The organism is Rahnella sp. CG8 (genome assembly GCF_023701875.1).
GTDB classification, from domain to species: domain Bacteria; phylum Pseudomonadota; class Gammaproteobacteria; order Enterobacterales; family Enterobacteriaceae; genus Rahnella; species Rahnella aceris.
On the sequence record NZ_JABAED010000007.1, the window covers coordinates 172507 to 215982 of the forward strand.

Consider the following 43476-nt stretch of genomic DNA (forward strand, 5'->3'; position numbering starts at 1 on the left):
AGCACTCTTTTTTCCGCTCTACACCACGACATTACTGATGTTACTGGGTTCCGGCCTGCTGACGACTTACATTTCCCTGCGTCTTTCCGCGATTCATGTCAGCGGCGCGATGATCGGGGCGATCATCGCAGCCAACTACATCGGGCTGGTGATCGGCGGCAAAGTCGGCCATATCCTGATCGCCCGCGTCGGCCATATTCGTGCCTACGTTTCCTGCTCCGGCATTATCACCGCCGCCGTGCTGGGCCATGGCCTGACTGACATCATCCCGGTCTGGGTGGTGCTGCGCCTGATCATCGGCTTATGCATGATGGTGCAATATATGGTGCTGGAAAGCTGGCTCAACGATCAGGCCGAAGCCAGTCAGCGCGGCGTGGTATTCGGCTTTTATATGGTGGCGTCTTATCTCGGGATGGCGCTTGGTCAGGTCGTACTGATGCTCAACAGCGATTTAGGCGTCAGTACGCTTATCGTTATTGCCTTGTGTTTTGCCCTGTGCCTGGTGCCGATTGCGCTGACTACACGCACCAACGTCGGCCATATGTCGCCAGCGCCGATGGAACTGAAATTCTTTATCGGCGCGATCCCCAAAGTGCTGGCTATCACGTTGCTGATTGGCATGGTCGTCGGTTCGTTCTACGGGCTGGCGCCGATTTACACCAGCCAGCAATCGCTGAGCACACAACAAACCGGTCTGTTTATGGCGCTGGCGATTTTCGCCGGGCTGCTGGCACAGTTCCCGCTCAGCTGGCTTTCCGACCGCTATAACCGCAACATGCTGATGCGCATAAACGCCATCCTGCTGGCCGTTACTGCCCTGCCACTGGCGTTGTTCAGCCACATCTCATTCCCGCTGTTGCTCGCCATTGGTTTTGTCGTCAGCCTGATGCAGTTCACCTTGTACCCGCTGATCGTCGCACTCGCCAATGACATGATCGAACCGGAGCGTCGCGTCTCGCTTTCAGCCTGTCTGCTGATGGCTTTTGGCGTCGGCGCCTGTATCGGCCCGCTGGCGGTCGGCGCGCTGATCGAACCGCTGGGTGGCAATATCCTGTATGCGTTTTTTGCCCTGTGCGGTGCCGGGATTGTGGCACTGAGCCGGACGTCGAAAAAGGAAGAAGAAACACAGATGGCGGTCGATGCACCGGTTCCGCACATCGCCATGCCGGACAGCCTGAGCAGTTCCCCGCTCTCGCCTGCGCTAAACCCGGCGTTTGACGAACAGATGATTCAGGAAACCATGCCCGCACCGGAAAACGTGGTGGAACCGCAGGTTGAGGAAAGCGAAGCCGCAGAGGAAGAAGAAAGCAAGTATCCACCGCAGGGCGCAGACCCCGAAGTGGATACCGGATTACAGCGGGCGTTCACCCTGCTGGAAGACAACGTTTCTGAAGAGACGGTCGAAAAGAAAAATTAGGCAGGATTGTCGATGTCGATGAACATGACGTCTAACCCGTGTTCCGCTGCCAGCCATTCGCCCAGCGCTTTCACGCCATAACGTTCGGTGGCGTGATGGCCTGCGGCAAAGAAATGCAGGCCCATTTCACGGGCAATATGAATGGTTTGTTCAGACACTTCGCCACTGATAAAGGCATCGACGCCAAATTCTGCGGCTTTCTGAATGTAGCCCTGACCGCCACCGGAACACCATGCCACGCGACGGATTTCGGCAGGTGCATTCTGTGAACTGTGCAGCACGTTGCGATCCAGCGTCACTTCAATGCGCTGGCGGAATGCTTCACCGGTCAGTGGTTTTTCCAGCTCGCCCCACGGCAACAGCAGGGCAATTTCCCCCTGCACGTCGATACCGAACAGTTTCGCCAGTTGCGCGTTATTCCCCAGCTCCGGATGGCCGTCCAGCGGCAGATGGTAGGCGTACATATTGGTATCCGTTGCCAGCAACGTCTTAAGACGGTTACGCTTCATGCCGCGGATTTCAGCCGGTTCGTCTTTCCAGAAATAACCGTGATGCACCAGAACCGCATCAGCTTCGACAGCAATCGCGGCATCCAGCAGATCCTGCGACGCCGTCACGCCGGTCACCACGCGCTGCACTTCACGACGCCCTTCAACCTGCAATCCGTTCGGTGCGTAATCTTTGTAATTGCTGATATCCAGTTTCTGATTAATCAGCTTTTCAAGCTGGAGATTATTCATGGCGTTTCTCGTTATTAATGGATGGTCTACTTGATCTCTAATTTATCACCCTGCGCCATCCTGACAAAATTCACGCCCAGATTATTCCCTTTTTCCAGCTGCGCCATGATCGCCTGTTCAGGATCTGCCCCGGCTTTCAGGCTGGGTTTAACGTGGCTGATAATCACCGTCAGGCCTTTCAGCGAACCTTCGCCACCGGCGTATTGTTGCAGCGTTCCCAGCTCTTTCAGCAGCCAGTCCGGCGTCAGATGCCCAAACAGTTTGCTGTCGGGTACGCCATCGGGATACGACGTTTCGATAATCAGCCCTTTCAGCCGTTGTGCTTTCACTTCATCGCCCAGCACGCGCCACACGGTATCGAGATTTTTTGATTTCTCGACTTCATCCGGGCCGGTGTCGCCGAAGAAGGCAAAAGACTGATTATTGCGGCTGACCAGGATCATGCTGGATGGCGTACCGCCGTGACTCAGAGGATAAATAATGCCGTCCAGACCGGTCAGCCCGAGAGAAAATCTCTGTGCCGGACGCTGCTGGTTGAGGCGATAGGTGCCGATACGTAAACCACTGCCGGAGTCGGTAAAGTTCGGCCAGACGCGACCATTGAAATAATGCTGACGCAGCGTGCCAATGGTATCGGCCATGCCGTAAATCGGTTTTTTGCTGTCTTCCGGCGAGCTGATAATCAACCCTGCAAGATGGTCGAGATGACCGTGACTGATAAAGTATCCGCCAATCAGGTTACGGAAAACCGCGCCCTGCGGGGTCAGCGGTGCGGCATTTTCGGCGGTAACCTGCGGAAAACTGCCTTTCTCCAGCGCCTTGCGGATGCCCGGTAAAACAGAACCGGCATCCAGTCCGAGATAGAGTTTTTGATCGTCACTTCGGATCAGATAGGAGGTGAGGTTACCTTCTTCGACGCCGCCGTTCACGCCGAGCGCCACAACATCAAATCCCGCGTTGGCCTGCCCCGCCCAGCATGCCAGCATCATCGCCAGCAGGTATTTTTTCATCACATCGCTCCTTGTCGTGGTGAGAGAGTAAAGTCAGTCTGACCGGTTTTTTGCCGCCTCAAACGCCGCGAGCGTGTCTTTTCTCGCCTGCGCGTGATCAATAACCGGCAGCGGGTAGTCTAGCACGCGATGATGTTTTTCCGCCCAGCGATGCGGTTGATGAATGTCTCTTTCCGGCACATCCGCGAGTTCAGGCACCCAGGCTTTGATAAAGCGTCCGGCTTTATCAAAACGTTCGCCCTGTGTCGTCGGATTGAAAATACGAAAATACGGCGCGGCGTCAGTCCCCGTCGAGGCACCCCACTGCCAGCCGCCGTTGTTGGCGGCCAGATCACCATCCAGAAGTTGCGACATGAAATAGCGTTCGCCTTCACGCCAGTTGATCAGTAAATCCTTCACCAGAAAACTGGCGACAATCATACGCAGACGGTTATGCATCCAGCCCGTCGCATTCAGCTGACGCATAGCCGCATCTACAATCGGATAACCGGTTTTCCCGTCTTTCCACGCCTGCAAATCATCGGGCGCATGACGCCAGCGCACGTTGTCAGTCCATGCAACGAACGGCTGATGTTTGCAAAGTTTCGGCCAGGCGACGATCAGATGGCGGTAAAACTCGCGCCACACCAGCTCATTCAGCCAGCCGAACGCGCCGCCGTCGGTTTTCTCCAGCACGTCCGGGCATTCGGCGCGCAGACGGTTCAGACACTGGCGCGGCGAAAGCACGCCAATGGCCAGATACGGCGAAAGCGAACTGGTGCCGTCGGCCGCCGGTAAATCACGTTGTTCGAGGTAATCCTGCACCTGTTCACGACAAAAACTGCGCAGCCGGTTGCGCGCGGCTTCCTCGCCAATCGCAAAATGATCGCCGATATCCGCCAGCGGATAATCGAACGGCATCAGCCGGTGTGTCACCACTTTTTCAGCATTTTCTCGCGCCTGTGGCGCAGGCTGCGAACGGCTGTCAGATTCGGTCAGGCGGGATAAAAACGCGCGGCGAAAAGGCGTATAAACCTTGTACATTTCATTATTGCCGGTCATTACCGAACCCGGCGGCAGCAGCAGACTGTCGTCAAAAGCGTGGCAGATGACCGATTCACTGACCGCGTTCTCCAGCGCCGCATCACGCTGACGCTCGTTGAACTCATACTGTTTATTGTAAAACAGCGCATCCACTTTTTCGGTTTTGCAGAAATCTTTCAGCCAAGCCACGCTGTCGGCAAAATCATCACACTGGTGGTAATGCAGACCGATGCCACGCTCAGCCAGCACATGCTGTAACGCCTGAAGATGTTGATAAATAAACATCGCCTGCCGCGGTGCCATTTCATGTTGTTTCCACTGTTCGGGCGTGGCAACAAATACGGCAATAACACGCGCCTGCAGGTCTTCACAGGCAGCATGCAACGCGCGATTGTCGGTTATCCGCAGGTCATTACGGAACCAGACTAAATGCGTGGTCATATTTTCCCTTATATATCCGTATTAATGTCCGTATCGAAGTTTTAAAGCTTCCGGATAAGGCTCGAAATAACGCTGGTCAGCCAGATAGGCATCCGGGTATTCCGACATGTAATGTTTGAGCAAGGTGATCGGCGCCAGCAACGGCTGCATGCCCTGGCGATAGCGGTCGATCAGGCCCGCAAGTTCCTGACGCTGCGGCGAACTCAGCTGTTTGCGGAAATACCCCTGCACATGCATCAGCACGTTGGTGTGATTGCGGCGCGTGGCTTTGTGGAGCAACAGGTTCATCAGCCGTAACCGGTATTCAGTGAAGTAGTCCTCAAGGGAATCCCACTCTGCCATCGCAGCCACAAAGCGCCCCAGCTCACGATATTCCGGCTGAGAATGGGCCAGCAAAATGAGTTTATAACGGCTGTGAAATGCCATCAGTTTGCCGCGCGTCAGGCCACTTTCGCGAAGCTGGTTCAGTTCAAACAGCGCAAAAACGCGCTCAACAAAATTCTCCCGCAGCACCGGATCGTTTAACCGGCCATCTTCTTCCACCGGCAACCACGGATGCTGTTTCATCAGCTCGGCGGTATACATCCCGATACCGGCTTTTTTGGCATCTTTACCGTTAGCGCTGTACACCCGCACCCGCTCCATCCCGCAGCTCGGGGATTTTGCACAGACGATATAACCGCAAAGGCCGGTCAGCGGCGCCACGCGTTTTTCGGCGTAACTCTGCATCTTTTCGGTGACGTCGATGCTCTCGTCATTGCTGAAACGCATCACGATACTGTCATCCATTTTCACCAGACGCAGCGCCGGACGCGGCGTCGGTAAGCCTATCGCCATTTCCGGGCAGATCGGCTCGAACCGCACATAAGGCGCCAGTTGCTCTACGGCAAACGCCAGACGCTTATGCCCGCCATCAAAGCGGACATTTTCACCCAGCAGGCATGCACTGATACCAATCGGAATTGTTTTCGTCATTGTCGGCGCCTTGTGTCCCAGAAAGGAAAGTAAGAGGTGGCATTGATTCATCACCCTTATGTATAACTTTAGCACAAGTTATACATAAAAATAATATTGTACAAGTTTATCGACAGGCAATAAAAAACCCCGCGGGGAACGGGGTTTCTGGCTCCTCCCCTTCGCAGGGGAGAGAGCTAAATCAGTAAAAGTCTTGGGTCGCCATCTCGGCATGACTCAGCCATACCGGCTTATCGCTGGTTTTCATCCAGACACGGTGTAAATAGCTGTAAAAACGGGCGCGGTCAGCGCGGAACAGCATGACCGGCAGGGCCAGAACACCGGCAGCGATAACAAAAGCGCGGCGGGCCAGTATGCGGGTCATTGTGTATGGCGTGTAATCATTCATCGCGTTGCTCCTGTGCAATTTGGAAAGTTTTCGGAAACTGTAAGTTGTGAAAAATATACTGCAATTGATGAAATTTTACTACTCATCTGACCACTTTAAAGTGTAAATTTTCGCCAATTTTGGCCTGTTGCTGTAATTGAGTTACAAAATGGTTAAATAAATACGTAACCCAGGTTAACCACCAATTCCTAAGTCATTGGAGTAACAGCAAGGCAGCAGGCGAAAGCATCCCGATGAGCGGACTCAGGTCAGTGATTCGGGTTAGTGAGCGCAGGTAACGCCGCTGTGGCTTTAAGGACGAAGGAATTTTTATACTTTTTTTACACGCAGGAACGCTTTCTTTTCAGGATCTTTTCCCGCCTTTCCTTATTCTCGCCACAACATAAAAACACACCTGTGGAGGTGGATTGTGAGTGTTGGCGTAATCTGCGGCGCATTACTGGTTCTTCTGCTGCTCGGCTATCTGGTTTATGCCCTGCTGAATGCGGAGGATTTTTAAATGGCTGCAACCGGATTCTTACTGATTGCCAGTTTTATGCTGGTGCTTTTGCTGCTGGCAAAACCACTGGGTAACTTTATTGCTCAACTGATTGAAGGACAGCCCGGCGCATTTATTCAGCGCATAGAAAACGGTGTTTTACGCACGTCTGGCAGCAGCAATGCTGAAATGAACTGGTGGCAGTATGCACTGGCGATCATGGTATTTAACATTCTGGGCATTATCGTGCTGATGGCGCTGCTGATGGCGCAAGGCGTATTGCCGATGAACCCGCAGCATTTCGGCGGATTGTCATGGGATCTGGCCTTTAATACCGCAGTGAGTTTCGTGACCAACACCAACTGGCAGGCTTACAGCGGCGAAAGCACGTTGAGCTATCTCAGCCAGATGGTCGGGCTGACTGTGCAAAACTTCCTCTCCGCAGCGACCGGTATCGCCGTGGCGTTTGCCCTGATCCGCGCCTTTGCACGCCCTTCAGCACACACCATCGGCAATGCCTGGACGGATTTATGGCGCATCACACTGTATCTGCTGCTGCCGGTGGCTTTCCTGCTGGCACTGTTTTTCGTCAGTCAGGGTGTACTGCAAAACTTCGAAGCGTACCAGCACATCACCACACTGGAAGGCCTGCAACAGACCTTACCTATGGGGCCGGTGGCTTCGCAGGAAGCGATCAAAATGCTCGGCACCAACGGTGGTGGCTTCTTTGGTGCTAACTCTGCCCATCCGTTTGAGAACCCGACCGCACTGACCAACATGGTGCAGATGCTGGCGATCTTCATTATCCCTTGTGCCTTGTGCTTCGCTTTTGGCCGCGTGGTCGGCGATAACCGTCAGGGGCACGCGCTGGTCTGGGCGATGTCGGTGATTTTCGTGGTGTCGGTCGTGGTAGTGATGTACGCCGAGCTCAAAGGCAATCCGCACTTCATGGCACTTGGCGCCAGCAGCAATTTTAATATGGAAGGTAAGGAAAGCCGCTTCGGCATTCTGGCCTCCAGCCTGTACGCCGTCGTCACTACTGCGGCCTCGTGCGGTGCGGTCAACGCCATGCACGATTCCTTTACCGCACTCGGCGGTATGGTGCCGATGTGGCTGATGCAGATTGGCGAAGTGGTGTTCGGCGGCGTGGGTTCCGGCCTGTACGGCATGCTGCTGTTTGTACTGCTGACGGTGTTTATCGCCGGGCTGATGATTGGCCGTACACCGGAATATCTCGGTAAGAAAATCGACGTTTACGATATGAAGATGACCGCGCTGGCAATCCTGGTGACACCGACGCTGGTGCTGCTCGGCACGGCACTGGCGCTGGTCACCGACGCCGGTCGCGCAGGCATTTTAAACCCCGGCGCGCACGGATTCAGTGAAGTGCTGTATGCGGTGTCTTCCGCCGCCAATAACAACGGCAGTGCGTTTGCCGGGCTGAGCGTCAATACGCCGTTCTACAACCTGTTGCTGGCAGCCTGTATGTTCTTCGGCCGCTTCGGCGTCATCATTCCGGTGCTGGCGATTGCCGGTTCTCTGGTGATGAAAAAACGCCAGCAGGCAGGCAACGGCACGTTGCCGACATCCGGCCCGCTGTTCATCGGTCTGCTGGTCGGTACCGTGTTGTTAGTCGGTGCACTGACCTTTATTCCGGCGCTGGCGCTGGGACCGGTGGCAGAACATTTGCAGGTCTGGTCAGCACAGTAATGCTGCGTAACTCGTTGAACTGATGAATATAGAGACTAAAAAGATGAGTCGTAAACAACGTGCGTTATTTGAACCCCGTCTGATCCGCACTGCCCTGCTGGATTCGGTGAAAAAACTGGATCCCCGTGTTCAGTGGCGCAATCCGGTGATGTTCGTGGTGTATCTGGGCAGCATTCTGACCACACTGATCTGGCTGGCAATTCTGCTGCACCGGACCGACGGCAGCGCGGCTTTTACCGGCAGCGTGTCGCTGTGGCTGTGGTTTACCGTGCTGTTCGCCAACTTCGCCGAAGCACTGGCGGAAGGCCGCAGCAAGGCGCAGGCGCAGAGCCTGAAAGGCGTGCAGAAAACCAGTTGGGCGAAAAAAATCTACGAACCACGCCCTGAATCGCCGGTGATTAAAGTCGCCGCCGATACCCTGCGCAAAGGCGATTACGTGCTGATCGAAGCAGGCGATACCGTGCCATGCGACGGTGAAGTGCTGATCGGCGGTGCGTCGGTGGATGAAAGCGCCATTACCGGTGAATCTGCGCCGGTGATCCGCGAATCCGGCGGCGACTTCTCCTCGGTCACCGGCGGGACGCGCGTCTTGTCAGACTGGCTGGTGGTCGAATGTTCGGCGAACCCAGGCGATACCTTCCTCGACCGTATGATTGCGATGGTCGAAGGTGCGAAACGCCGCAAAACGCCAAACGAAGTGGCGCTGACGATTTTGCTGGTGGCGCTGACGCTGGTGTTCGTGCTGGCTACCGCCACGCTGTATCCGTTCTCGCTGTTCAGTGTTGACGCCAGTCACGCTGGTATTCCGGTGACTGTCACCGTGCTTGTCGCCCTGCTGGTGTGTCTGATCCCGACCACCATCGGCGGTTTGCTGTCGGCGATTGGCGTGGCGGGTATGAGCCGCATGCTGGAAGCGAACGTCATCGCCACCAGCGGCCGTGCGGTGGAAGCCGCCGGTGACGTGGATGTGCTGCTGCTGGATAAAACCGGCACCATCACGCTCGGTAACCGCCAGGCATCGCAGTTCCTGCCCGCGCCGCAGGTGACGGAACAGGAACTGGCCGATGCCGCGCAGTTATCCTCTCTGGCTGATGAAACGCCGGAAGGCCGCAGTATTGTGGTGCTGGCGAAGCAGCGCTTTAACCTGCGTGAACGCGATATTCATTCGCTGAATGCAACCTTCGTGCCCTTCTCCGCGCAAACCCGCATGAGCGGCGTCAACGTCGGTGACCGCAGCATCCGTAAAGGGGCGGTTGACGCTATCCGTCGCCATGTGGAATCCAACGGCGGTACCTTCCCGAAAGCCGTCGAGGGGCTGGTGGAAACCGTGGCGCGTAAAGGCGGCACGCCGCTGGTGGTAGCAGAAGGCGCTAAAGTACTGGGCGTGGTTGAGCTGAAAGATATTGTCAAAGGCGGTATCAAGGAACGCTTTGCCGAGCTGCGCAAAATGGGCATTAAAACGGTGATGATCACCGGGGATAACCGCCTGACCGCCGCCGCGATTGCCGCCGAAGCGGGCGTGGATGATTTTCTGGCGGAAGCCACACCGGAAGCCAAACTGGCATTGATTCGTCAGTATCAGTCAGAAGGTCGTCTGGTGGCGATGACCGGCGACGGTACCAACGATGCGCCGGCGCTGGCACAGGCCGATGTCGCGGTGGCGATGAACTCCGGGACGCAGGCAGCGAAGGAAGCCGGGAACATGGTCGATCTCGACTCCAACCCGACCAAGCTGATTGAAGTGGTGCATATCGGTAAACAAATGCTGATGACACGCGGCTCGCTGACCACCTTCAGTATTGCCAACGACGTGGCGAAGTATTTCGCCATTATCCCGGCGGCGTTCGCGGCAACCTATCCGCAACTCAATGCGCTGAACGTGATGCACCTGACGTCGCCGTCTTCGGCCATTATGTCGGCGGTCATTTTCAACGCCCTGGTGATTGTGTTCCTGATCCCGCTGGCGCTGAAAGGGGTGAGCTATAAAGCCATGAGTGCCGCCGCCCTGTTGCGCCGTAACCTGTGGATTTATGGTGCGGGCGGGCTGCTGGTGCCGTTTGTGGGTATCAAGCTGATAGACGTGATCCTGACCGTTTTACATCTGAGCTGATTTTTAAGGAAGACCATTATGTCCGTTACAAGAATGTCCTATGTGCGTCCGGCTCTGGTGATGACAGTTCTGCTGACGCTGGCAACCGGCGTCGTTTATCCACTGCTGACCACCGGCGTTTCAGAGCTGGTATTTCGCCCGCAGGCGATGGGTTCGCTGATTAAAGACAGCGGCAATAAAGTGATTGGCTCAGAACTGATCGGGCAGAATTTTACCCGTAATGATTACTTCTGGGGCCGTCCGTCCGTCACCTCCGATTCGCCGTATAACCCGATGGCGTCGGCAGGGAGTAATCTGGCGGCCAGTAACCCGGCGCTGGATCAGGCAGTGAAAGACCGCGTGGCAGCGCTGCGCAAAGCCAATCCGCAAAGCCCGGCAACGGTGCCGGTGGATCTGGTGACCAGCAGCGGCAGCGGACTGGATCCGCAGATTTCAGTGGAAGCGGCACAATGGCAGGCTCCGCGCATTGCTGCCGCACGCGGGCTGCCACTGGCGCAAGTGAATAAATTGATTGATGATAATACATCATCACCGCTGATTGGTTACCTTGGCCCCGACGTCGTTAATGTGCTCGGCCTGAATCAGGCGCTGGATGAACTGAAAACCCATTAACCAACCTCACAGGATGATATGACAGAAGATCGCCCCGATCCCGACAGCCTGCTGGCGCTCGCCAACGAGAAGCCACGCGGGCAACTGAAAGTCTTTTTCGGTGCCTGCGCGGGCGTCGGTAAAACTTTTGCCATGTTGCAGGAGGCGCAGCGCCTGCGCGCCACCGGCCTCGACGTGCTGGTTGGCGTGGTGGAAACCCACGGCAGGCAGGAAACACAGGCGCTGTTGCCGGGGCTTTCTCTGTTACCGCCGAAACGCATTCAACACCGCGGACGTCAGGTGCAGGAGTTTGACCTCGATGCTGCGCTGGCCCGCCGCCCTGCCCTGATCCTGATGGACGAACTGGCGCACAGTAATGCTGCCGGTTCGCGCCATCCGAAACGCTGGCAGGATGTCGAAGAGTTACTCGATGCCGGTATCGATGTATTTACCACCGTGAACGTTCAGCATCTGGAAAGCCTGAACGATGTGGTCAGCGGCGTCACCGGCATCATTATTCGTGAAACGGTTCCCGACCGCCTGTTTGATGGCGCCAGCGAAGTCGTGCTGGTGGATTTACCCCCCGACTCCCTGCGTCAGCGCCTGAAAGAAGGCAAAGTTTATATTCCCGGTCAGGCCGAACGCGCCATCGAACACTTCTTCCGCAAAGGCAATCTGATTGCCCTGCGCGAGCTGTCCCTGCGTCGTACCGCCGACCGGGTGGACGATCAGATGCGCGAATATCGCGATGATCAGGGCATCAGCCGTGTCTGGCATACCCGCGATGCGCTGTTGCTGTGTATCGGTCACGGTGGCGGCAATGAGAAATTAGTCCGCGTCGCCTCCCGCCTGGCAGCGCGCCTCGGTTGCGTCTGGCACGCGGTGTATGTCGAAACCCCGCGTCTGCACCGTTTACCTGAAGGTCAGCGTCGCGCCATTTTGCGTTCCCTGAAACTGGCGCAGGAACTGGGGGCAGAAACTGCCACGCTCTCCGATCCGCAGGAGGAACAGGCGATTTTGCGTTACGCCCGCGAACATCGTTTGGGCAAAATCATGACCGGCAGACGCCGTGAAAAGCGCTGGAAATTCAGCGCCAGTTTTGCTGATAAGCTGGCGGAAATCGCGCCCGACCTCGATTTAATCGTCGTCGGGCTGGAAGATGCACCGGTCACGCCCCTGCGCAAAGAGCAGGACTCGCGCACGTTTGCTGATCGCTTCAGTCGCCAGTTGTGGGGCTGTGCACTGGCCGTGGCGCTGTGCGCGGTGATCACCGTGATGTCGCAATGGCTGGTGCCGACGTTCGATCAGGCCAATCTGGTGATGGTGTATCTGCTCGGCGTGGTGATTGTCGCGCTGTTTTATGGCCGCTGGCCGTCTGTGCTGGCGGCGGTGATTAACGTCATCAGCTTTGATCTGTTTTTCGTGCAACCCCGTGGCTCGCTGGCGGTGACTGATGCGCAATATCTGGTGACTTTCGGCGTGATGCTGACTGTCGGCATACTGATCGGGAACCTGACAGCAGGGGTGCGTTATCAGGCGCGTATCGCCCGTCACCGTGAAAAGCGTGCGCAGCATCTGTATGAAATGTCCAAAGGGCTGAGTCAGTCGCTGACGCCGGAAGCCATCGCACAGACCAGCCGCCACTTTATTTCTTCCAGTCTGAATGCCAAAACTGCCATTTTGCTGCCACAGGAGAACGGTGAACTGGCGCAGCCTGCGGGTGAAATCACCTCGATTGTGGTGGATGACGCTATCGCCCGCTGGAGTTTCGACAAAAAATTGCCAGCCGGTGCGGGCACGGATACCCTGCCCGGCGTGCCGTACCAGCTTCTGCCGCTGATTGCATCCGGCGAATCACGCGGCCTGCTGGCGGTCGAACCGCCGAATATCCGTCAGTTGTTAGTGCCGGAACAGCAGCGTCTGTTGCAGACCTTTACCGTGCTGATTGCCAATGCGCTTGAACGTCTGCATCTGGCTGCCAGCGCGGAAACGGCACGGCTGGAAACCGAACGCGAACAATTGCGCAACTCGCTGCTTTCAGCGCTTTCCCACGATTTACGTACCCCACTGACGGTGCTTTTCGGGCAGGCGGAAATCCTTACGCTGGATCTGGCGTCGGAGGGCTCGAAGCACGCACCGCAGGCCAGCCAGATCCGCCAGCAGGTGCTGAGCACCACGCGGCTGGTGAATAATCTGCTGGATATGGCGCGCATTCAGTCCGGCGGATTTAATTTGCGCAAAGAGTGGCAGTCAGTGGAAGAAATCACCGGCAGCGCATTGCGGATGCTCGAACCCGTACTGGCGCACGACAACATCGAAATTGATTTGCCGAAGGAAATGGTGTTGGTTAACTGCGATGCCAGCCTGATTGAACGGGTGCTGATCAATTTGCTGGAAAATGCCCATAAATATGCCGGAACCGGTGCGACAATTGGCATTAAAGCCACGCCGCTGGATGAATGGCTGGAGATGGAAGTCTGGGATAACGGCCCTGGTATTCCGGCTGGCGCCGAGCACACCATTTTCGAAAAATTCGCCCGCGGTAATAAAGAATCCGCCATTCCGGGTGTGGGGTTGGGATTAGCGATTTGTCGTGCCATTATTGAGGTGCACGACGGACGGATCTGGGCGGAAAATGGCCCGAACGGCGGTGCGCGTTTTCGTTTCAGGCTGCCGCTCGAGGCATCGCCGGAGATGGAAAGTGACATGGAATCAGACATCGACGAGGTATCGTGAGCGCATCCCCGATAAATATTTTAATTGTTGAAGACGAAAAAGAGATCCGCCGCTTTGTGCGTACGGCACTGGAGGCGGAAGGCCTGCGGGTGTTTGAAAGTGAAACACTGCAACGCGGGCTGATTGAGGCCGGCACACGTAAACCGGATCTGGTTATTCTCGACCTCGGTTTACCAGACGGTGACGGCCTGACGTATATTCGTGATTTGCGCCACTGGAGCGCCATCCCGATTATTGTGCTGTCGGCACGCACCCGTGAGGAAGACAAAATTGCCGCGCTGGATGCCGGTGCCGATGATTTTCTCACCAAGCCGTTTGGCGTCGGTGAACTGCTGGCGCGGGTTCGTGTGGCCCTGCGCCGCCATACGGGCAGCGCGCAGGAAAGCCCGCTGGTGACGTTTTCTGATGTGACGGTAGATTTGATCAACCGGCGCGTACAGCGTAACGGTGATGACTGTCATCTGACGCCGATTGAGTTTCGTCTGCTGGCCGAACTGCTGGCGAACAGCGGCAAAGTCATTACTCAGCGTCAGTTACTGAGCCACGTATGGGGCCCGAATTACGTCGAACACAGCCATTATCTGCGCATCTACATGGGGCATTTGCGCCAGAAACTGGAAGCCGACGCCACCCGGCCACGTCATTTACTGACCGAAACCGGCGTGGGCTATCGCTTTATGCCTTAGGTTCGTCAGTCTGCGGTTTGGTTTCGGCAAATTCGGCTTCCAGACTTTCTGCAGCCTGCTGCAAAATCGCACTCACCCGCACCACCTGTTCCGGCGTTAAATCCGCACGCATCATGTTACCGCGCAGTGCATGCCTCAGGCGGTGCATCGACTCATGAATGCCCTCTGCCAGGTTGTTTTCACGCGGACGCTGCGCGCCAGCCAGACGGGCAAAAATCACATCAACCACCGCCTGATGTTGCGCCAGTTCCACTTTACCGGCTTCGGTGATCTGATAACTTTTCCGGCCATTACCGGTGGCGACAGGCTCGAGGAAATCCTGCTCTTCCAGCAGCGTCAGCGTCGGATAAATCACGCCAGGGCTTGGTACGTAAAGACCTGACGATGCCTCTTCAATCGCTTTGATCAACTCATAACCATGGCTCGGTTTTTTCGCCACCAGCGCCAGCAGGACGCGGCGTAAATCACCGTGTTCGAACAGACGATGTACACCGCGCTCGCCACGACCACCCCGACGACCATCGCCACGCCCGCGATGTTCACGCCCTTCCTCACCCCGGTCTTCTCCACGATGACGGCCATCACGGCGTAACATGTGACGCTCGCTGTGATCACTGCGTTCTGATTCATGACGGCAATGGCCGCGATGCCCTTCTTCCCGGCTACCGTGACCGCGATGGCGGCCTTCAAACATTTTGCTAAACATAATTTATGTCCCATTTAGATATATCGAATTATTTCGATATATCTAAACTAGATCGGTTTTCAGAAACTGGCAAGCCGAAAAACGCATTTAGATAACTCTTTTTGATGTCTGAACTTCCGGCAAAAAATGGACAAAAAAAAAGCGCTGAATAATCAGCGCCTTTGATGAGAAGCAGAGAACGGCTTATTTAGCGTCGGCAAGCACTTTGCTGACGATTTCTACCGCTTCTTTCTCGATTTGCTCACGGTGTTCAGCACCGAGGAAGCTTTCACAATAAATCTTGTAAGCTTCTTCTGTACCGGACGGACGGGCCGCGAACCAGCCGTTTTTGGTCATCACTTTCAGGCCGCCGATGGACGCGCCGTTGCCCGGTGCGTTGGTCAGACGGGCGGTGATCGGGTCACCGGCCAGCGTGTCGGCTTTCACCTGTTCAGGAGAAAGTTTAGACAACGCGGCTTTCTGCGCATGAGTCGCAGGTGCCTGAATACGGTTGTAGCTTGGTGCGCCAAAGCGGGCAGCCAGCTCATTGTAATGTTCCTGCGGGTTCTTACCGGTAACGGCAGTAATTTCCGCCGCCAGCAGGCACATGATGATGCCGTCTTTGTCGGTAGACCACGGCGTGCCGTCGAAACGCAGGAAAGAAGCCCCTGCACTTTCTTCGCCACCAAAACCGAAGCTGCCGTCAAACAAACCATCAACGAACCATTTGAAACCAACCGGCACTTCCACCAGTTTACGGCCCAAATCTTCCACCACGCGGTCGATCATCGCACTTGAGACCAGCGTTTTACCGACGGCAACGTCTTTGCCCCACTGCGGACGGTGCTGGAACAGATACTGAATCGCCACCGCCAGATAATGGTTCGGGTTCATCAGACCCGCAGGCGTCACGATACCGTGACGGTCATAGTCAGGATCATTAGCAAAGGCCAGATCGAATTTATCACGCAGCGCCAGCAGACCCGCCATTGCGGATTCGGACGAGCAGTCCATACGGATCACGCCGTCGTGGTCGAGATGCATGAAACGGAAAGTCTGATCGACTTCATCGTTCACCAGCGTCAGATCCAGTTTGTAATGCTCCGCGATGCGTTTCCAGTATTCGATACCGGAACCGCCGAGGGGATCCACACCCAGTTTCAGACCCGCTTTCTGAATCGCAGCCATATCAACGATGTCGGTCAGCCCTTCGATAAACGGCTGAACCAAATCTTTCGCTGTCAGATGACCACTTTTCCACGCCAGATCCAGAGACTGACGTTTCACACCTGTCAGTTTCGCGGCCAGCAATGCGTTAGCACGTTTCTCAATCACGGAGGTCAGGTTGGTATCCGCCGGACCGCCGTTGGTCGGGTTATATTTGATGCCGCCATCTTCCGGTGGGTTGTGCGAAGGCGTGATGACGATGCCATCCGCCAGCGCGCCGCCGTTACGGTTATGCGTCAGAATGGCGTGAGACACAGCCGGTGTCGGCGTAAACCCGTTGTTTTCCTGAACAATGACATCAACGCCATTGGCGGTCAGCACTTCCAGCACGGAAATAAACGCCGGTTCAGACAACGCGTGCGTGTCTTTACCCACGTAGCATGGCCCGGTGGTGCCCTGCTCTTTACGCACTTCGGCAATCGCCTGAGCAATCGCCAGAATATGCGCTTCATTAAAGCTGTGACGCAACGCGCTACCGCGATGGCCGGACGTGCCGAATTTCACAGCATGCGCCGTGTTTGCCGGATCCGGTTGCAGAACGTAGTACTGTGACGTTAACTGCGCCACATTGATCAAATCGCTTTGCTGAGCAGGTTGCCCTGCACGGGGGTGATTAGCCACTGGCGCTTCTCCCTTACGCTGAAATTAAAGGGTGCCGCAAACTTTGTCAGTCAGTTCCGTCGGGAACTGCATGAGCTGCATGATGTGTTCAATCATGCTGCGTTTACGACCTGTGTTGGTATTCGTAATAACCCAATACGGCGTTCCGGGAACGTGTTTAGGCTTGGTATGAATGCCGTTTTGCAGCAAGGTTTGCTGGTCACCGGCAAAGTAAGTCCGCGTGCGCCCGGTCAGAGAGTCGGTCGCCGTCGCAAATTCTTTAGGGTTCAGGGTATACAAGGTCGAGAGGATCAGCATAAAACGGTTAACCGCTTTAGTCTGTTCTGCGTATTCGTCGGACAGCAACAGTTCACGAACGGCGCGGACTTTATCACGCGACGTCGGTGCGGCGGCGGCGGCAGGTTTTTCCTGCGCGACAGTTCCGGCGATAACAGAAGTGGTCACTGGTACGGCAGGAGCGGTCTGACCGGCAGTAAACTTCAACATACGGCGTAAAATATCAGACGCACTTTCACCGATTGCTTGCGTGTGGCTGGCAATGTAGCGGTAGAGTTCTTCGTCAACCTCAATAGTTTTCATCTTTATCCAGTACTGTTTTTCTACTTAATTCATTCGAAAGGATTATACAAATTTCTACGCAGTAACAAACAGAGGAATTGCGCCGCGAAGTAAAATCCAGACAACTTCCCGATTTTGCTGCATGCAGGCTCCGGCCCGTTCTGCTCCTGGTAGTCAAATCCCGCTCAGGCATCTGGCAGAAACTTTCTGTTTTAAAAAATTATCCGCAAGTCATGATAACCTAATGAGATTGTTTATCTGTATGAACTTCTCTATGAAATTACATTATCGCCTGCAAGAATCTGAAGTCGCTGACAGCACTGCACTGCCGGTTTTGCTCATCCACGGATTGTTCGGCACCCTTGATAATCTGGGCATTCTGGCCCGGGACCTGAGACAACAGCATAACGTGTTACAGGTGGATTTGCGTAATCACGGCCAGTCAGGACGTTCTGATGAAATGTCTTACGCCGCCATGGCGCAGGATTTAGTGGAAACGCTGGAAGCTGTTGGTTTCCAAAAAGTCATTGTGATCGGCCATTCAATGGGTGGGAAAGCGGCGATGGCGTTGACGGCACTGATCCCCGACCGTATCGAAAAGTTGATCGCCATTGATGTCGCGCCGGTGGATTATCACGTGCGTCGCCATGATGAGATTTTTGCGGCGATTAATGCCGTGACCGAGGCAGGACTCCGCGACCGTACCTCCGCTACCGAATGTATGCGCACGTATATAAAGGAAGACGGCGTGATCCAGTTCCTGCTGAAATCGTTCCAGCAGGGAGAATGGCGCTTTAACGTGCCGGTGCTGCTCAGTGAATACGAAACTATTACCGGCTGGGAAGACGTGCCTCCGTGGGATCACCCGGCGCTGTTTATCCGTGGCGGGCTATCGCCGTATGTGCAGGATGAATATCGCGACGCGATTGCCCGACAATTTCCGCAGGCCAAAGCGCATGTGGTGGCGGGAGCCGGTCATTGGGTGCACGCGGAAAAACCCGATGCAGTACTGCGCGCGGTGCACCGTTTCATCGATGCGGCCTGAGGTTTAACATCCTGGGGATAAATTGTGCAAAAAGTCTGCACAACTTAAGAAGTTATCATGAAATCAGGGTAATCAGGCGTTGTGAACCCCTGGTGCGCCAGTGTATGATTGCGCGCTATAATTTTGCCGCCCCGTTTACTCACAGTGAGTCGCGGGAGGTGAATTGGGTCAGGGTTTCTTAGCCCGAAATGTGTGAAACGCTCGTCAGGAACCGGCTTGCGGTTTTCCGATGTAAAAACTTCCCTGGTTGTACCGCTACCTATGGCAAAAGAACAACTGGATCGCACGACGATTGATCTGTTCGCAGATGACCGTCGTCCGGGGCGTCCAAAAACAAATCCGCTATCCCGTGATGAACAGCTCAGGATCAATAAGCGCAACCAGTTACGCCGCGATAAAGCGAGCGGCCTGCGTCGTGTGGAGCTGAAAATGAATGCCGATGCTGTTGATATGCTCAATAAGCTGGCAGAAGAACGCAATATCAGTCGTAGCGAATTGATTGAAGAGATGCTGCTGTCGCATCTTAACGGTCATGAAGGCTGATTGAAAAGCGGGTAACCCTCTCAGGCTACCCGTTTGTTTTTTCTTACTTATTCCATATTAATTCACGTTTTCCTGCTCAGAACGTTTCCCAGTTTTCAGCACTTTTCGCCGAAAGCATGCTGGTATCCGGACGCAATAACGGTGCGGAAATTGACTTCCCCGGACGTGAACCGACGCTCGTCACGCTATCTTTAAGTTTGAACGTAGCAACGGCATTGTTCAGCAATGAAGCCTGCTCTTCCAGTGATACTGCAGCCTGCGACGCCTGTTCTACCAGCGCGGCGTTCTGCTGTGTGACGCTGTCCATTTCTGTGACGGCAACCGCCACCTGACTGATTCCTTTGCTTTGCTCATCGGATGCAGAGGCGATTTCCGCCATGATGTCAGTGACATGCGTAATTGAGCGCACCACTTCATTCATCGTCTGACCGGCGTTTTCAACCAATTTCGAACCGCTGTCGACGCGGGAAACCGATTCGCTGATGAGCTGCTCGATTTCTTTCGCCGCCTGCGCACTGCGTTGTGCAAGATTGCGCACTTCGCTGGCAACCACTGCAAAACCGCGCCCCTGCTCGCCCGCACGTGCCGCTTCGACGGCAGCATTCAGCGCCAGAATGTTGGTCTGGAAAGCGATGCTGTTAATCACAGAAGTGATTTCAGCAATTTTCTTCGAGCTGCCGGAGATATCTTTCATGGTGCTGACCACGTCTGCCACGATGTTGCCGCCCTTCTGCGCGGTGGTGGAAGCCTCCATCACCAGCTGGCTGGCGTGATGCGCGTTATCGGCATTGTGTTTAACGGTAGCCGTCAGTTCTTCCATGCTGGCAGCGGTTTCTTCCAGCGCCGACGCCTGTTCTTCCGTACGGGAAGACAAATCGTTGTTCCCGGCTGAAATTTCTGACGCGCCCTGATAGATGTGATTGGTGCAGTTGCGGATGGTCTGAACGGTATTGACCAGGCTCAACTGCATCTCGTTCAGCAACGGAATCAGCTTACCGGCGCAGTTTTTACCGAATTCTTCCAGATAAAACGTCAGATCGCCGCTGGCGATCACCGCGAAGTGACCGCGGATTTTATCCAGCGGCTTCACCAGCGCCATCACCAGATAACGGTCAGTCAGCAATAAAATCACCAGCCCGATACCAAATGCCGTCAGCAGAATCACTTTGCTAAATGACGTCAGATGGGTGGATTGCCGTTGTGCCGCATCAAAATCGACAGCGATCTGACCGCTGACTTTTTCCATTGATGAGCCAAAGCTGCGGCTCAGTGCAGGCACGGTGGAATTGGCTAGCTGGTTATAGGACTCCGTATTTTTGCTGCGGGCTGCGTCGAACAATGGCGTGACGCCCTGCGTGATCAGATTTTCCCAACTGGTGATTAATTCCTGCACGGAGGAATCTTCCAGCCCCGGATGCGGTGCCGCTTTAAAACTGGCCAGAGCCTGCGTCAGCCCGCTGAGTGATTGTTTGGCGGTATCAAAAATTTCCGGACCTTTTGACGGATCGGCCTGAAGCTGTGCCACGGCGCGGCTCAGGCGCGTCACGGTACGAAAATACTGATCATTTCCTTTATTGATCAGCGCCATATTGTTGACCAGCTCGGTACTATTTTTGGTATTTTGGGTCAGTGTGTCCAGTGAGGTGACGGTGTAAAGGGAAACACCTGCCCACATGACGCAAAAGATGCCAAGAATGGTTAATAAAGCGGCCCTGATGGTGATATTTTTTAAAAACTGCACGATATGCCTCTCTCGAAACATGTCTGTTTCTGGCCTGAGGATTGACGGGGATGCGGAGAATCAAGACAGGTAACCAGCAGGCAAGTGCCCCAGGACATGTTTGAACACCTCTCCGGGCATCGATTTCTTTATTATGTTGAGATTGCTCCCGAATCATCTATCGGCGGAATGTTCTCGAAATTTAGTATTGTGACAACTTATTTCTCAAACTTGCTTTTGACCTCATTAACCCTGAGGTTAATTCGCCGCAGGTGAAAGCACACAAAGGCGATAACACATAAAAATATTGCCCGATAAACTTATTTCCCAGTTAAGAAGGCGAGCAGAAGCATATTCTCCGCCGCACGAGTTTGCTATCATCTGCATTATTATTGCCTGCGTTGCAGAGCACTTCATTGAGAACAAGAGGTTAGGTAATCTTATGGCCGTTGTAGGTATCTTCTTTGGATCCGATACAGGTAACACCGAAAACATCGCAAAAATGATCCAGAAGCAATTGGGTAAAGATGTTGCAGAGGTGCATGACATTGCGAAGAGCAGCAAAGAGGATCTGGAAAAATTCGATATTTTGCTTATCGGCATTCCAACCTGGTATTACGGTGAAGCGCAGTGTGACTGGGACGACTTTTTCCCAACGCTGGAAGAGATAGATTTCGAAGGTAAGCTGGTGGCACTGTTTGGTTGCGGTGACCAGGAAGACTACGCCGAATATTTCTGCGATGCGCTGGGCACCGTGCGCGATATCATTGAGCCACGCGGCGCAGTGATTGTCGGACATTGGCCTACCGAAGGTTACCACTTTGAAGCATCTAAAGGCCTGGCGGATGATAAGCACTTCATAGGACTGGCAATTGACGAAGATCGTCAGCCCGAACTGACCAGCGAACGTGTTGATGCCTGGGTGAAACAGATCACAGAAGAACTTAGCCTTTCTGAAATTATTGGCTAAAAACCCTGTTGGCCCTGAGGATTTATTCTACAATTGAAGGGCCAAACTATTACTGAAATTAACAATTTAACTGCTACAAAATTGTAACTTTCGGTCGTATCAAGGTACACTGAGTTCCTCTGTTTTTTCTATTGATCAAGTCGTTGCATTACAAATGTGACCGGCAATTTGTGATCTTTATTAACAGGCTGTCGTTGACGAGAATTGGCACATTGCGTTAAACGAAGAGACTAAACGAATAATTTTGTGCCGCCGATGCCACAGGCTGCATGCCTCAACTTGATTAGCACATAGTAACAGGACTGAATCCGCATGACTGACAACAACACCGCACTGAAGAAAGCCGGCTTAAAAGTCACGCTTCCGCGCCTCAAAATCCTGGAAGTGCTGCAAGCGCCGGAAGGTCATCACGTTAGTGCGGAAGATCTTTACAAGCAACTGATTGATATGGGTGAAGAAATTGGCCTGGCGACGGTTTACCGCGTTCTGAACCAGTTTGACGACGCCGGTATTGTCACCCGTCATAACTTCGAAGGCGGCAAGTCCGTATTCGAACTGACCCAGCAACATCACCACGACCACCTGATCTGTCTGGATTGCGGTCGTGTGATCGAATTCCGTGACGAATATATTGAAGGTCGTCAGCGTGAGATTGCTAAGAAACACGGTATCAAGCTCACCAACCACAGCCTGTATCTGTACGGCCACTGTGAAGCAGGCGATTGCCGCGAAGATGACTCTTTGCACAACGATAAACCTGCGCAGTAATCTGCACAGGCTTTGACTAAATTAACCGCTGAAAAGCGGTTTTTTTATGTCTGATATCGACGCAGATTGAGCCCGGATAGCAGGCATAAAAAACCCCGGCAAGCCGGGGTATGTTTCGCTGCTGAGATTCACGGCTTAGGTGAATTGTTCGTTTTTATTTCCTGCCAGATTTTCCCGCAATCAGCAGCATATGCCTGACCGTCGCCAGTTTTACGCGCCGTCAGACATCGCTGATAATCCACCACGCGCACCGTCTCCTGTTCTGCAAATTGCTGGTGGGCTTTTTCCTGTTTCAGTTTATTCAGTAACACCTCGCAGGATGCCAGTTTGTCCGGATTGCCTTCTGACGTATTGATACAGGCACGGTAATCTTCCCGCGTTTGGGATATTTGTGCCTGATCGGCGGTGGGTGCACAACCGGCCAGCAGAACAACCGAAACCACGATCATCAGTAATTTATTCATCGACATAGCGACCTCAGAAAATAGTGAATGGAGCGATAACGATGAATTTCACGTCTTTTTCATCCTGGAAAATGTTGCCGTAACCGCCGCCCCAGCTCGGAATATCCGAATGGTTGTCGTACTGGGTGTAATGCAGTTTGAACAACGTCCCTTTGGCGCGCCCTTCCTGAATGGTGTACAGCGCATCCAGGCTCCATGCGCTTTCTTTCAGACGCTGGCTCTGGTCATAAGCGGCGTTGGTGCTCGGTTTGGCATCCCAGGCATAGACGTACGAACCACCGACCGCGAAGCCCGGTAAATCCCATTTCGCCAGATCATACAATACGCCTGCATATACTGCTTTTTCACCGTTGGCGTTGAAGTCCGAGCGGTTGTCCCACCACACATCAAGACGGCCGTTTGAGGAAGAATAAGTCGGGGTCATGCGCTGCAGGAAGTAGCCCTGATTCCCTTCCGCTTTCACCATCGTCCCTTCCAGACGCCAGTTAAACTGCCCGGTGGTATAGCCAAAGGTCAGTGCCTGCAACCATGCCAGACCGTCATACAGACTGTTCGGATCATTCTTGTCACTGATGCGGTCTTCTGCACCATAGAACTGATAGCTGGTGGTCAGCGGATTGCCCAGCAGATCCATTTTGTACGAGGCTTTAGCAAAATACTGATCGACATAACTTTCAGCCTGGCCAAATGCGCCTTCCAGTACGAAGTCATTTTTAAAATCATATTTCGCACCGAGCGAATGAATATAAGAAACGCCGGTTTTCTTGTCATTCTGGCGGAAATCATCCATTTCCAGATGCCACGGCGATTTATATTCATCAGCCCACATATAGGAGAAACTCAGTTCACCCGGGTCACCGAAATCGTGTTTATAACCGGCTTCCGCACCGCGATACGTACCCGGCATAAAGCTCCAGTGCGGTGCGATCAGCGTCTGTCCGGTAGGCTGAATATACCCTGCGTGCCCCCAGAATCCGCCATATTTGAATTTACCGGCTGCCTTATAAAGACTGACCCCACTTTTATCCCCGGAGTAATCTTCGTCGTAGGCGCGGTTGCTGTTAGAAAAGGCGATTTCGTTGGGATGGCCGCTCTCGCTGCTCTCGGCCATTTCAATCGCCGTAAAGGCTGCGATATCAATACCAAACATGTCCCAGGCATAGCCGGAAGAAAAATCGAGGTTCAGGTTAGCGGTAGAATGCGAAAGGTTGGTTGTATAGTCTTTGTAGTGGTCACTCGCCGGATCCATGTCCTTGCGGTCACGTTCACGCTGCCAGTAGTACACACCGCCGGTCAGTGTGGAATCATCAATAAAACCGGCTGCTTTGGTCTCTTGTGAAAACATCATTCCGCCACCCAGTAAGGTGCCGGCGAGAGAATACATGGCAGGTTTCAGGTAAGCCGATCCCCTGCCCCTGTTACGGTGCTTGTGCATAGAGATTCCTCATGTTGACTAAAAAAACGAGCAAAACCCAAACGGGTATAAAAAGCGGTCGCCAGAGGCGTAACCGGTTAAATCAACATCAAGAGTATTTTTCGCGACGCGAATTATCAATGAGTAATTAATCATTAATTATCGAAATATGACAAAGTGCACATAAAGATGAAAAAGCATTACAGAGGTATGCAGGAAAGGATTAAAGCAGTGGACTATAATAATATATAATTAAAACATACGATTAAACGAAATCATCTTACAGTTTAAACGTTTCAGCAATATGAACGGCTGTGGCACAACGTTTTAAAAGTAAGCATAGGAAATACATTAATTCGCGACGAAAAACAAAAGGCATCTCTGACAAGAATAACAGGCGAAAAAAAACGCAGCCTGAACTGCGTTTTTATTACCTCATACTGAGGGCTTACGCGACGGGTTTGCTTTCCCAGGTATCACGCAGGCCAACGGTACGGTTAAACACCAGATGTTCAGCACTTGAGTAGCGATTGTCGGCACAGAAGTAACCTTCACGCTCAAACTGCAGGCTGATTTCAGCCTGTGCAGCCACCAGTGATGGCTCCACGAAACCGTGGGAAATCACCAGGGAATCCGGGTTGATGGTGGTCAGGAAGTCTTCCGCCTGGCCCGGGTTTGCGACGCTGAACAGACGGTCATACAGGCGGAACTCAGCCGGTTTGCCTTCAGACGCGGACACCCAGTGGATCACGCCTTTCACCTTGCGGCCATCGGCAGGATCTTTGCTCAGCGTGTCGATATCGTAAGAACAGAAGATAGTGGTGATATTCCCTTCCTCGTCTTTCTCGATACGTTCTGCTTTGATCACATACGCATTACGCAGGCGCACTTCTTTGCCCAACACCAGACGCTTGTACTGCTTGTTGGCTTCTTCGCGGAAATCAGCCTGATCGATGTAAATCTCACGGGTAAACGGCACTTCGCGGGCGCCCATTTCCGGTTTGCCCGGATGATTCGGCATCTTCACCATCTGCACATCATCACCGGTAAAGTTTTCAATGATCACTTTAACCGGATTGATAACCGCCATGGCGCGCGGTGCGTTCTCGTTGAGATCGTCACGGATGCAAGATTCCAGCGCCATCATTTCGACGTTGTTATCCTGCTTGGTAACGCCGATACGACGGCAGAATTCACGGATAGACGCCGCGGTATAGCCCCGGCGACGCAGACCTGAAACGGTCGGCATGCGCGGGTCATCCCAGCCTTCAACAATCTTCTCGGTCACCAGCAGGTTCAGCTTGCGCTTGGACATGATGGAGTATTCGAGATTCAGACGGGAGAATTCGTACTGACGCGGGTGACATGGAATAGAAATATTATCCAGAACCCAGTCGTACAGACGACGGTTATCCTGGAATTCCAGCGTACACAGCGAATGGGTGATCCCTTCCAGCGCATCGGAAATGCAGTGGGTGAAATCGTACATCGGATAGATGCACCATTTTTTACCGGTCTGGTGATGTTCTGCGAATTTAATACGGTACAGAACCGGATCACGCATGACAAAGAATGGCGAGGCCATATCGATTTTTGCACGCAGACACGCAGCGCCTTCGGCGAACTCACCGTTACGCATTTTTTCAAATAACGCAATGTTCTCTTCCACGGTGCGATCGCGGTACGGGCTGTTTTTACCCGGCGACGTCAGGGAGCCGCGATATTCACGGATCTGGTCAGGAGACAGTTCATCAACATACGCCAGACCTTTGTTGATCAGTTCAAGCGCATAAGCATGCAGTTGATCAAAATAGTCCGAGGAGTAATGAATATCGCCGCTCCAGTCGAAACCTAACCACTGGACGTCGCGTTTGATTGACTCAACGAATTCGATGTCTTCTTTTGCCGGGTTGGTATCGTCAAAACGCAGATTACACTGGCCCTGATAGTCTTGCGCGATGCCGAAATTCAGGCAGATAGATTTCGCATGACCGATATGCAGATAACCATTAGGCTCAGGTGGGAAACGGGTGTGAACGGTATTGTGTTTCCCGGTCGCCAAATCTTCATCAATAATCTGACGGATAAAATTTGTTGGGCGGGCTTCAGCCTCACTCATTGTGCAATTCCTCTACGCAACATTGACTCTACGGATAACCGCTTATGTTCCAACAAGCCACGCCGGGAAACAACCGTTAGTTGCATTAAATCGTGGTTATCTCTGGTGCCTCTGTCCTCAGACAATAAAAAGCGGGAAGAGATCGCTCTCTTCCCGCTGCCACTACGTCGACCTGTTACATCATCCGCAGGGTTATTTGCCCTGGATATCGAACAGTTTCGTTTGACCGGCAACCACTGAACCGCTGGCCAGTGACGTCACGCCGGTATAATCATCAATATTGCTGACGACTACCGGGCTGATCATTGAGCGCGCATTGGCATTCAGATAATCCAGATCCAGTTCCAGTACAGGCTGACCGGCAGTGACTGTTGCCCCTTCTTCAACCAGGCGGGTAAAGCCCTGGCCGTTCAGTGCAACAGTATCAATCCCCATATGCACCACGATTTCAGCACCGGAAGTCGTTTCCAGGCAGAACGCATGATTGGTATTGAAGATTTTCACCACCGTGCCCGCAGCCGGCGACACAACGATTTTATCGGTAGGACGGATGGCAACACCATCACCCACCGCTTTGCTGGCAAAGGCTTCATCAGGCACCTGATCCAGCGCCACAATGTCACCGGTAACCGGAGACACTAAGGTTTCCACTACCGTTTTCACGCTGTTTGGCACTGCCTGAGGTTTGATTTCAGACACTGGCGCAGCCGGAGTCACGGTAGCCGCAGCAATCGGGCCTGCATTCAGTGCGGTACGCATCGCACCGGCAATGATTTCAGCACGAGTACCGACAATCACCTGCACGCTTTGTTTATTCAGACGGATAACTCCTGAAGCGCCCAGACGTTTCGCCAGTCCGTCGTTGACCAGTGCCGAGTCTTTCACGTTCAGGCGCAGACGGGTGATACAGGCATCAATGCCGGTCAGGTTTTCTGAACCGCCGATGGCACTGATATAACGGCGTGCCAGAGCAACGGTTTCGTCACCTTTGTTGCCAGCAGATTCCACATCAACGTCGTAACCGTCCGCTTCGTCACCGGCCACTGCCAGTTCACGTCCCGGGGTCAGCAGGTTGAATTTCTGGATGGTGAAACGGAACACCACGTAGTAAATCACGAAGAACACCAGACCCTGAGGGATCAGCATGTACCAGTGAGTCGCCAGCGGGTTACGGGAAGACAGCACCATATCCACCAAACCTGCGCTGAAGCCGAAACCGGCAATCCAGTGCATGCTTGCTGCGATGAAGACCGAAATCCCGGTCAGTACGGCGTGAATCACATACAACACCGGCGCAACGAACATGAAGGAGAATTCCAGCGGTTCGGTGATACCGGTAAAGAAGGAAGCGAAAGCAGCAGCCAGCATGATACCAGCAACTTTTGCTTTGTTTTCAGGACGTGCGCAGTGGTAAATCGCCAGTGCCGCGCCCGGAAGACCAAACATCATGATCGGGAAGAAACCTGCCTGATAACGACCGGTGATACCCACCACCGCTTTACCTGACTGGATAGATTCCTGACCACCGAGGAAGTTAGGGATATCGTTAATACCTGCAACATCAAACCAGAACACGGAGTTCAGTGCATGATGCAGACCGACCGGGATCAGTAAACGGTTGAAGAAGGCATAGATACCGGCACCGGCAGAACCCAGTTGCTGGATATGCTCACCGAAGGTCACCAGACCGTTGAAAATCAGAGGCCATACATACATCAGGATGAAGGCAACGATGATCATCAGGAAAGAAGTCAGGATAGGAACCAGACGACGACCACTGAAGAATGACAGCGCTTTCGGCAACTCGACGTGGCTGAAACGGTTGTACAACTCAGCAGAAATGATACCGACTAAGATACCGACAAACTGGTTATTGATTTTACCAAATGCCGCCGGCACCTGGTCTAACGGGATCTTCTGAATCATGGACACGGCTGCAGGCGAACACAGCGTGGTCAGCACCAGGAAACCGACAAAACCCGTCAGTGCAGCTGCACCGTCTTTGTCTTTGGACATGCCATACGCCACACCGATCGCAAACAGTACGGACATGTTTTCAATAATGGCGGAGCCAGATTTAATGAAAAATGCCGCCAGCGCATTGTCTCCCCCCCAACCCACAGGGTCGATCCAGTAACCGACGCCCATGAGGATTGCGGCGGCTGGCAACGTAGCAACGGGCACCATTAATGCCCGGCCAATCTTTTGTAAATAACTCAGTATATTCAACATTCCCCCTACTCGCCCGTAAGCGAATCACCAAAGTAGTTTAATTAGTATGTTTACTACCTTTTACATTTACCGTTCCGATTTAACCAACTGCAATTGCGAGTGTAAAAATATTATTTCGTATCGCAAATTAAAACCTCTCTTTTTGTGAGATTTGTCACCAAAAAGAGGTCATAACATGCCATTTCACTGGTCAATACACCAAACTTATTTTATCATTAAAAAAATCCAGACGGTATTGTGCCAGTCATAAACCGTTGCGGTGGTTTACGCTTAACAAGACCGCCCTGAACCCAAAACTGCTTTCTGACTTATTGTCCCGCGCTAACACTTCAGCGGAGGACAGACACATTATATTCAATATTCTGAAACTAAGAGGTATCTGATGAGACTTATTCCATTAAACACCCCCACTGAAGTTGGCAAATGGGCTGCACGTCATATTGTTGAACGCATCAACGCATTTAAACCCACTGCTGACCGCCCTTTTGTTCTGGGCTTACCAACCGGTGGTACGCCGCTCGAAGCTTACAAACATTTAATCGCCATGCATAAAGCAGGCCAGGTTAGCTTTAAGAACGTAGTGACCTTCAACATGGACGAATATGTCGGTCTGCCGCAGGAACACCCTGAGAGCTACCATACGTTTATGTACAAAAACTTCTTTGACCACGTTGATATTCCACGCGAAAACATCAATCTGCTGAATGGTAATGCACCAGACGTCAACGAAGAATGCCGCCAGTACGAAGCGAAAATTAAGTCTTACGGCAAAATTCACCTGTTTATGGGCGGCGTGGGTAATGACGGTCATATCGCATTCAACGAACCAGCCTCTTCTCTGGCTTCCCGTACGCGTATCAAAACCCTGACCCATGAAACCCGTATCGCGAACTCACGTTTCTTCGACAACGATGTCTCTCAGGTGCCAAAATACGCCCTGACCGTTGGCGTGGGCACGTTGCTGGACGCAGAAGAAGTGATGATTCTGGTGACCGGCCATGCGAAAGCGCAGGCGCTGGAAGCGGCAGTTGAAGGTAATATCAACCATATGTGGACCATCAGCTGCCTGCAATTGCACGCGAAAGCCGTTATGGTGTGTGACGAACCGTCCACCATGGAACTGAAAGTCAAAACTGTTAAATATTTCCGCGAGTTAGAAGCGGAAAATATGAAAAATCTCTGATCCAAAATTATGCCCAAAGCCAGTCGGGTTGCGGCAAGGCGGCAACGAGCGAATCTCCGGGAGCTTACTGAAGTAAGTGACCGGAGTGAGTGAGGCCGCCAACGCAGCAGCAGCGTGACTGGAGAAGGGCAAACGTACTAGGGGGCATGATGTACGCTTTAGTGAACGGCCGGGTCTATACCGGTCATGACGTTCTGGATAACCACGCGGTGGTCATTGCCGATGGCAAAATTGAACGTGTCTGCCCGGTAAGTGAATTGCCGGCGAATGTGGAAACCCGCAGTCTGGATGGCGCCATTCTTGCCCCCGGATTTATCGATCTGCAACTTAATGGTTGTGGCGGCGTGCAATTCAACGATTCACTGGAAGCGATTTCAGTAGAAACGTTAGAAATCATGCAGAAAGCCAATGAAAAATCCGGCTGTACCAGTTTCTTACCGACGCTGATTACCTGTAGCGACGACTACATGAAACACGGTATCAGCGTGATGCGCACCTATCTGGAAAAGTATCCGAACCAGGCACTGGGTCTGCACCTTGAAGGACCCTACCTCAGCCCGCTGAAAAAAGGCACGCACAACCCGGCCTTTATCCGCCTGCCAGACAGCGCGATGATTGATTTTCTGTGTGCAAACGCGGACGTGATCACCCAACTGACGCTCGCACCCGAACAGGTTGATGCAAAATATATCCGCCAGATGCGTGATGCAGGAATAGTGATTTCCGCAGGCCATTCAAATTCCACCTATGCTGAAGCCCGTGCCGGTTTTGCCGCAGGTATCAGCTTTGCTACGCACCTTTATAATGCAATGCCAGCCATCACGGGCCGTCAGCCTGGTCTTATTGGTGCAATCTTCGATACGCCAGAAGTCTATACCGGCGTGATTGCTGATGGTCTTCACGTTGACTGGGCGAATATTCGCAATGCGAAAAAGCTCAAAGGCGAGAAGCTGGTGCTGGTCACTGACGCAACGGCTCCGGCTGGCGCGAATATTGATGAGTTCATTTTTGCCGGTAAAACAATATACTACCGTGACGGACTCTGTGTGGACGAAAACGGAACACTGAGCGGCTCTGCGCTGACGATGATCGAAGCGGTACAAAATAGCGTCGAACATGTTGGCATCGCACTGGACGAAACGCTGCGTATGGCAACGCTTTATCCGGCACGCGCCATTGGTGTTGAAGACCAACTGGGCAGCATCGAAGCAGGTAAAGTCGCCAACCTCACCGCGTTCACTCATGATTTTAAAATCACAAAAACTATCGTTAATGGTGACGAAGTTTAATTGAGCGGATAACAGCATTGATGACAACTGGCGGACAGCAGGCACAAATCGGCAACGTTGATCTGGTTAAGCAGTTAAACGGCGCGGCGGTTTACCGCCTGATTGACCAACAAGGTCCCATCTCGCGCATTCAGATTGCTGACATGAGTCAGTTAGCGCCCGCCAGTGTGACCAAAATTACCCGACAATTGCTTGAGCGCGGGCTGATTAAAGAAGTTGATCAGCAGGCTTCCACCGGAGGGCGCCGCGCTATTTCTATCATCACCGAAACCCGCCCTTTCCATACCATCGCAGTACGTCTTGGTCGCCATGATGCGACGATTACGCTTTATGATCTCAGCGCAAAATCGCTGGCCGAACAACATTACGCCCTGCCCGAACGCACTCAGGAAACCCTGGAGAACGCGCTGTTCGAAGCTATCCAGCAATTCACTGAACTGAATCAGCGCAAAATCCGCGAACTGATTGCCATTTCCGTCATCCTTCCGGGGCTGGTCGATCCGAATAAAGGCATCGTGCGCTATATGCCGCATATCAGTGTGGGCGCGTGGAAATTAGTCGATGCGCTGGAAGCCCGGTTTAAAGTCACCAGTTTTGTCGGCCACGATATCCGCAGTCTGGCGCTTGCCGAACACTACTTCGGTGCAACCCGCGACTGTCAGGACTCCATTTTGGTTCGTTTACACCGTGGTACCGGTGCCGGAATCATCGTTAACGGCCAGATTTTTCTCGGCAGTAACGGCAACGTCGGTGAAATCGGCCATATTCAGATCGACCCGCTGGGCGAACGCTGCCATTGCGGTAATTTCGGCTGTCTGGAAACCGTTGCGGCTAACGCTGCCATCGAAAATCGGGTGCGCCATTTACTGACGCAAGGCTACGCCAGCAAGCTGAGTCTGAATGACTGTTCAATTTCGGCGATCTGCAAAGCGGCCAACCGCCACGATCCGCTGGCAACCGAAGTCATCGAACACGTTGGCCGCCAGCTGGGTAAAGGGGTGTCGATCGCGATAAATCTGTTCAACCCGCAAAAAGTCGTGATTGCCGGCGAAATCACCGAAGCCGATAAGGTTCTGCTTCCGGCAATTCAGAACTGCATTAATGCGCAGGTTCTGAAAGATTTCCGCCGTAATTTACCGGTAGTGACCTCTGCCCTGAATCATCAGTCAGCGATTGGCGCGTTTGCCCTGGTTAAACGGGCGATGCTGAATGGCGTTCTGTTACAGCGTCTGATGGAAAATTAAGACGTGCTATAGTATCTGGCTGCCAGGAATGGGACTGAAAATGTGGGTTTGGAAATTATGACGATAAAGAACGTAATTTGTGACATTGATGGCGTGCTGTTGCACGACAATACCGCAGTACCTGGCGCCGATCGTTTTCTGGCGCGGATTCAGGAACAGGGAATGCCTTTGGTTATACTCACTAACTACCCTTCCCAGACAGCACAGGATCTGGCAAACCGCTTCGGCGCTGCCGGTCTCGACGTGCCTGAAAGTGCATTTTTCACCTCTGCGATGGCCACAGCCGATTTCCTCAAACGTCAGGAAGGCAAAAAAGCCTATGTCGTCGGCGAAGGTGCGCTGATTCATGAACTCTATAAAGCCGGTTTTACCATTACCGATATCAATCCTGATTTCGTGATTGTCGGAGAAACCCGTTCTTATAACTGGGACATGATCCATAAAGCCGCCTATTTCGTGGCAAACGGCGCGCGCTTTATCGCGACAAATCCTGATAACCACGGACACGGTTTTGTTCCTGCCTGCGGCGCATTGTGTGCACCGATCGAAAAAATTACCGGACGCCAGCCATTTTATGTCGGCAAACCGAGTCCGTGGATTATCCGTTCGGCGTTAAATAAAATGCAGGCGCATTCCGAAGATACCGTCATTGTGGGGGATAATCTGCGTACTGACATTCTGGCGGGCTTCCAGGCAGGTCTGGAAACCGTTCTGGTGCTGACTGGCGTTTCCACGCTCAACGATATTGAGGGAATGCCTTTCCGTCCGACCTGGATTTACCCTTCAGTTGCCGATATCGACGTGATTTAAGCGTTTCCGGCCACTGCCTGAAAACGAGTCTGGATCTTTATTCAGGCTCTTTTTTTTGTCTTGCCGTCTGATTTTTATCCACTTTTCTCTTTTTTTGAATCCTCCTCAATTTTTGGCGATTAAATTAATAATCCGCTAATAGAATCGCTATAAAACTGGTGATTCATCAAAGATCACCCACCATCAACCAACTATTTATCAGAAGAGCGTTAAACCACTTGCACAACATAGGGGTTTTGACGCATTTTCATAGTCAGCAACGCAACAACGCCGGGCTAAAACTGAAAGAACGGCAACGTTGATCCTCATTCGTAATCATAAAAATAACAGCCAGAGAAAGGTCGTTAGGGAGAAAGTCATATGTGTTCAATTTTCGGTGTGCTCGATATCAAAACTGACGCTGTCGAGCTGCGCAAAAAAGCGCTGGAACTGTCGCGCCTGATGCGTCACCGCGGACCCGACTGGTCCGGTGTGTTTGCCAGCGATAAAGCCATTCTGTCGCATGAGCGTCTGTCCATTGTCGACGTGAACAACGGCGCACAACCTTTGTACAACGCAGCACACACCCACGTTCTGGCTGTGAACGGCGAAATTTACAACCATCAGGCTTTGCGCGCAGAACTGGGCGACAAGTATGAATTCCAGACCGCATCTGACTGTGAAGTCATTCTGGCGCTGTATCAGGAAAAAGGCCCTGCCTTCCTCGATGAACTGCAAGGTATGTTCGCCTTTATTCTGTATGACACAGAAAAAGACGCGTACCTGATTGGCCGCGACCATCTGGGCATTATCCCGCTGTACATGGGCTACGACGAACACGGCAACATGTACGTCGCTTCAGAAATGAAAGCGCTGGTGCCGGTTTGTCGCACCATCAAAGAATTCCCGGCAGGCAGCTATCTGTGGAGCCAGGACGGTGAAATTCGCGAATACTACCAGCGTGACTGGTTTGACTTCGAAAACGTCAAAGACAATGTGACCGACGCTGCGGCGCTGAAAGATGCACTGGAAGAAGCGGTAAAAAGTCACCTGATGTCTGACGTGCCTTACGGCGTGCTGCTGTCCGGTGGTCTGGATTCCTCCGTGATTTCCGCCATCACCAAGAAATTTGCCGGCCGCCGTATCGAAGATAAAGATCAGAGCGAAGCCTGGTGGCCGCAACTGCACTCCTTTGCCGTCGGTCTGCAAGGTTCACCGGACCTGCGCGCTGCTCAGGAAGTCGCCAACCATTTAGGCACCGTGCACCACGAAATTCACTTCACCGTGCAGGAAGGTCTGGATGCTATCCGCGATGTTATCTATCACATTGAAACGTATGACGTCACGACTATCCGTGCATCAACGCCAATGTATCTGATGTCGCGTAAAATCAAAGCGATGGGCATCAAAATGGTGTTGTCTGGCGAAGGCGCAGACGAAGTGTTGGGCGGCTACCTGTATTTCCATAAAGCGCCAAACGCCAAAGAATTTCATGAAGAAACCGTGCGTAAATTGCTGGCCCTGCATATGTATGACTGTGCGCGTGCCAACAAAGCCATGTCAGCCTGGGGTGTGGAAGCCCGCGTCCCGTTCCTGGACAAAAAATTCCTCGACGTCGCGATGCGTATCAACCCGAAAGACAAGATGTGCGGCAACGGCAAGATGGAGAAACATATCCTGCGTGAATGTTTCGAGTCTTATTTGCCACACAGCGTGGCCTGGCGCCAGAAAGAACAGTTCTCTGATGGCGTAGGTTACAGCTGGATCGATACCTTAAAAGAAGTGGCCTCTCAGCAGATCACCGATCAACAGCTTGAAACTGCACATTTCCGTTTCCCGTACAACACGCCGACCTCGAAAGAAGGCTACCTGTACCGTACGATTTTTGAAGAGTTATTCCCGGTGCCAAGCGCGGCTGAATGTGTGCCTGGCGGGCCGTCAGTGGCCTGTTCTTCAGCGAAAGCTATTGAATGGGACGAAGCGTTCAAAAACATGGACGATCCTTCTGGCCGTGCCGTTGGCGTGCATCAGTCCGCTTATAAATAACCGATTTACCGGTAAATATCCTTGTAGCAAACGGGCCTCTTCAGGCCCGTTTTTTAATGGGTAAAGTCAGTAAAAATAATGTCTTTTGTCCAATTAATCACCAGAGTGGTTATAAGCCAGACAAATGGACGCCGTCAGGCCTTTTTCTCCAAAAAAGGTGTTGACGCAAAACGGTCATATACGCATAATGCGCCCCGCAACGCCGATGAAGGTAGCGCGAAAAAAGATGGCTACGTAGCTCAGTTGGTTAGAGCACATCACTCATAATGATGGGGTCACAGGTTCGAATCCCGTCGTAGCCACCATCTTTTTGCGGGAGTGGCGAAATTGGTAGACGCACTAGATTTAGGTTCTAGCGCCGCAAGGTGTGCGAGTTCAAGTCTCGCCTCCCGCACCATTTCCAGACATCGGCAGCACAGTTGGGGTATCGCCAAGCGGTAAGGCACTGGTTTTTGATACCAGCATTCCCAGGTTCGAATCCTGGTACCCCAGCCATTTTCTTACCTTTCACATTGTTGTACTGATGTGGTTGTGAGGAAAATCCAATTTGAAGAAGTTGTACTGTTGGGGTATCGCCAAGCGGTAAGGCACTGGTTTTTGATACCAGCATACCCTGGTTCGAATCCAGGTACCCCAGCCATACTTCTTTCTGTATAATTGGTAAGCACTTGAAATTTATTATTAAGTTAGTTAAATTAGTGCTTGAAGTTTTGAAGTAAGTCAGTAGAATTTGGCTACGTAGCTCAGCTGGTTAGAGCACATCACTCATAATGATGGGGTCACAGGTTCAAATCCCGTCGTAGCCACCATTTTACTTGCAGTACACTACTCAAAAGGTAGTGAGAAACAAAATTGGGGTGTCGCCAAGCGGTAAGGCTCTGGTTTCTGATACCAGCATACCCAGGTTCGAATCCTGGCACCCCAGCCACATTAGAAAGGCCTGCTTTTTAGCAGGCCTTTTGCTTTTCTGTATTTTAAATATTTATCTAAAAATAGAGGTCTGGTGGAGATGTTTTCCCACCAGCCTTGACGTCATTAAATCCCCAATGCGTATTTAAGTGCTTTGGTTTTCAGTGCGCCCGTACGTTGTGCGGTCATCAGCGCCAGATTACGCAACGCTTTCACCGGTGCCAGATCGTTACTGAAGGCGGTATAGAATAAATCCATCCCACTTTGCATCAGCAGATTATCCAGACGACGCTGACGCTGATAGCGCAGTAAGACTTTCTCGCTGCTCCACGCTTCATCATGATCACGCGCCTTTTCCAGCACCGATAACAATGCTTCCACATCACGGTATCCCAGATTGACGCCCTGCCCTGCCAGAGGATTGATGGTGTGCGCTGCGTCACCCACCAGCGCCAGCCCCGGTAAGACATAACGCTGAACGTGACGGCGAACCAGTGGGAATGCACCTGCGGATATTGCTTTCACTGTGCCCAGCCGTGCCGGGAAAGCCTGCATCACTTCTGTCGTAAGTTGCTGCATATTCAGCGTTTTCAGATAACGGATACGCTGCGGGCTGTCATACCAGACCAGCGAGGCCTGATTATCAAACAGCGGCAGGAACGCCCGCGGGCCGGAAGGGAAAAATTGCTGCCATGTCACGTCCTGATTCGGCGTTGCGGTTTCGACATGAATCAGCATACAGTGCTGGCGGTATTCCCAGCCATCCACACCAATCCCCGCTAACTGCCGCACCAGGGAATTCGCACCATCGGCAGCGACCACAAGTGGCGTGCGCAGTAATTCACCCGTAGTCAGTTGCAAAGACCAGGTTTTATCATCGTGCTGCAAAAGGTGACGCAATTTTGCCGGGCACAAACGGGTCAGACTGGTGAGGGCATCAAACTGTTGCCACAGCGCCAGCTGAAGTACCCGGTTTTCGACCATGAAGCCCAGCTCCGGCAATCCGAGAGACTGCGCATCAAATTTCACTTCAGAACCGTCAACTTCCCAGGTTTCCAGGCGGCGGTATGGGACTGAGCGCATTTTCTCAACCGCACCCCACGCACCCAGTTTCTGTAAAAAGCGCACAGACGCACAACCAATCGCGGAGATACGCAAATCAGCCGGCGCTGACGGATCAAACCCGGCAGGTTCTTCATTCTCTATCAGAGCAACCTGCAATCCCTGCTGCGCCAGCCCCAGGGCTGTGGCAGCGCCCACCATGCCGCCACCCACAATGACTGCATCAAATGTCTTCTCAGAATTATTCATTTTATTCCGGCTTTCTGTTCAGTTCATTATGCGAAGTGTACCGGATTTTTGTGTTGGCATCAGGGCCTAAGCTGCTTTCCTGCACTGGTCAGCACTGGAGTGAGGGTTTACAATAGCGCCCCTGAACTATGCTATGCACTGCGGCACTGCCGATCTAACGTTTCCCGTATTGAGTACTGACACGCTGATGACTAAAAAACTGCACATAAAAACCTGGGGCTGCCAGATGAATGAATATGATTCATCCAAAATGGCTGACCTTCTCGACAGCACCCATGGTTACCAGCTGACGGATAACGCTGAAGAAGCAGACATTCTGCTGCTGAATACCTGCTCAATAAGGGAAAAAGCGCAGGAGAAAGTGTTCAGCCTGCTCGGACACTGGAAATTACTGAAAAAGAAAAACCCGAATATTATCATTGGGGTGGGTGGCTGCGTCGCATCACAGGAAGGCGAAATGCTGCGTAAACGTGCGCCTTGTGTCGACATCGTCTTCGGTCCGCAAACCTTGCATCGTTTACCGGAAATGGTGAACCACGTACGTGGCACCAAAAGCCCGGTCGTGGATATCAGCTTTCCTGAAATCGAAAAATTTGACCGCCTGCCGGAACCGCGCGCAGACGGCCCGACCGCTTTCGTTTCCATCATGGAAGGCTGCAACAAATATTGCAGCTTCTGTGTAGTGCCTTATACGCGCGGTGAAGAAGTCAGCCGCCCGTGCGATGACGTATTGTTTGAAGTGGCACAACTGGCCGCGCAAGGCGTGCGTGAAGTTAACCTGCTGGGCCAGAACGTTAATGCGTATCGTGGCGATGCGTTTGAGGGTGGCGTGTGCACCTTCGCTGAGCTGCTGCGTCTGGTGGCAGCGATTGACGGTATCGACCGTATCCGTTTCACCACCAGTCATCCGGTGGAATTTACTGATGATATTATAGAAGTCTATAAAGATACGCCTGAAGTGGTGAGCTTCCTGCATCTGCCGATCCAAAGTGGTTCCGATCGCATTCTGACGATGATGAAGCGTCCTCATACAGTGCTGGAATATAAATCGACTATCCGCAAGTTACGCGCCGCGCGTCCTGATATTCATTTCAGTTCAGATTTTATCATCGGTTTCCCTGGCGAAACGAACGAAGATTTTGAACGCACGATGGATTTGATTGCGCAGGTGAATTACGACGTCAGCTTCAGCTTCATCTATTCTCCGCGTCCGGGCACACCGGCGGCAGATATGGTTGATGATGTGAGCATGGATGAGAAGAAACAGCGTCTGGCGCTGTTACAGGACAGAATCACACAGCAAGTCATGCGCTTTAGCCGCGCCACGCTGGGTACTGTTCAGCGTATTCTGGTGGAAGGCACGTCCCGCAAGGACATTATGGAGCTGACCGGCCGTACCGAATGCAACCGCGTGGTCAACTTCGAAGGCACACCGGACATGATTGGTAAGTTCGTTGATGTCGAAATTGTCGACGTGTATGCCAACTCACTGCGCGGTGTGGTTGTCCGTACGGAAGAACAGATGGCGCTTCGCCTGCATGAATCACCACAATCAGTTATCGAACGCACCCGCAAAGAAAATGAATTGGGCGTTGGACTATATCAACCCTGAACCACCAGAATAATGCACAGCCTGAAATCAACAGGGCGCTCCGGCGTCCTGTTTCTTTTGAGATTTTCGGTAATAACCTCATCATAAGGGTTTAATTTTCCAGCAAAGGCCGCATATCCGGATGACGGTGCCTGCAACTGCTGCCACGGCGCAGCATATTTTGCCAAGGGCATGTATTATTAAGTCAGGTATGGTTGGCGGCTGAAAGCAGTGACTCAGCCGGGTGAAATGACAACTGGTCCGAAGTGACCCAGAGGATTCGTTTGAACGTTGTAACACAAGAGATTTTACTGGAGCCCGAAGACAACCAGCGTTTGCTGAGCCTGTGCGGGCCGTTTGATGACAATATCAAACAACTGGAGCGCCGGTTGGGCGTTGAAATCAACCGTCGTGATAACGCGTTTAAATTGGTCGGAAAGAGCCTGCCGGTTGCGGCAGCCGCCGACATCCTGCGTGATTTATACGTTGACACTGCGCCGCTGCGCGGTGAGATCCAGGATATCGATCCTGAGAAAATTCATCTGGCGATCAAAGAAAGCCGGGTGCTGGAACAAACAGCAGAAAGTGTGCCCGACTTCGGCAAAGCGGTCATCATCAAAACCAAGCGTGGCATGGTGAAGCCGCGCACGCCCAATCAGGCGCAGTATATCGCCAACATTCTCGACCACGACATCACCTTCGGGATCGGTCCTGCAGGTACCGGTAAAACATATCTGGCCGTGGCTGCTGCGGTGGATGCGCTGGAGCGTCAGGAAGTGCGCCGCATTCTTCTGACCCGCCCTGCCGTTGAAGCCGGTGAAAAACTGGGCTTCCTGCCGGGGGATCTCAGTCAGAAAGTTGACCCATATCTGCGCCCGCTGTATGACGCATTGTTCGAAATGCTCGGTTTTGAGAAAGTTGAAAAACTGATTGAGCGCAACGTTATTGAAGTCGCCCCGCTGGCTTACATGCGTGGACGTACATTGAACGACGCTTTTATTATCCTTGATGAAAGCCAGAACACGTCTATCGAACAAATGAAGATGTTCCTGACCCGTATTGGCTTTAACTCCAAAGCGGTGATCACCGGTGACGTGACGCAAATCGACTTGCCGCGTCATCAGAAATCAGGGCTTCGTCATGCGATTGAAGTGCTGTCGTCAGTCGAAGAACTCAGCTTTAACTTCTTCCACAGTGAAGACGTGGTACGTCACCCGGTCGTTGCGCGCATTGTTGTCGCGTACGAAGCCTGGGAAGAAGAAGATCAAAAACGCCGCGATGCGATTGCCGCAGAGCGTAAACATGAACATCAGAACAGCTCAACACAACAGGCCAGTCAATGAACACGGTAATCCTCGATTTACAAATTGCCTGCGAAGATGCAGCAGGTTTACCGTCAGAAAATGATTTCCAGACCTGGCTTGAAGCGGTTCTTCCTCAGTTTCAGGAAGAATCAGAAGTCACAATCCGTCTGGTCGATATCCCTGAAAGTCATGAACTTAATATGACTTATCGTGGGATGGATAAACCGACCAACGTGTTATCCTTTCCGTTCGAAGCACCTCCTGGTATGGAGATGCCGCTTCTTGGCGACCTGATTATTTGTCGCCAGGTTGTGGAGAAAGAAGCAAAAGAGCAGGACAAAGAACTTCTGGCTCACTGGGCGCATATGGTCATTCACGGCAGTTTGCATTTGCTGGGCTATGACCATATCGTTGACGAAGAAGCCGAAGAAATGGAATCGATTGAAACTGAAATCATGCAGGGTCTGGGGTATCCGGATCCGTATATTTCAGAGAAAGAAGATAACTAAGCTTCACAGTAAACTCGCGTAATGCCTGCCTGATAACGTGTTCATCCGCAGGCGTTTCGCATAATTTTCACTAACTACGAGTAAAAAAAACCAAACGCCATGAGCGATGACCATTCACAAAATAGTGACAGCCCCAGTCCCAAGAAGGGCTTCTTTTCCCTTATCCTTAGCCAGCTTTTTCACGGTGAACCAAAAAACCGTGGCGATTTGGTTGAGCTGATCCGTGATTCAGAACAAAACGATCTGATCGACCCCGATACCCGTGACATGCTGGAAGGCGTGATGGATATCGCCGAGCAGCGCGTCCGGGACATCATGATCCCACGTTCACAAATGATCACGCTAAAACGCAACCAGCCGCTGGAAGAGTGCCTCGATGTCATTATTGAATCTGCACACTCACGCTTCCCGGTGATCAGCGAAGATAAGGATCACATTGAAGGCATCCTGATGGCCAAAGACCTGCTGCCGTTTATGCGCACAGAGTCTGAGCCATTCAGCATAGATAAAGTGCTGAGAACCGCGGTCGTTGTCCCTGAAAGCAAACGCGTAGACCGCATGCTGAAGGAATTCCGCTCACAGCGTTACCACATGGCGATTGTCGTTGATGAATTCGGCGGCGTTTCAGGTCTGGTAACCATCGAAGATATTCTCGAACTGATCGTCGGCGAAATCGATGATGAGTACGATGAAGCAGAAGATCTGGATATCCGCCAGCTCAGCCGCCATACCTACACCGTCCGCGCACTGGCACCGATCGAAGATTTTAATGAAGTGTTCCGGACCCATTACAGTGACGACGAAGTCGATACGATTGGTGGTCTGGTCATGCAGTCATTCGGCCATTTACCGGCGCGTGGTGAAAGCATTGAAATTGACGGTTACCTGTTCAAGGTTGCGATGGCTGACAGCCGTCGTATCATTCAGGTTCATGTAAAAATACCGGACGACGCGCCGCAACCGATACTGGAAGAATAATTACTTCATGGCAATTGCCTCTTTATATCAACGCCAGCGGGTTCGCGCCCTGCTGGCGCTCTTTTTCGGTGCCTGTGGCACGCTGTCATTTTCCCCTTATGACTTCTGGCCTGCGGCGATCATTTCGCTGTGCGGTCTGCTGGCATTAACGCTCGATCGTCGTCCGGCTCAGGCCGCGCTCATCGGCTTTTTCTGGGGAATGGGTCTTTTTGGCAGCGGCGTAAACTGGGTTTATGTCAGCATCGCCACGTTTGGCGGCATGCCGGAAGCGATCAACCTTTTCCTGGTGGTCTTGCTGGCAGCGTATTTATCGCTGTACACGATGTTGTTTGCCGGCTTGTTCAGCAAACTGTGGCCGAAAACCACCTGGCCGAAACTGGCACTTGGCGCGCCCGCCTTGTGGCAAGTTACTGAATTCCTGCGCGGCTGGGTGCTGACCGGTTTCCCGTGGTTACAGTTCGGCTACAGCCAGATCGACGGTCCGCTGAAAGGCCTCGCGCCGATTACCGGCGTCGACGGCATCACGATTTTACTCACCTCGCTGAGCGGACTGATTGTGTACGCGATACATCAGCGTCGCGTCACACCGGGAATTATCGCTGTTGCCATGCTGTTGCTGCCATGGCCGCTGCGTTATATCCACTGGTATCAGGAACAGCCAGATAAAACGGTCGATGTGGCGCTGGTTCAGGGCAATATTCCACAGTCCATGAAATGGGATCCGAAAGCGCTGGAAAGTGCGCTGCAGACCTATCTGGATCTCAGCCGCCCGTACGTGGGTAAATCCAGCATGATCATCTGGCCGGAATCAGCAATTTCAGACATTGAATCCGATCAGCAGGGCTTCCTGAGCATGGTGGATAATATCTACCGCTCACACGGCACCCAGTTAATCACCGGCATTATCGATGCCCGTCGCAATGAAGAAGGCATGAAAGTGTATAACAGCGCCATCGTGCTCGGCGGTGAAAAGCCCTATCACTATCCTGACGAAAACCGCTTCAACAAACATCATCTGGTGCCTTTTGGAGAGTTCGTACCGCTGGAAGCCATTCTTCGCCCGCTGGCACCTTTCTTCGATTTGCCGATGTCCGGGCTGACCAGTGGTGATTACGTGCAGAAACCGTTGTTTGTCAGTGGTCTGAATCTGACCACGGCGATTTGTTACGAAGTCGTCTTCGGCGAACAGGTGCGCGACAATCTGCAACCGGATACTAATTTCCTGCTGACAATTTCAAACGATGCCTGGTTTGGTCATTCGATTGGCCCATGGCAACACTTCCAGATGGCGCGAATGCGTTCGCTGGAACTGGGGCGTCCGTTGCTGCGCAGCACCAATAATGGCATTACCGCCGTCGTTGATGCTCAGGGCGATGTGACCCACGAAATTCCGCAGTTTACCCGTCAGGTGCTGAACGTGAAGGTCACACCGACAACGGGTATGACACCTTATGCCCGGGCTGGCTGGTGGCCGGTGTGGTTTGCTACGGCAGTCATGGCGGCAGTTGCGCTGTGGTTGGGCCGCCGTAAATCCTGAGCACAAGCGTTTTGTTTCTAAAACAGGCACCTCCGGGTTAATGCCGATCGTTTAAGGATCAGTTGACCGATCCGGTGGCTCGTGTAAAAAGGGTTCATGCTCATCATGGACCCTT

The 43476-nt window shown here is 52.7% G+C and carries 35 protein-coding genes and 6 tRNA genes (1 of these 41 only partly in view); 27 read left to right on the forward strand and 14 right to left on the reverse strand.

Annotated elements, in window-relative coordinates:
* Positions 1–1417 carry the 3' portion of an MFS transporter gene (locus HGO41_RS09325; RefSeq protein WP_013576451.1) on the forward strand. The gene continues 14 nt to the left of window position 1, outside the view, so only the last 1417 of its 1431 coding nucleotides appear in the window; its start codon lies off the left edge, out of view; its stop codon occupies positions 1415–1417.
* Here the strand turns inward: HGO41_RS09325 and HGO41_RS09330 are convergent.
* The 5 genes from HGO41_RS09330 to HGO41_RS09350 all read right to left on the reverse strand — a co-directional run bounded on the left by HGO41_RS09330 (position 1414) and on the right by HGO41_RS09350 (position 5994).
* Positions 1414–2157: a type 2 GTP cyclohydrolase I gene (locus HGO41_RS09330; RefSeq protein WP_013576452.1), complete on the reverse strand. Its 744-nt coding sequence runs from the start codon at positions 2155–2157 to the stop codon at positions 1414–1416. The genes HGO41_RS09325 and HGO41_RS09330 overlap by 4 nt on opposite strands.
* A 26-nt stretch (positions 2158–2183) precedes the next feature.
* Positions 2184–3167 carry an MBL fold metallo-hydrolase gene (locus HGO41_RS09335; RefSeq protein ID WP_119261851.1) on the reverse strand — a complete coding sequence of 328 codons (984 nt, stop codon included), beginning with the start codon at positions 3165–3167 and terminating at the stop codon, positions 2184–2186.
* Between the two features lie 33 nt (positions 3168–3200).
* Entirely contained in the window at positions 3201–4631 is a 1431-nt protein-coding gene (gene phrB / locus HGO41_RS09340; RefSeq protein ID WP_250980981.1) for a deoxyribodipyrimidine photo-lyase, read from the reverse strand.
* A gap of 21 nt (positions 4632–4652) precedes the next feature.
* Positions 4653–5606, reverse strand: coding sequence for a YbgA family protein (locus HGO41_RS09345; protein WP_112151674.1), 954 nt, complete (start codon positions 5604–5606; stop codon positions 4653–4655).
* Between the two features lie 181 nt (positions 5607–5787).
* Positions 5788–5994, reverse strand: a complete 207-nt coding sequence (locus HGO41_RS09350; protein WP_013576456.1) for a YbfA family protein — start codon at positions 5992–5994, stop codon at positions 5788–5790.
* A gap of 409 nt (positions 5995–6403) precedes the next feature.
* Between HGO41_RS09350 and HGO41_RS09355 the strand changes: the two genes are divergently transcribed.
* From HGO41_RS09355 to kdpE, 6 genes are read left to right on the forward strand one after another with little or no spacing between them, the layout of a single operon-like run.
* Positions 6404–6493, forward strand: a complete 90-nt coding sequence (locus HGO41_RS09355) for a K(+)-transporting ATPase subunit F (protein WP_071823630.1) — start codon at positions 6404–6406, stop codon at positions 6491–6493.
* Positions 6494–8182 (forward strand): potassium-transporting ATPase subunit KdpA, encoded by a 1689-nt coding sequence (gene kdpA, locus HGO41_RS09360; RefSeq protein WP_217244060.1) that lies wholly within the window; start codon positions 6494–6496, stop codon positions 8180–8182.
* Between the two features lie 43 nt (positions 8183–8225).
* Positions 8226–10292: a potassium-transporting ATPase subunit KdpB gene (gene kdpB / locus HGO41_RS09365; RefSeq protein WP_013576458.1), complete on the forward strand. Its 2067-nt coding sequence runs from the start codon at positions 8226–8228 to the stop codon at positions 10290–10292.
* A gap of 33 nt (positions 10293–10325) precedes the next feature.
* A complete protein-coding gene (gene kdpC / locus HGO41_RS09370) occupies positions 10326–10904 on the forward strand; it encodes a potassium-transporting ATPase subunit KdpC (protein ID WP_173362110.1) in 579 nt (192 codons plus the stop codon).
* Between the two features lie 18 nt (positions 10905–10922).
* Positions 10923–13619, forward strand: coding sequence for a two-component system sensor histidine kinase KdpD (gene kdpD / locus HGO41_RS09375; RefSeq protein ID WP_013576460.1), 2697 nt, complete (start codon positions 10923–10925; stop codon positions 13617–13619).
* Positions 13616–14305 carry a two-component system response regulator KdpE gene (gene kdpE / locus HGO41_RS09380; protein WP_013576461.1) on the forward strand — a complete coding sequence of 230 codons (690 nt, stop codon included), beginning with the start codon at positions 13616–13618 and terminating at the stop codon, positions 14303–14305. Before kdpD ends, kdpE begins: the two co-directional genes overlap by 4 nt.
* On the opposite strand, the gene HGO41_RS09385 is transcribed toward kdpE, so the two are convergent.
* The 3 genes from HGO41_RS09385 to seqA form a co-directional block, all read right to left on the reverse strand.
* Positions 14295–15011, reverse strand: a complete 717-nt coding sequence (locus HGO41_RS09385; RefSeq protein ID WP_013576462.1) for a PadR family transcriptional regulator — start codon at positions 15009–15011, stop codon at positions 14295–14297. The genes kdpE and HGO41_RS09385 overlap by 11 nt on opposite strands.
* A gap of 183 nt (positions 15012–15194) precedes the next feature.
* Complete coding sequence (pgm, locus tag HGO41_RS09390; RefSeq protein WP_013576463.1) at positions 15195–16838, reverse strand: phosphoglucomutase (alpha-D-glucose-1,6-bisphosphate-dependent); 1644 nt, start codon at positions 16836–16838, stop codon at positions 15195–15197.
* Between the two features lie 24 nt (positions 16839–16862).
* Positions 16863–17417, reverse strand: a complete 555-nt coding sequence (gene seqA, locus HGO41_RS09395; protein ID WP_037037064.1) for a replication initiation negative regulator SeqA — start codon at positions 17415–17417, stop codon at positions 16863–16865.
* A gap of 241 nt (positions 17418–17658) precedes the next feature.
* On the opposite strand from seqA, the gene ybfF reads away from it, so the two are divergent.
* Positions 17659–18441, forward strand: a complete 783-nt coding sequence (ybfF, locus tag HGO41_RS09400) for an esterase (protein WP_131638939.1) — start codon at positions 17659–17661, stop codon at positions 18439–18441.
* A gap of 261 nt (positions 18442–18702) precedes the next feature.
* A complete protein-coding gene (gene ybfE / locus HGO41_RS09405; protein WP_015690259.1) occupies positions 18703–18984 on the forward strand; it encodes a LexA regulated protein in 282 nt (93 codons plus the stop codon).
* Positions 18985–19060: 76 nt separating this feature from the next.
* Here ybfE and HGO41_RS09410 read toward each other — a convergent pair whose 3' ends face one another.
* Positions 19061–20725, reverse strand: a complete 1665-nt coding sequence (locus tag HGO41_RS09410) for a methyl-accepting chemotaxis protein (RefSeq protein ID WP_015690260.1) — start codon at positions 20723–20725, stop codon at positions 19061–19063.
* A 421-nt stretch (positions 20726–21146) separates the two neighbouring features.
* On the opposite strand from HGO41_RS09410, the gene fldA reads away from it, so the two are divergent.
* Both fldA and fur read left to right on the forward strand, forming a co-directional pair.
* On the forward strand, positions 21147–21674 hold the full coding sequence (fldA, locus tag HGO41_RS09415; protein ID WP_013576468.1) for a flavodoxin FldA: 528 nt from the start codon (positions 21147–21149) through the stop codon (positions 21672–21674).
* 312 nt (positions 21675–21986) lie between these two features.
* Positions 21987–22442 (forward strand): ferric iron uptake transcriptional regulator, encoded by a 456-nt coding sequence (gene fur / locus HGO41_RS09420; protein WP_013576469.1) that lies wholly within the window; start codon positions 21987–21989, stop codon positions 22440–22442.
* A 128-nt stretch (positions 22443–22570) separates the two neighbouring features.
* Here fur and chiQ read toward each other — a convergent pair whose 3' ends face one another.
* The 4 genes from chiQ to nagE form a co-directional block, all read right to left on the reverse strand.
* A complete protein-coding gene (gene chiQ / locus HGO41_RS09425) occupies positions 22571–22906 on the reverse strand; it encodes a ChiQ/YbfN family lipoprotein (protein WP_165497401.1) in 336 nt (111 codons plus the stop codon).
* Positions 22907–22919: 13 nt separating this feature from the next.
* Entirely contained in the window at positions 22920–24290 is a 1371-nt protein-coding gene (gene chiP, locus HGO41_RS09430; RefSeq protein ID WP_223509244.1) for a chitoporin ChiP, read from the reverse strand.
* 478 nt (positions 24291–24768) lie between these two features.
* Positions 24769–26439, reverse strand: a complete 1671-nt coding sequence (gene glnS, locus HGO41_RS09435) for a glutamine--tRNA ligase (protein ID WP_250980982.1) — start codon at positions 26437–26439, stop codon at positions 24769–24771.
* 192 nt (positions 26440–26631) lie between these two features.
* Positions 26632–28668 (reverse strand): N-acetylglucosamine-specific PTS transporter subunit IIBC, encoded by a 2037-nt coding sequence (gene nagE / locus HGO41_RS09440; RefSeq protein WP_126125306.1) that lies wholly within the window; start codon positions 28666–28668, stop codon positions 26632–26634.
* 385 nt (positions 28669–29053) lie between these two features.
* Here nagE and nagB point away from each other — a divergent pair, with 385 nt between their 5' ends.
* The 11 genes from nagB to HGO41_RS09495 all read left to right on the forward strand — a co-directional run bounded on the left by nagB (position 29054) and on the right by HGO41_RS09495 (position 36150).
* On the forward strand, positions 29054–29854 hold the full coding sequence (nagB, locus tag HGO41_RS09445; protein ID WP_013576474.1) for a glucosamine-6-phosphate deaminase: 801 nt from the start codon (positions 29054–29056) through the stop codon (positions 29852–29854).
* Positions 29855–30003: 149 nt separating this feature from the next.
* Positions 30004–31143 (forward strand): N-acetylglucosamine-6-phosphate deacetylase, encoded by a 1140-nt coding sequence (gene nagA / locus HGO41_RS09450; protein ID WP_013576475.1) that lies wholly within the window; start codon positions 30004–30006, stop codon positions 31141–31143.
* Positions 31144–31163: 20 nt separating this feature from the next.
* Positions 31164–32387, forward strand: coding sequence for a DNA-binding transcriptional regulator NagC (nagC, locus tag HGO41_RS09455; protein ID WP_126125058.1), 1224 nt, complete (start codon positions 31164–31166; stop codon positions 32385–32387).
* A gap of 57 nt (positions 32388–32444) precedes the next feature.
* Positions 32445–33197 carry an HAD-IIA family hydrolase gene (locus tag HGO41_RS09460; protein ID WP_015690266.1) on the forward strand — a complete coding sequence of 251 codons (753 nt, stop codon included), beginning with the start codon at positions 32445–32447 and terminating at the stop codon, positions 33195–33197.
* 360 nt (positions 33198–33557) lie between these two features.
* Positions 33558–35222 carry an asparagine synthase B gene (asnB, locus tag HGO41_RS09465; RefSeq protein WP_013576478.1) on the forward strand — a complete coding sequence of 555 codons (1665 nt, stop codon included), beginning with the start codon at positions 33558–33560 and terminating at the stop codon, positions 35220–35222.
* A 228-nt stretch (positions 35223–35450) separates the two neighbouring features.
* Positions 35451–35527 (forward strand) — tRNA-Met (locus HGO41_RS09470).
* 7 nt (positions 35528–35534) lie between these two features.
* Positions 35535–35619: transfer RNA gene (locus HGO41_RS09475), tRNA-Leu, on the forward strand.
* A 23-nt stretch (positions 35620–35642) separates the two neighbouring features.
* A tRNA-Gln gene (locus tag HGO41_RS09480) sits at positions 35643–35717 on the forward strand.
* A 70-nt stretch (positions 35718–35787) separates the two neighbouring features.
* A tRNA-Gln gene (locus tag HGO41_RS09485) sits at positions 35788–35862 on the forward strand.
* Between the two features lie 92 nt (positions 35863–35954).
* Positions 35955–36031, forward strand: a tRNA-Met gene (locus HGO41_RS09490).
* Between the two features lie 44 nt (positions 36032–36075).
* A tRNA-Gln gene (locus tag HGO41_RS09495) sits at positions 36076–36150 on the forward strand.
* Positions 36151–36257: 107 nt separating this feature from the next.
* Here HGO41_RS09495 and ubiF read toward each other — a convergent pair.
* A complete protein-coding gene (ubiF, locus tag HGO41_RS09500; RefSeq protein ID WP_223509243.1) occupies positions 36258–37442 on the reverse strand; it encodes a 3-demethoxyubiquinol 3-hydroxylase in 1185 nt (394 codons plus the stop codon).
* A gap of 187 nt (positions 37443–37629) precedes the next feature.
* On the opposite strand from ubiF, the gene miaB reads away from it, so the two are divergent.
* The 5 genes from miaB to lnt all read left to right on the forward strand — a co-directional run bounded on the left by miaB (position 37630) and on the right by lnt (position 43361).
* Positions 37630–39054, forward strand: a complete 1425-nt coding sequence (gene miaB / locus HGO41_RS09505; RefSeq protein WP_013576480.1) for a tRNA (N6-isopentenyl adenosine(37)-C2)-methylthiotransferase MiaB — start codon at positions 37630–37632, stop codon at positions 39052–39054.
* A gap of 245 nt (positions 39055–39299) precedes the next feature.
* Positions 39300–40376 carry a PhoH family protein gene (locus HGO41_RS09510; RefSeq protein ID WP_112151683.1) on the forward strand — a complete coding sequence of 359 codons (1077 nt, stop codon included), beginning with the start codon at positions 39300–39302 and terminating at the stop codon, positions 40374–40376.
* Positions 40373–40846, forward strand: a complete 474-nt coding sequence (ybeY, locus tag HGO41_RS09515; protein ID WP_013576482.1) for an rRNA maturation RNase YbeY — start codon at positions 40373–40375, stop codon at positions 40844–40846. The genes HGO41_RS09510 and ybeY overlap by 4 nt, the downstream gene beginning before the upstream one ends.
* 99 nt (positions 40847–40945) lie before the next feature.
* Entirely contained in the window at positions 40946–41824 is an 879-nt protein-coding gene (corC, locus tag HGO41_RS09520) for a CNNM family magnesium/cobalt transport protein CorC (RefSeq protein ID WP_013576483.1), read from the forward strand.
* 7 nt (positions 41825–41831) lie between these two features.
* On the forward strand, positions 41832–43361 hold the full coding sequence (gene lnt / locus HGO41_RS09525; protein WP_223509242.1) for an apolipoprotein N-acyltransferase: 1530 nt from the start codon (positions 41832–41834) through the stop codon (positions 43359–43361).
* Positions 43362–43476 lie beyond the last annotated feature (115 nt).

Coding starts and splice junctions, on each gene's coding strand:
- HGO41_RS09330 (WP_013576452.1), bottom strand. CDS start 2,157: ATGAATAATCTCCAGCTTGAAAAGCTGATTAATCAGAAACTGGATATC.
- HGO41_RS09335 (WP_119261851.1), bottom strand. CDS start 3,167: ATGAAAAAATACCTGCTGGCGATGATGCTGGCATGCTGGGCGGGGCAG.
- phrB (WP_250980981.1), bottom strand. CDS start 4,631: ATGACCACGCATTTAGTCTGGTTCCGTAATGACCTGCGGATAACCGAC.
- HGO41_RS09345 (WP_112151674.1), bottom strand. CDS start 5,606: ATGACGAAAACAATTCCGATTGGTATCAGTGCATGCCTGCTGGGTGAA.
- HGO41_RS09350 (WP_013576456.1), bottom strand. CDS start 5,994: ATGAATGATTACACGCCATACACAATGACCCGCATACTGGCCCGCCGC.
- kdpA (WP_217244060.1), top strand. CDS start 6,494: ATGGCTGCAACCGGATTCTTACTGATTGCCAGTTTTATGCTGGTGCTT.
- kdpB (WP_013576458.1), top strand. CDS start 8,226: ATGAGTCGTAAACAACGTGCGTTATTTGAACCCCGTCTGATCCGCACT.
- kdpC (WP_173362110.1), top strand. CDS start 10,326: ATGTCCTATGTGCGTCCGGCTCTGGTGATGACAGTTCTGCTGACGCTG.
- kdpD (WP_013576460.1), top strand. CDS start 10,923: ATGACAGAAGATCGCCCCGATCCCGACAGCCTGCTGGCGCTCGCCAAC.
- HGO41_RS09385 (WP_013576462.1), bottom strand. CDS start 15,011: ATGTTTAGCAAAATGTTTGAAGGCCGCCATCGCGGTCACGGTAGCCGG.
- seqA (WP_037037064.1), bottom strand. CDS start 17,417: ATGAAAACTATTGAGGTTGACGAAGAACTCTACCGCTACATTGCCAGC.
- ybfF (WP_131638939.1), top strand. CDS start 17,659: ATGAACTTCTCTATGAAATTACATTATCGCCTGCAAGAATCTGAAGTC.
- ybfE (WP_015690259.1), top strand. CDS start 18,703: ATGGCAAAAGAACAACTGGATCGCACGACGATTGATCTGTTCGCAGAT.
- fldA (WP_013576468.1), top strand. CDS start 21,147: ATGGCCGTTGTAGGTATCTTCTTTGGATCCGATACAGGTAACACCGAA.
- fur (WP_013576469.1), top strand. CDS start 21,987: ATGACTGACAACAACACCGCACTGAAGAAAGCCGGCTTAAAAGTCACG.
- chiQ (WP_165497401.1), bottom strand. CDS start 22,906: ATGAATAAATTACTGATGATCGTGGTTTCGGTTGTTCTGCTGGCCGGT.
- chiP (WP_223509244.1), bottom strand. CDS start 24,290: ATGTATTCTCTCGCCGGCACCTTACTGGGTGGCGGAATGATGTTTTCA.
- glnS (WP_250980982.1), bottom strand. CDS start 26,439: ATGAGTGAGGCTGAAGCCCGCCCAACAAATTTTATCCGTCAGATTATT.
- nagB (WP_013576474.1), top strand. CDS start 29,054: ATGAGACTTATTCCATTAAACACCCCCACTGAAGTTGGCAAATGGGCT.
- nagA (WP_013576475.1), top strand. CDS start 30,004: ATGTACGCTTTAGTGAACGGCCGGGTCTATACCGGTCATGACGTTCTG.
- nagC (WP_126125058.1), top strand. CDS start 31,164: ATGACAACTGGCGGACAGCAGGCACAAATCGGCAACGTTGATCTGGTT.
- HGO41_RS09460 (WP_015690266.1), top strand. CDS start 32,445: ATGACGATAAAGAACGTAATTTGTGACATTGATGGCGTGCTGTTGCAC.
- asnB (WP_013576478.1), top strand. CDS start 33,558: ATGTGTTCAATTTTCGGTGTGCTCGATATCAAAACTGACGCTGTCGAG.
- ubiF (WP_223509243.1), bottom strand. CDS start 37,442: ATGAATAATTCTGAGAAGACATTTGATGCAGTCATTGTGGGTGGCGGC.
- miaB (WP_013576480.1), top strand. CDS start 37,630: ATGACTAAAAAACTGCACATAAAAACCTGGGGCTGCCAGATGAATGAA.
- ybeY (WP_013576482.1), top strand. CDS start 40,373: ATGAACACGGTAATCCTCGATTTACAAATTGCCTGCGAAGATGCAGCA.
- corC (WP_013576483.1), top strand. CDS start 40,946: ATGAGCGATGACCATTCACAAAATAGTGACAGCCCCAGTCCCAAGAAG.
- lnt (WP_223509242.1), top strand. CDS start 41,832: ATGGCAATTGCCTCTTTATATCAACGCCAGCGGGTTCGCGCCCTGCTG.